The following is a 57,671-nucleotide window of genomic DNA, read 5'->3' as shown; positions in this document are numbered from 1 at the left end:
GCCGATACCGACCGCCAGTAAGCCAATCCCCCAGTAATCCACGCGGGAGGTGGGACGGCGAATGTACGGGGGGTCAAAAATGAACAGTTTGGTCATGACGATGGAGGCGATGCCGACCGGAATATTGATATAAAACACCCAGCGCCAACTGTAAGTATCCGTCAGCCATCCACCCAACACCGGTCCCAGCATGGGCGCCACCACAATTCCCAAACCCCAGAAGGCCATGGCCTTCCCGCGGTCCTGGGGAGGGAAGGCTTCGAGCATGACGGCTTGAGAAATGGGCTGCAGCGCACCCCCCGTGGCGCCCTGGACAATCCGGAAGAAGATCAGCACGGGTAGGCTTGGAGCCAAACCGCAGAGGAAAGAAGCTGATGTGAACCCGACGACGGCGGCCATCAACAGGCGCTTGCGGCCGAAGTAATTGGCCAGCCAACCGGTGATCGGGAGGACGATCGCGTTCGCGACCAGATAGGAAGTGAGCGCCCAGGTAGCTTCATCGACGCTCGCGGAAAGGCTCCCGGCAATATGGGGGAGCGAGACGTTCACCACCGTCGTGTCCAACACTTCCATGAAAGTGGCAAACATCACAGAGATGGCGATGATCCAGGGATTGATCTGCGGCACGGTCGCCGGCGTCTCCGTCGTCATGAGATCGATCCATCTCCGGGCAGGCCAGCTGCAACGAGAATGACGGCGGTCACCGCCTCCAATCCAATGCTCGACGAGATCATCAAGTCATAGAGGTGACGGTTGGTCCAGTCCTGACCGAAAAAACGCTGAATGAAAGCGGCCCGCTTGCGATCGGTTTCCCGCGCATAGGCGACCGGGTCCTTGCCGGCAGGGATCCGATCCTGAATGCGCTGGACGCGCTCCGCCATCGGCGCATAAATCGACACATGAAAGGCGTCTTCCCGTTTCTGGAGGACGCACTGACCTCCACGTCCAACCGTGACACAGTTTCCGATGGTGGCCGCCTCCTCCAGGACGCGGCGACACAGCGCCGCCATGGCTTCGGCATCAAACAGGTCAGAATCCACGCGAGTGGCGACCCCTTCATATCCGCCGCGCCACAAGGCTTTATTCAGCTGGTGAAACCAAGGGTCGACCGATTCGTCGAACCGTTTTGCGACATCAGGGTTCACCTTCGCAGTCTTGGCGATTTCTGCAATTAAGGACTGGTCCACAAGCCTCCAACCCAGACGCTCAGCGAGCATCCGGGCGACCGTGCCTCCACCACTTCCATATTCCCGGCTGATTGTGATGACCCGGATCATGACTTCTCCTTAAATTTCGAGCCCGCGTGTGACACATTCCTGAACTGCAAGATGATCCATCATGGCAGATCGCCCGGAAATATGGCCACGCTGACCGGGAGCTTCGGGCGAGGTGCGATCTTCGTTCTATGGACGAAAGCATAAAGCAGCACACGGCCTGGGCGCAAACCATAATTCTTGGTGAGAGGGGTGAGTAGACACACACAGGATAAGTTCATCCGTGGACCACACTCCGGCCACGCAAGACAGCCCGGCAGTGCTCCCAGTCGGACTTGGTCAACGCCGGACCCCATAGTCATATGAGGAAAACCCTTCCGCCTGTAGTAAGGAATATCCAATGGAAGGATTGTGAATGAGAAACCCGTGCCACTGGGGCATCAATCAAAGGAACACTGATCCAGGTGAGGAAGCGCAATAGGGCTCATTTTCAGGATGCAGTGGAGTTGCGAGAAGGCGGCCGTTTCTTTCTTGAGGCGGTCTCGAGGAAATCCCTCAGCGCCACGGCGGCGTTGTGTTCCTCATCGCGGGAGCTGTAAATCAGCGTGACCTGACCTCGCCGGGCATCGCGCAGCAGGAGTTCCCAGGCCTCACGATTCCTTTCCAGTTCGGCAAAGTATCTTCGTCGAAACCCCAGCCATTTTTCGGGATCATGGTTGAACCATTGGCGCAGTTCCACACTGGGGGCGACCTCCTTCAACCAGCCATTGAGCGGGAGGGATGTCTTCTTCACGGCCCCTGGGCCAGAGGCGTTCAACCAGAAAACGCTTCCCGTCCGCAGGGGAGGCCGGCTCGTAGGCTCGCTTCAATAAGATCATGGTGAGGCTCCTTGACGGGTACCGGGGAACGCTTCAATCACCTCTTACAGTTCCCCCTTGCCCTTTCCCGCCACACCTGCGCATCCCCTCAGTTTTTCTCTGAGCACGAGTAAACGTTGGGTCAATTCTCAATGACCTAACTTACCTTATGCCGGGAGCGGGCAAGGGCGTGTGGTTCTCCTCTACACATGCTGACTTTTTACTTTGTGGGACGCGCCGTTCCCGAATCTCCAGCCGAGGCTGCGGCACTACGCTTTGAAATCCGCTGATAACTCCCCGGCACGGCACGAAAGCTGATGGCGAGACGGTTCCAGCCATTGATGGCGATAATGGCCATCGTCAAATCCACAAGTTCTTTCTCGGTGAAATACTGACGTGCGAGCTGGAAAACGCTGTCCGGGACGTGGTCCTGGCTGACCAGGGTCACCGCTTCGGTCCACTCCAGGGCTGCCCGCTCCCGGTCTGTGAAGAACGGTGTTTCGCGCCACACGGAGACCGCATAAAGGCGTTGTTCGGTTTCGCCCTCGGCCCGGGCATCCTTAGTGTGCATATCAATGCAGTAGGCGCAGCCATTGATTGCCGAGGCACGAAGCTTGATCAGTTCCACGAGCGAAGGCTCCAATCCGCTCTGTCGAACATACTTTTCCAGGGCGTACATGGCCTCCGCGGCCCGGGGTGCGTCTTTGGCATACTCAATTCGAGGTTTCATTTGTCCTCCTTATGAATGGATGAAGATGGCGCTGGATTCATTCCCGATAACGACGCTTTCATGAAAGGTTGTGAATTCCGACCGACGGGGAAGTCGATCGGATTTTCCTTTGCGGTCCTGGCTACAAAGGGTCTTGCATCCCGTGATAAAAGGGAAGTGATGAAATATCGTAAAGAGATATTTTATCAACTTTCAGTCCCGTGGGCGACCGTGAAATTCCAAAAGGCCGGTGTGGATTGTCCTTGGCCATCGTCTCAGGAGTTCTGCGATTTTCCGGTGGCCTGCCGCATCGAATCAGAGTCTGTTCAACCGTGCGGTGGAAGCGACGGTCTGGCCGAGGGGAAAGATCTTACCCCTGAATTAGGAAGGCAGACAGTATCGGGGGTCGGGAGTTCACGTCTTAGGACGGATTGGCATTCTTGCACGGCCGTGCCTCAACATCAGGGGATCTGCCTACACCCGGCCGTGACTGTGGGTCGTAGGGCCGAAGAACAACTTCACCTTCAATCCACCGTGGCCGGAAGCAATTCTGGTCACGAAATCCATGGCCTTGCGCGAGGCGGCGTTAAACAGACTCGGCATTTCCATAACAATCAAAACAACCGAGCACACCAAGCAGAAACTCAGATTTGAGGTTGGGGGTTTGCTTGGCGACAAGAAGACTCGTTGAGCCTCGGCCACCGGCATTGCCACTACTGAGATAATTTCATGCTGGGCCGCAGCGTGAGCTGCTCGGCGGGCGAAAAGGCATGGCTGCGGATGAGCAGAGTGCTGACCAGAGACGTAAGGCCGGAAGCGGCAAAAATCATGGAGAGAATCACGAACTGGTAGATCGCCGCGTAGATAGGTTTCGAACCCGAAAGCAACATTCCCGTCATCAGGCCGGGGATCCAAACGATGCCGAGTGAACGTAGGGAGTCGATGGCTGGGATCAGGCTCGCCTGGAGCGAGGATTGGACATAGGGAGCCACGGTTTGCCTGGAACCCGCGCCCAGGGCCAGTCCGGTCTCGATAAGCCCGACATTAGCCAGGACGTCGGAGCGGAATCGGTTCAGCGCCAGGGAGTTGGTGTTCATCGCATTCGCGATGAGCATGCTGCCGACCGGGATGAGCGAGGCGATCCCGGTATCAATCGCACCCGCCCAGGCCATCAGCAGAATCACCAAACCCGCGCCGAACGCGATGGCGTAAAGAGAGACTCCAAAGGCGCCTGGAATGCCTTTGGCGCGCCGGGCCGAGGTGGCTGCGGCGGCGGTAATCATGCCGGACAGAACAAAAAAGCTTGTCCACTGCGGGCCGCGAAGGAGCAGGACCAGGATCGAGCCCACCGCCACGATCTGGACGATGCCGCGGACCAGCGCAACGAGGATGTCGCGCTCCAGATGAATCTCCCGCTTCCGGGCAATCCCCATCACCATCAAGGCCAACACGGTGGCGACCGCTGCCTGCGCAAGCCCCAGGGAAAGCTGGTTAGTGAAGAGATGTTTCAGCATTGAGGACCTCCTTCGCAGGACCTATTCTGTCCAGCTTGCCTTCTCTCAGGAGAAGCGCATGCACCGCCATGCGCGCCGCTTGTGACGGGTCGTGGGTAACCATCAGGCAGGTGAGGGAGTTCTGTCTGACTACTTGAAGGATGAGTGATTCGACTTCCTGCTTGGTCGCTTCATCCAGCGCCGACGTGGGTTCGTCCAGCAACAATACCAGCGGAGTGTTCGCGAGCGCGCGGGCGAGGCTGACGCGTTGGGCTTCTCCCCCCGACAGGTGGCTGACATCGCTGCGCTCCTGACCGGCGAGTCCAACCTGATTCAACAAACGGGAGATTGCTTCCTCCGCGAGCTCCTTCCCCTGCTGGTGAGGACCGAACCGGAGATTGTCGGCGATCGTACCAGGGAAAAGGAAGGCCGTTTGCGTCATCATGCCGATCTGCCGCCGCAGTTGACGCGGGGGAATTTCGTGACAGTCCATTCCCTCGAGATAGACTGTTCCCGAGGTAGGCTCATCCAGCCGGTTGAGGAGGCGAAGAAAGGAGGACTTGCCGGATCCGCTCGGCCCGACAATTGCCATCACATCCCCTCGTTCGACCTGGATGCTGATGTCTTCAACCACGTGCTTGCCGGAAACCACACGGCTCAAATGCTTCGTTTCAAGGATCCAGGATCCCGTGCTCCCCTTGTCTTTTTCCATCACTTGGCCTTCGGTGCCGGTTGTTGTGAAGCAGGCCTCCTCGCCTGCCTCTTTTGTGCGGAGGTGTGCAGATGGGACGACTGCGCCACCCCGGGCCTCAAACGTGGTCGTCGTCCAGCACCCTCGGAGATGACGTCTGAGTGGAGGCCGTTGCGACTCTCCCCCAGGCGCTCGTCTTCCAATTATCAACGGAGGTGGACGCAGATCCCCAGGATGGAAGCGGCATAAGCAACCTTTCGGAAAATCCGAACAGGAACGGTTCGTACATTTCTCGTTGCCGCTTCAACGTGTCTTCGCCTGTCCGCGCCCGGCAAAGAGGTGCGCCTGCGGCGCCAAGAATCTCCCGCAGCTTGGCGAGCGTGGCCTCGTTGAAACGGTCCACAGAGGCGGATTGAGGCGGAATTCCAAGAACCTGAGCCAGGTCCACCAGCGCATGCCGCGAGATGGCAAACGTCAAGCCGGCCTGCCACTGGAGCGCCCCCTCGGTATGAGCGATGAGCAGGGCGCAAGTGTCCAGGATCGTTGCCAGGGCCAAAACCCACGACTGGTTATTATGCTGAGAACGAAAGTAGCACAAGACAGGATATGAGATATGGCTCTCCATCAATTCTGCCGCCCACGACTCCCAAGCCCGCAGGTATTCACCCAGCGCTTCCAGATTTTGTTGGCTGGCGTGTCGGCGCAGAAGTTCCGCGGCTGTCGGTGGGGAACCCGCGCGCGCGTCCAGCAATGAAATATTCACCTCCCGCCGCGAAAATGCCCCGTAGAGCACGGGCAGATAGGAAATGACGACGGCCAAAAAACCGAAGCCGGTCCCGGCCTCTGCAACGGTAACCACGCGCGCAAGAGAGGTGTGCGGTGTCACATCGCCGAGGCCGAGCGTAAAGAAGGAGGTTCCGCTCATGTAAAGCTCGGTGCGAAAGGATTGAAGGCCACTGGACCCCGCAATCATTGAACCGGCCGCCCATTGCAGCATCGCGAATCCGAGCACGAGCCCCAGCGCCCATACCCCGAAGAGCATTAAGACCGACAGGGGACCATAGACGCTGAGGAAATCTTCCCGGGCCTTCCCCGATTTCATGCGGCGTGCGATCAGCATCCAGGGAATTCCCGTGATTCGGTAGAAGGTCCGGGTCAGCCGGAAGCGGCGGGTTACCCGCCGCGGCAGGATCATGGTTTCGAAGCAATCCCAGAGAATGGTGAGAAGCAGAAAGACGCCAAGAACGCCGATGAGTACAGCCATCGCCAACATCCCTTTCAGCAGCAAATCTGCGGGGCAGGTCCGCCATTCCTAATTTCTATGGCAAGCGTTTGGCGGACACCTTGCCAGGGCATGCCCCGCTGGTGTGCGCGCCAGCTTTGCGGGGACGCCATTTGTGAACCGAATGCGATTGGTCGCTGCCCACTTTACTTGTAGAAGAGGTTGAAGGCAAGGGTCTAATAAGCCTTGATTCCGAAGTTGAAGAGCCGAGCCTGTTCTCCATAGGACTCCAAAAGAAAGGGATCATATATAGGCTGAGTCGATGTAGCACCAGCGCCAGGTCTGTCCCGGCTGATGGGATTCCATGACCGGGTGCCCGGACTTCCGAAAATGTTCAGTTGCGTGCCGCCCCCTCGAAGAATCGCAACAACCGACGTGGCCACAGACCAGGCACATTCGTAACTGGACCCACGACCATCCGAGCTTAAGGCACTCTTCACATCCGTTAGAGTTCGGGTTGACGGTGCGGATTTGATCGAGATGAGTGCATTGATTCGACAATTGATCCTCCTCCTTAAGAAGTAGTAACGACTTTAGTCGTTATTACGAGCTGCTCTTGCCCAAGCCGTAACGACTAAAGTCGTTACTACGGGATTCACACGCGCAATCGTTTCGGACCACTCACAAACGGATTTCCACGTTCATAGACACGTAGCAAACGGTCAACCTCGCGCGTGATGCCAATACGCACGCTCCGGCCGATGGGGCCGCTGATTCCTACTGCCTCGCCCAGCCAGAGGGGCCCCTCGTTGCACAGGTCAAGGCCGTCAAAACGTTTATCGATCCGCATGGCGGCGGCAAGTCGTCCCGGGCCCCGGGCAAGGTCGAGCAATTTTGTCGTGCCCCGGTGATGTTCCATTAGGATGATCCCATCCATCGGTTCGACGGCCCGCAACAAGACTCCCGCGCCGATCCCGGCACGCTCGCTCGTCACATTCATCATGAAGAACGAGCCATAGGTGAAGTAGACGTAGGCAAATCCGTGTCCGAGGAACAACGAGCGGTTTCCCGGTGTCTCTCCGCGAAAGGCATGCCCGGCGGAATCCCCCGGGGGATACGCCTCGGCTTCGATGATGCGACCGCTGATCCTGCCCTTCGGGAGATCGTGGACCAGCGTTTTTCCGATAAGATAGCGAGCAAGCTCAACCGTGTCGAGAGGCAGTTCAGCGCGGCGAAGCCGACGGATTCGCCGTCCCTCCAATCCAGAAGTCCGGTGTAAGAGTTCATCTCTTGGCGGCATCACGCGGGCGCTCCCTATTACAAGTCGATGACGAGATCGCTTTCAGGCTGAGAGCAACAGATCAGCAGGTTGCCGTCGGCGGGCGGATCGAGGGGATTGGGACTGTAATGGACCGCCCCAGCGACCAGCCCGCTTTCACAATTGTGACAGACCCCGGTCCGACAGGACCACTTCGCAGGGACATCGCAGGCCTCCGCGAGTTCGAGCAGGCTTTGATATGAGGAATTCCATCGTACGGTCAATCCGCTGCGGGCGAATGAGACACGCGGGCCCGAGCCCTCAGGACCTGCCGGCAAATGGGGCGGCGGATGGGAAGCTTCGACCACCCCGGGCGTGCTGGACTCGCCCGGACCGAAAACTTCTGTGTGCACACATTCCGATGGGGCTCCCCGATCCTTGAGGCCGGCAGAGAACTGCTGCAGGAACGCAGGAGGACCGCAAAGGTAGAATTCGGGGTCACGCGCGATGCCCAGTTTATCGAGCAACGAAATGTCAAGATGCCCGGCGGAATCGAAATCCAGGCCGGGTCGATCCCCGCGGCCGGGACGGCTGTACCGGATGTGACTGTGGCCGTGAGAGAGCGATTCGAGGAGGCGTCGGGACTCATCGGCGAAGGGGTGGTCGTCCCGGCTGCGGGCTCCATACAGCCACCAGACCTCACGCGGCGAGGCCTCCACAGACAATGCGTGCAGCATGGCGAGCACGGGCGTCGCCCCTACGCCGGCACTGAGCAGAACAACCGGGCGGTCGCCGGGCCGCAATGTGAAACTCCCTCTCGGGGCACTCACCTCCAAGACGTCACCTGCACGGAGCCGCTCGTGCAGATAAGTGCTGGCCACCCCCTTCGCCTCTCGTTTGACACTTACGCGGTAGTGATCGGTCCCGGGTTGATCAGACAACGAGTAACTCCGCAACAAGGGAGGCGCCCCGGGGGTTGGCTGGAGCCTCAGCACCACGAATTGTCCCGGCAGGGGCGTCATGAGAGGTTGTGTATCGGACGGCACGAGGACGAGCGAGAGTACGGTGCTGCTCTCACGATCGATCCGGGCGACCCGCAGTCGACGGAAACCTGGCCAAGCAGGGGGAGGACCGGCCACCGGCCCAAGCCCGGCATTGCCGCTTACCGAACCACCCCCTTGTTCCTGCTGAAGCAAGGACTGAAAAGAATTCCTCCACCCGGCGCTCAAAGCGGGAATCCGGAGCGCGCGCTCGAGTTGATTCCGAGGATGGCCGGGCATGTAGAGCAATGCATTCACTTCCGTGACCGTCATCCGCTCGGTGCCGTCAGCCGTCTTGACAATCTCGTCCCCCTCCCCCACTTCGCCCTCCTGCAATACACGGAAATAGAAACCGGGTTTGCCGCTGGAAGTGAGCAGTGCCGCCATTCGGGGTTCCTCCATCCGGATGCCGACGCGGTAACACGTGACGCGGGGTTGCGTCACTTCAAAGACGGCGCCGCCCATCTTGAACCGATCGCCGATACAGACTTCTTCGTCCGCCAAACCCTCAACTGTGAAGTTCTCTCCAAACTGGCCGTAGGTGAAGTTGCTGCGTCCAAGGCGGCGCTCCCAGTGACGATAGGAATCCATCTGGTAAACAAGAACTGCCCGGTGCTCTCCCCCATGGCCGGCGAGATCTCCCTGCTGGTCGCCGTCGATGTTGAGCCGTCGGACCATCCTTCGACCCTGAATCGAGTTCTTCCAAACCGAGGTGTGGACGGTCTTTCCATGCCACGTGATGTCGCGCGGAAGGCCGACATTAACTGAGAGAAGTCGCGCCATCAGATCCTCCTGGAGATATTTTTTTGAGTGTGAACACCATTGGGGAAGGTCAGTCCTTTCCACGGAACCTGAACTCTCCCGCCCGCAACACGCGTCGAGGGTCAAAGAGTTCTCGTTCCCATTCCGCCCTACGGCGGGGCGATCGCAATTTGCCAGTGTCTTGAAAAGTCTAGGACTTGCTCCGGGCGAGTTCAAGCGAAATGTTCCACCTGGGACGTCTGAAGGCAAAAGGTATTGCGAACGAAGGGCAGTAAGCTTTCTTCATTGGCTCAGAAAATGAGTCCAGGAGTCCCGGGAGAAACTCGTCTCTCTAAGTTTGAACTTCCTTCGACTGGAAAATTCCACCGGAGGCAGCTGGCGGATGGTTCAGATTCAACCTGCCACCCCTTCACCCGGCTCATGGTTTTCTTGGTATCTCCCGCCTACCGCCTGACCCATTCGGGTCCAACCCTAACAGTGTTACAATCCTGCCGTCACTGGTTGAGTACAAATTGTTCACCCCGGGTGAGATCCAATGAAAGCTGGAATCAGCATCGCTCCGTCGACCCAACCCGCAAAAAAGAAGCACTCCTGGGAGTTGCTGCCTGACGTCATAGCGCTAATCAAACCCAGGCGCGGGATTCTGGCCGTCGGTCTTGTGTTGATGGGCATCAACCGCGTCTCGGGGCTGATTCTGCCGGCTTCGACGAAGTACCTGATCGACGATGTTATCAGCAAGAAACAGATCCAACTGCTCATGCCCATCGTGCTCACCGTGGCCGCCGCCACGGTGGTGCAGGGGATCACTTCGTTCACTCTGACCCAGCTGCTCTCCAAGTCGGCGCAGAAGATGATCGCGGACCTTCGCCGCCAAGTGCAGGCCCACATCGGACGCCTTCCGGTGTCTTTCTACGACGCTAATAAGACGGGCACGCTCGTTTCACGCATCATGAGCGACGTCGAAGGGGTCCGAAACCTCATCGGAACCGGCCTGGTGGAGTTTGTCGGCGGGCTGATGACCGCGGTTCTCGCCCTGGTAATTCTGCTGCGCATCAGCGTCACCATGACGGCCGTCGCGTTTGCTGTCTTATTGGTGTTCGGAGTCGGGCTGAACAAGGCGTTCAAGACGATACGGCCGATCTTCCGGGCGCGACCCAAGATCAATGCAGAAGTGACGGGACGGCTCACGGAATCGCTGGGCGGGGTTCGCGTCGTGAAGGGATACCACGCGGAAGAACGCGAAGCGAAGGTCTTTGCGTCCGGGGTCCAGCGCCTGCTCGACAACGTGCTCAAGACGCTGACCGCGACTTCGCTGATGAGCCTCTCGGCAACGGCCCTGATGGGCCTGGTCAGCGCTGCGATTATGCTCCTGGGCGCCCATCGAATCCTCTCCGGCAGCATGACGCTTGGCACGTTCATCACCTACACGATTTTCCTGGGCATGCTGGTGGCTCCCGTCTTCCAGATCGTGGCCATCGGCACTCAGATTACCGAAGCCATCGCCGGACTCGAACGCACACGCGAGATCCTGAACGAGAAGCCCGAGGACACAGACCCCCAGCGTAACGTGAACCTCGACCGCATCGGCGGGCAGGTGTCCTTCGAGCATGTCGGCTTTGCCTACGACACGGGAAAGCCGGTGCTCATGGACATCAGCTTCGAATCAAAGCCGGGGACGGTGACGGCGCTGGTGGGCCCCTCGGGGGCGGGCAAGTCCACTGTGATCGGGCTCATCGCCGCGTTTTATGTGCCGACCGAGGGACGTGTGCTGGTGGACGGGATTGATCTGTCGAATGTGCGGCTCGATTCCTACCGCACACAACTCGGCGTGGTCCTGCAGGAGACATTTCTTTTCGACGGCTCTATTCGTGAAAATGTCTCCTTCGGCCGCCCTGAGGCTACCGAGGAAGAGATCCTCGCCGCGTGCCGCATCGCTCGCGTGGATGAATTCGCTGAAACGTTCGAGAAGAAGTACGAGACGGTGGTGGGGGAGCGCGGCGTCAAACTTTCCGGGGGCCAGAAGCAGCGCGTTTCCATTGCCCGGGCCATCCTGGCGGACCCGCGGATCCTCATTCTGGACGAGGCCACTTCAAGCCTGGACTCGGAATCCGAGTCTTTAATCCAGGAGGGGCTGCGCTACCTGATGCAGGGGCGAACCACCTTCGTCATCGCTCACCGCTTATCGACGATCCGCCGCGCCGACCAGATCCTGGTGATCGAGGCCGGCCGGATCATCGAGCGTGGCACCCATGAAACCCTCTACGCTGCCGCCGGCCGCTACTACGACCTCTATACAAAACAGCACGGCATGGAGGCCAATCTTTTCCTGGCGCCCGGAGAAACGGCAGGGGAGACCGAAGAAGCCGGTGCGAACGCCGAGGTTGAGATTCCTCCTGCCGGACAGAAGGGCGCGGCCCTTCCTGAAGCGATCCGCCTGATCCGTGAACGGCGGCCGTAATCCCGGTGATAAGCCGCTGGAATAGGGACCTAAAATTGGAATCCTCCGCCACTCCGTCCGATCGAAGCTGACCCGCTCCCAAACTATGAAGTGATATCATGTCAGGATTCTTTGGAAATGTCATTGCATGATGGTGTCATACAACGTACTATATCGTGATATGGATAAGCAGACCGTTAGCTTTCGTTTGGATTCCGATAAAGTGAGCACCCTCGACACTTTGGCCGAAGCTCTCGACCGCGATCGTAGCTATTTGCTCAATGAGGCGGTGGCTGCCTATCTGAAGGTTCAGGAGTGGCAGATTGAGCAGATCAAGGAAGGCTTGCGGCAGGCCGGCCGCGGAAAGCTGATTGGTCACGGGAGAGTCACGAAGATGGCTGCTGGGTGGCGGCGACGCCGGTGAAGCTGCGCTGGACGCCTTTGGCGGTCGGACACCTGAAGTGCACCCATGAGTATATTGCTTCGGAAAGCCCGATCTCGGCGGATAAAGGGATCCAACGCATTCTCACCGCCGTCACGGTATTGGAAGAACACCCTAGCCTCGGCCGTTCAGGCCGCGTTGAGGGAACCCGTGAACTCATCATTGCCGGTACACCCTTTCTTGTTCCCTACCGCATTCGGCGGGACCAAGTCGAGGTTCTCGCGGTGCTACATTCGGGGCGGCGCTGGCCGGAGACATTTTAAGTGAAGACTGTCCCCGTTGCGGGGGGACAGTCTTCATGACTTCAAAGCGCGGGTGGAGGAGCAGCAGGTGGCGCAGGGGGCCCAAATCCTCGCCCGCCGCGGTTCGGTGCGATGCCCGGTTGGTCTCGAAGTTGTTTCCACTGATCGACGGTGAGAACGCGGCGGATTGCGAGGAGCATCTGGGCATTTGATTTTTCCAGGTTAGCTCTCGCTTGGGCGACTTTGTCGATCTGAGCGAACACTTGCGATTCGTCCGGCTGGTCCGCTTCAACCAGCGGTTCGAGGATCGCTTCTTGCTTGTCGAGCGCGGCATGCAGATCGATGAGCTGAAGGCGCTGATCTTGAAAAATTTTTTCGATTCTCTGGATCTGGTCATCTCGGACGCCTAACTTCTGCATCAGCTCGGAGTTTTTCCACCATTTTCCCGGGCCGCGCAGACCCATGGCGGATGCAGGCCCAGCCGACCGGTGCATCATCGGTGGAGGCATAGTTTTGGCGGCTGGCGCCTGGGCAGGCGGAGGGGTCTCCTGGGCAAGGGCCAACCCTCCGATCGGGAGAATGAAGATCATAACGGCTAACAAGAGGATTGATTTTTTCATTTCACTGGACTCCTTCTCTTGATGTGTTCTTTGATGGGTGACTGCCTTTTCGGTTTAAGATCTCATTTCTTTCCTCTGCGATCAGCACCGCCGGGGCCAGGGCCTCGGGAAACTCCCGGGCAATGTCCCCTTGAACCTCCTGTAACAAGATTTCGTCTGCCGCCTCGGTTGTGCCATACCGAGGAATCCTTGAAGTGCGCATCATGAGCAGGGAAGCCACCAGCACTACAAGCATTGCCGTCGCCCATACCCAGGAGGCTGAAGGGAACCAGGATTTCACCGAAAGACGTTCCCGGATGGTAAACTGCTGCCTTCTCCAGAAACTGTCATTTCGTTGAGCCAGGGCGTGGACCGAATCGCGAAAACTGGAGAACGTCGCCTGCATGCGTTCCACTTCGAGACGGCAAGCATCGCAGGACTCGAGATGAAGCTTCACACTCTCCTCATTCGTGCCACAGACCCATTCGGTGACTTGGTCCCCGCTAAGATGGTTCATCATCGTTGGCTCCTTCCTGAACTCGTTGCCGGACAGCGCTGACGGCACGGAACAAATGCGCCTTGACCGTTCCCACTTTCAGGGAGGTCGACTCGGCGATTTCCCCAAGGCTCATTTCCTCGACGAAGCGAAGGATGAAGACGGCGCGCTGTCGAGGGGGAAGCAATTCCACGGCAGCCCAAACTTTGGCCATGCCCTCCTGTGCCAGAAGCGTCTGCTCTGGAGAGGCATGAGGGTCGGGCAGCCTTTCTCCGGCATCGGCCACTTCGCTTGGACCCGAGAACAAGTTGTGCCAGAATTGCCGAAAGCGACTTCGTCGATGATCCCGGGCCAGGTTGATCGCGATCTTGAAGAGCCAGACGCCCGCACTCGCCTCCCCCCGGAAAGAAGCACGATTCTGATATGCCCTCAGGAAACACTCTTGGGTCAAGGTCTCCGCTGCATCGACATCGCGGACCATGCCGAGTAGAACCCGGTAGATCCGGCGCTGATGGTTTCGTACGAGGAGGTCGAAGTCATCGAGTTCAGCCATGCCGATACATGCCCTCTCCTGGACGGCGCTCAAAACAACCCCCTCTTCATTCTGCCCCATATCCTCTCCCTGCTAGATAAAGACGAATCCGGCTACGAAAGGATTACACGGTACCCTGGCTGTCTGTATATAGGAAATTCGACTTATATGGCGCGGGATGTAAGGTTGGTGCGTGAAAGTAAGGAGGGGGGCGCAAGGCTTGAAGAGCAGAGCTGGTCATTTCCTCGCGATTCGCTGTCATATACATCAGGGGGCGCTTTAGGTAGAATGACAATAGCGATGTGCTTTCGGGACGTTTACCCGAACCCCTGCGAAAGGAGGATTTCCCTATGACGTTCACTCTTTTACTCGCGATTGTGGCGGGGCTGGTGTCTTGGGTCGCCGTGGGCTATGCCATTTGGCAATGGGGCCCTGGCCTGAGGAAACGGTCCGTGCGATGCCCCACGTTAAAGAGACAAGCCAAGGTTCTTGCAGACCAAAGGGAGGCGAAGTTCGTGTGTTCCTATGCCGGACTGAAGGTGACCGACGTTCAGTATTGTTCGCTTCTTAATGGGCCTCCGCTGACGTGTGATAAAGCGTGTGTCCAGCACCTTTAGGCCTATGCGGGTCACACGGAGTTCAGGTCGCGGATCTTCGATCCGACAGCCGATGTCCCTGCCTGCGGCTGGCTGAATTCCGGCGATGATCTCCGTTTTGGCAGGAAACAAAGGATTGGGCGCAACGATGATGATTGTGCAGGTGGAGTGCTATTCGGGCTTCAAGGCCGACGAGCGGCCGCTCCGCTTTCAGCTGGGGGAGCGTTGGTTGGCGGTCGAAGAGGTAATGGACCGGTGGTATGACCCGGCCGCCATCTACTTCCGGGTACGAGCCGGCGACGGCGACCTTTACATCCTGCGCCACCACGAGCGGGACAACCTGTGGACGCTTGAATCATTTCGCAAGGGAGAACCCCTTGGCCCCATGAAATGATCGTCGAGAATCCCGGATCTTCCTCCGGTGGTGTGCTCATATGAAGGTCAGATTGCTGATCCGTGCTGGCAGGGTGGGAGCCTCTACGGGTTTGGCCAACGGGCGGATGAGTGGTTGTGGGGAGGGAGATCGATGAAAGATTTTTGGCGCGGTGTTTTTAGTGGCATAGCCCTGATGGGGATGCGGGATGCCGCGCTCGATGACCTTCCGGATGAAGAACCCTGGTTACTTGTCGATTACGACCTGAACGGCGAGGCGAGATGCCTGTGGTGTGGATGCCATGAATCTGAGTGCCAATGTCTTGACCTTGATCCTTCCGGGCGGAGGGACAGTCCCTAGGGACTGTCCCTTTTTCGCTTTATCCGCTTGAGATTCTTGAATTGGAATCAAGGACATATTACAATACGGTCTGATCAATCCCCCCAGAGATACCCCTTTGCACGTTGACCCAACTGGGCCCCCTCACGTTACGGAGGGTCAATTGGCGCCATTCTCTTCGGAGAAGGTGCGCTTGAAGACGAGAGGAGACCCAAAATGCCGCGCATTGCTCGAGTCGTCGCCCTCAATGTCCCCCACCACGTTACTCTGCGGGGAAACGATCAACAAGACGTTTTCCATGAGCTGGAGGACTACCAGTTCTACCTAGGCTTGTTGGAAATATATCTCCAGAAGTTCAACGTGGAATTGCTCGGATTCTGTCTGATGACCAATCACATCCACGAAATTCTAGTCCCCCACGAAGAGGATTCCCTGGCCAAGGCGCTGTGCCGTATTCACTCGCGGTATGCTCAGTATGTCAACCTGCGTTTCGGGCGCAGCGGTCACCTGTGGGAAGATCGTTTCTTCTCTTGTCCCCTGGATGAGCCACACTTGTGGACCGCCCTCAGTTATGTAGAGCGCAACCCCGTGCGTGCGGGAATTGTCGCACAGGCTTGGGATTACCCTTGGTCGAGTGCTGTTGCTCATGTCACAGGTCAGGATTCGATGAAAATGTTGAATATGGACTTATGGGAATCGACCTTCAGCCCGGCTCGCTGGCAACAATTGTTGGAGCGAGACGACGATCCGTTATTCCGTCGCCGCCTGGCGCAAGCTACACTTCGCGGGAGGCCGTGTGGTTCAGACCGCTTTATCGCGGAGATCGAATCCGAGTTGAGTCGCCAGCTTCACATCTCTCGAATAGAACATCCGAGAAGGAAGGTTTCCTGGACTAATGGGTAAAAGGCCCCATTGATTCTAAAGGAATAAGACAGGCGCCCCCTGTTCAACCTTGTTCCACCGGAAAAAGGGACTGTCCCTAGGGACAGTCCCTTTTCCACTTTCGACTTAGGATCCCCCTCAGAGTTTGCGATGGGAAAAGTCGTCTGGGAAGACCCCCTTGGCAAGAAAGAGTAAGCACCAGGTTGTTGGGACTTGGCCCCCCATAGACATTCCCCCTAAACTCTATCTCGCCACGAACCCTTCTCCATGCTCAATCGCAGCCCCCCGAAGTCGAGGGGTGCGTCCGTCCAAATCCAGAAGCCTTCACAGGTCATAGGAGCACAGAGGCAAGTTTGAATCTGGGGACGCTTGAAAGGGCATAGCACCTCGTTTACAATGGCCGTGGTGAAGTCCACGAATCGTCAAACAAAGGCGATTCTGTAAGTCAACGAAGGCTTATTCATCTGGATCTAAAAAGGGACTGTCCCTAGGGACAGTCCCTCTGCTGGGGGTGGGTACTTGACGTGAGGCGGCGGCTTGGTTGTTAGTGTTTCTCCTTCAAATTCGGATGACTATCTGGAGGTACCTTGATGTTCCGACTCATCTCGTTTTCCGCAGCTGTTCTCATTCTGGGGACCCTGGCATTTGCAGAGGTTGTTAACGTTGCCCCGGCAGGATTTCTCGTCCGGCACGAAACCACGATCAACGCTCCAGCGGATAAGGTTTACACCGCATTGACCAGCGGTGTCGGAAGCTGGTGGAGCCCTGCGCACACGTATTCCCAGGACTCTAAGAACTTGTCGATCGATGCGCGCCCGGGGGGATGCTTTTGCGAGAAGCTTCCAAACGGGGGCGGGGTCAGTCATATGACTGTTGCTTTTGCCTCTCCCGGTCACCTACTGCGGATGACCGGGGCCCTGGGTCCATTGCAGGAATCGGGCATCGCCGGGAGTATGACCTGGAGCCTCACTTCGAACGCCACAACCACAAAAGTGGTGCTCTCCTACAGTGTTGGCGGGTATATGCAGGGAGGTTTTGAAAAGATCGCTCCCATCGTTGACGCCGTCCTCGGCGAGCAGTTCAATCGCTTCAAGACATATGTTGAAACAGGCAAGCCTGCATTGAAGTAGAGGGTTCGGGGCCAGTTGAAGAGACGGCAAGAGAGGTATCAGGTGCCTGGTGTCGGGTGTCAGGAAAGCAGTTGCCAGTTCTCAGTTGCCAGTTGTCAGCGAAAGGAAGTAAGATCCCGGAAGTAGAAGAAGTGGGTTTGAGCTATCAGGTTTCAAGTAAGAGAAGCCGGAAAGGGCTGGAGTGGATCTGACTTTGGACTTGGACCTTGGAACTTTGGACTGGTTCTTTTTGGACCTTGGACTTTGGACTTTGGACCCTGGACTTGGACCTTGGAACTTGGAACTTACCTCTCTGCGTAATATCCGTCGCGCGTTTGCACCACCAGATCCTTCTGCCGGGTCGTGAGATGCACCCTATGATAGCCCGGCCCGGAATCCGCTTTCTCGGGGGTGTAGCCGAGGCTGTACTGACCGCGCAATTCCTCTTGAATTTGGGTATAGATTTTGTCGATAGGCTCCTTCTTTGAAACTTCAAAGAGGCGGGCGCCGGTCTCCAGGGAGAGGCGTTCTAGAATTTTCTTTCCATCCGGCCGTGACTCTTGAGGGTATTGCCTGCCCTGACCCCCGCGCCGTCCCATCCCACCGCCCATGCCGGGACCGCCAAAACCGCCCGCGCGCCCATATCCCTCCTCGTCGCGAAACAGAATGGAGTAGACCAGGGTGTCGGCGCGTTGTGCCGACTCGATGGCTTGTTCCAGGGTCGTCTTGCTGCCGATATCCACGCCATCGGAGAGAATGATAAGGGCTTTGCGGCCCTGCTGTTTCTGCATCAGTTCGTTGGATGCCAGCAGGACCGAGTCATAGAGCAAGGTACCAACCCGCCGTCCCATCCCACCGCGGCTCTGGCCTGGCCGCTGGCCGGGTCGCTGGCCCGGAGAACGGCGTCCACTCTCTTCCCCGGGCTCTGGCACCTGCAGCAGCCCCAGCGCGGACTCCAGTTTTTGCCGCGACGAGGTGAGATCCTGGAGGAGTTCCACCTCCCGGTCGAAGTGAATCACGAAGGCCGAGTCCTTGTCGGGGCGCAGCACTTGATCCAGGAAACTGTAGCTGGCCCGGCGCTCCTGTTCCAGAACACGCCTCTGGCTCATGCTGGTGTCGACCAGCAGCCCGAGCGTCAGTGGAAGATTGGCTTCCTGGGTGAAATAGCGAATGGTCTGCGGATGGCCATCCTGCTCCAGGAGAAAATCATTTTGGGTGAGGTTGCGCACGATTTGTCCATGCTTGTCTCGCACTGTCGCCAGGAGGGTGACCCCTTTGACTTCAATGGAGATGTCAGGTTTCTGCTGGCCCTGCACCGGCCAATTCGGAAGGAGCATGCACATCAGCAGGAACCAGTATCCTGGCCGAACCGATCGCCGACCTCGTAACCCCCGTTTGAACAGCCGACTGCGGAACCGGAGGGCGCAGTCGTTGTGTAGTTGCTTCTTTGATCTTGAAATCAACGCTTCGGGTACCTTGGCCATGTGTCTACCCCTACAGGAGAATTTTCAGATCCGGTTCACTCAATGTTCTTGCTTTGATGGGATTTTTTGTCACCGAGTTGCGAGCTCCCCGGATTCTTGTGGACAGAATCTTGATTCGAGCCGTTATTGGTACGGTGATGTGATCCCCGACATATTCTTTAATGAAAACTCATTTAACTCTTTGCGTGGGAACCCCTTTTTTGTTGTTCCCAGGCATTTTTAGTGTTATTGAGGGAAGGCGTGGGAGCTCTGGAGTTTAAGGGATGGAGATTGGTTGGCGAAAGCCATTCGGCCTTCGTCAACAGCGCTCAGGATTTTTGCCAAACGGTCCAGGATTCTGCGGGCCAGTGGCATAGCCATCCTGTGATGTCAATCAACCGAAATGTCCCGCTGAAAAGCTGGGCGGCAGATCGTTGAATCGGTGAACCCCTTTTGCGCAAGACAAGGGACGGTGCATTGTTCAAGGGTGGAAGCAACCAAGCGGGCAGACCGAAGGATCGTACGATTGAATCAGATTTCATCCTGGGACTGCCAGGAAAAGACATTGATTGCGCCCGGTGTGGTGAGCGACTGGCGCATTAATCTCAGACTCACCAGAAGGAGAGACCCAAGGTGCGAAAAACTCTCGCCATATTACTCGTCATTTGTTTCTGCATTACAGGATTTGATCCTTTACTTCTGCCGGGACCCAACCCGGGTGCATCCTTGCTGGCCGCAACCGAGCAGGCCGAGGACACTTCGTATGCCGTCCAATTTACACCGGAGCAACTGGACAATCTGGTGGCGCCCATTGCGCTCTACCCGGACCCGTTGCTGGCGCAGGTCCTGTTGGCCTCGACCTTTGTAGATCAGATTTCGGATGCCGCTCAATGGGTGGGTTCCAACAACGATCCGAACTACATCGACTCGCAGCCCTGGGACGTCAGCGTCAAGGCCGTCGCTCATTACCCGAGCGTGCTTTACATGATGCGCGACCGAATCGATTGGACCACCTCGCTCGGACAGGCCTACGTTGACCAGTCCACCGATGTCATGCTGGCTGTCCAGCGCCTGCGCCGCATGGCCCGTTCCGCCGGCAACCTGGTTACGACTCCGCAGCAGCAGGTGATCTATGAGGGAGGCTATGTGCAGATTGTTCCTGCTCAGCCTCGCTACATTTACGTGCCGGTGTACGACCCGGGCGTCGTCTATTACCGCCGGGCACCCGGAGCCATCGTGGCGGTGGGCCTCATCTCGTTTGGAGCGGGTCTTCTCATCGGCGCCTGGTTGAACCATGACTGTGACTGGCGCGGTCACCGCGTCTTCTACCATGGCTGGGTTGGCGGGGGTTGGATCGGCCGCAGCCGGACAAACGTCCACATTACCAACATCTACGTCAATAACAATTACAGGAACGTACATATCAACCGCACCGTGGTGAATCGCAACGTGGATTACAAGAATCTCAACCGCTACAACGGTGTTCACCGGAATGTGGATTACAGCCATGTCAATCGCCATGCCGGAGGCCCGCCCTCCCGGACTCATGGCAATGCTCCTCCCCCACGGGTTGAGAGCAACCGCGGGCGAGAGCCGATGACACATCGAACCCCGACGACCCAATCGCGGCCCCAGACCCAAGTTCATAAGGAAACACGGCCACAAGTACAAGAGCACAAACAAGTGCGTCCCCAGGTACAAGAGCACAAGCAGGTGAAGCCGCAGGTGCAAGAACACAAACAGATCCGACCAAAGACTGAACAGCGCAAGGTCACCCCCGTCCCGAAACAGTCGCACAAGCAAGAGGCGCCAAAGACCCAGGAGCACAAGAAAGGGGAATCGAAGTCAGAAAAAAGGAACCAGTAGTGAGACAAGGGGACGCCATGAGAAGCAGGCGGCGAGAGTAGATGATGGGTGTGAGGTGTTAGGAAAGGGCTGGAGTGCCGGACGGAAGCAAGCTACCAGGGTTGAAGGAAAGGTTGAGTTCTCTTCTGCTGATTTCGCCTCGACCTCCGCTATGCGATCGGCACCGCCCCAGAGGATCGCCCCAGAGAATTCGAGACCTTTGGAAGACAATGGCTTTCGAATTTTCTGACATGTTTTCTAGACACTGGCTACCTTGCCCGGGCGAGCATTCTGTCGAGTGCGTCCCGATCGAGGAACAGACCGTTCGACACCACGGCATGAATTTTCTGGGTATTTCGGATATCGTCCAGCGGGTTGGCGTCCAACATGACGAGGTCAGCGATCTTACCCTTCTCAATGGTCCCGAATGAGCGGTCGAGGCCCAGGAACTTCGACGGGTTGAGGGTGGCAGCACGCAGCGCATCAATCGGGGTCAGCCCCGCCTGAACCAGTAGCGCGAGTTCATCGTGCAGGCTGAACCCTGGAAAGCAGTAAGGATTTCCGGTGTCGGTTCCGGCCAGAAACTGAAGGCCCGCGCGCCGCATCGCGCCGATGAGTTCAAAGTACTTGGGATAGACCTTCTTGGCGTAATTGTATTCTTCTTCCGCCCTGATGGTGGACCGCGCTTCGGCCCTCCGTTCCCATCTCTCCCTGACTTCGGTCGGCATATACTTGAGGCGCGGATCATCCCTGAAGCCCCTTTCCTCCCTGTTCGCGGAACTCCTCAGCACGGTCAGCGTGGGACACTGCCACGTCCCGTTTTTTACAAACCGCTGGAACAGCGCCGCTGCCTTCCTGCGGTCGTACTTCGCAAGAGCACTCGCTTCGATGAGGGAGCGGGCTCCGAAAGGGGTATTTTGCGGAAGCTGTCTTCTGATTTTCTCCTCGTCCTCGGAGCAAGCCATGAAGACGCCGGTCAAGTGCTCGATGCTCTTCTGCCCGGCATCGGAGGCTTCGGCCGCGGAGACGGACCAAGGGACGTGGCCGGCGAAAGGGATTCCTTGTTCCTTCGCCTCCTCCGCGATGCCGAAGTAGGCGTCGCGCGGCAGAAACGAATAGACCTTCACAAAGTCCGCCCCCCATTTTTTGACTTTGAGGACGGCCTTCCGGCCCTCGCCCTCGTTGCCCACGGCGATGGAGTTCGGCCAGAACGGGCGCGGACCGTCAAGAATGGGACTGGCGACGATCATGCGCGGTCCCTGAAGTGAGCCATCGGCCAACTCCTGGCGCCATCGCAGCAGTTCCGGGGTTCCAAACATCTGCCGGATGCCGGTAACACCATTGGCGGTGAATAGCGGGAGGGAGCGCTTGTCATACCAATGGACATGCATATCCCACAAACCCGGAATCAAGAACTTGCCTTCAGCATTCACAACCTTCGTGCCTGCCGGCACCGGGACTTGATCGGATTTCCCGACGTCAGCGATTTGATTGCCGGTGATCAGGACAGTCACATCGGGCACGGTCGACCCGTCGGCCACGTCAACAAGGGTGACGTGAGCCAAGGCAAAAGACTCCTGGCCGGAGTTCTGCCGGGTTTGCGCCAGGAGCAGGACTGCCAGGAGAAGAAGAAATACAGCACAAGCCTTTTTCACGAGATCTTCCTCTTTCGTCTATCGAGCATGATGAATTATGGTGACCAATGAATGCAGCTCACGAAACTGCTTGCGTTGGTAGCCGTGATCCCAAGGAGCGGGATCACGGCTACCAACGCATGGGTAGCTAGACCTCCAGGATCTGCCCGGTCGCAGTAAAGAGCAACCCTTGCCTCACCTGTCGGGTGCCGATCACTCCTGCTGCGTTCAACATCCTGGCATAGGTACGAAGTTGCTGGATGTATTCCGGAAAGGGAGAGGTCGTCAAATCGGCAGAAACTGAATTCGTCTTGTAGTCAATAATCCAAACCTCCTTGGACGACAAGGCCACGAGGTCGACAAAGCCCACGAGGAGATGGCCCTTTCCATCGGCCATGACGACTGGATATTCTGACTCCGTTTGAAAACCATCGCCCAAGACTCCGGTCTTCCGAAGCGACAAAACAGCGCGCTCGATATCGCCCATGGCTTCGTCGAGATGATTGCAGCCCGGGATCTGGGCCGCAGCCGCGTGGATCAGTTGCTTTACACCGGTTATTGATCCGGAAACCACGGCGGCCAGGACCTCATGGACGAGCTGTCCAAATTCCGAACCGTAGCGGCCCTCCCGGCTCTTTTCCCTCGACGCAACCTCCCGGTCTGCCTGGTGGTCGTCTTCTTCCCGGACCGGTGCGCCCTCGTAGATGGCCCTGGTGACGGCTAGCGGCTCAGCGATTGGGCGGGAAGACGCTTTCAAGGCTTCGTTCCATTTCCTTTGCGACTGCTCGATGGCCGTGTCAAATTCTCCGGAGGTGGCGATTTCACGGATGGAAGGCGCCGGAGAAATCCCATTCGCCCAAGCCGGCAGAAGGGCGCGGGAATACATGCGCTCCATGTGGAGTAAGTCGGCAGGGAGACCCTCGGCGAGTTGACTCGTCGCTGGAACGCCCCGGGGATTATCCGGCAGTGGAAGGATGAGCATATCCCGCGCCCTGGTTGCGGCCACGTAATACAACCGCTTGCGCTCCTCGGCCGCATAACTCTTTTCTTGATCGAATGCCGTGCTTCCGGGAGGGAGACTGACCTTGATTGGATCCAGATCAATGCCCCAAGACTCGCCGTCGTGGCTGACGTACCAGGCCCTGGGCAGGTCACGCGCCGCCGAGATCGAATCAAAGCCGTCCCAGATAATGACCACAGGAAACTCCAACCCCTTGGCCTGGTGAATCGACAGAACGCGGACGGCGGAGACATCCACCGGATCGGGTGGATCCATCTGCACGGGATCGTCCACCCATTTCCGGATTTCCTGGGTCACCCCATCGAAGTCGAAGCTCCTTTTCTCCGCCATCAAGTCCATCTCCATGATGATCTCTCTCATCATGCCCAGGGTAAGCGCTCCGTTGGGCATCAGAGCCACCGACCGGCCAAACCCCGATCGTTCGAGCAGGTCCAGCGCCGTTGCCGAAGGTGGTCTGGAATAGCGATGTCGTCTCAAGTCGCGCACAAATTCCCGTGCAGACTGCGCGCGTGCCGCGGCCTCTTTGACCTCCTCACGGGCTCCCTTCAATGCGTCTTCGTCGCATTCTGCGACAAGCAGGTCCGCGTAATCGACTGCAAAAAATGGTGGACGGAACAGGGCGGCCTGGGCGACGCCGTCCTGTGGATCGGCAATCGCACGCAGGCCAAGAATAAACCTCCGCACCAGCGGTTCCAAGAGAAACAGTCTGCCGCCTCGGGCAGAATAAGGGACGTTGTATCGCCGAAATGCCTCCAGCAGCAACGGGACGTAACTGGTTGATCGCGCAAGAACCGTCACATCTTCAAAGCGAACTTCACGTTCTTCGTCCGAGGTGGGATCGCGCACTTTGCCTTTTTTTGAGTGGACCATCCAACGGACATATCGCGCCAGCATTTCTGCTTCTACGAGCATTCCATCCGGCTTTTTCTCGAAGCCGGTATACGGTAGCCCTCGCACGCATGGAGTGCTCGTCTCTTGAATGACCCCACTGGGAGCCAGGGGGTCATATAAGGACTTTCCAGAGATTTCATTGACGGAACTTGTACCCGGCAAATGCTCCCCGAGAATCTCTTTGAATCGGCGGTTGAAGGCATTGATGAGTTGCGGCCGGCTGCGGAAGTTGGCCACCAAGCTCACTTCAAGGGCGCCTTGTTGCCCGAGCAACCGGCGCGCTCGATCATAGGACCGGATGTCCGCTCTCCGAAAACGGTAGATGGACTGCTTGGGGTCGCCGACAATCGTCAACCGTCCCGGCGAGAGCATGACCTCTTCCCAAGTTCTTGCACGGGCAGGAGCGGCTTCCGCCAGGAAGAACATGATTTCCATCTGCAACGGGTCGGTGTCCTGGAATTCGTCCACAAGGATGTGGTCAAAGAGCCCTTGATAGAAACCCCGCAGTTCCTTGTTTTCACGAATGCGATTGCGAAATTGCAGCAACAGATCCAGGTGATCCACCGCCTGATGCCGTCCCTTCACAGACTCATAGATTTGAGTAGCGACCGGAGACAAACGCACCAGGCGAGCAGCCATCCATTGGAAAAAAGGACGGGTAAGCTGGTCCTGATAGGATATCTCCGGAGATTGCCGGTCTGTCTTGGCGCGGCCGTAGTCTTTCGCCAGGCGAAAGACGCGATCATCGCCGTTGCAGTCAGCTCCCTTCGTCAGGGTCTTCGGTTTAATGTCAGTGAGCTGGACCATTGTTTCAAGGGCTTCTCCAGGATCTGATAGTTCAAGCAAACCCTGGAGAGGCTCCAGAAGCGATCGAAAGAGCCGATGCCCTTTCGAATCCCCCGAAAGCGATTCAATTTTTCTGATGATCTCCCTTGCCAGTCTCTCGGTCTTCTTGAGGTCCGGCGGACCGATTTCAAACTCCCGGGGTGGAATGTCGCGATGATTGATGAATCCCTCCACCAGGGAATCGAGTCCATTCCAAGTCTGAAATTCTCCCTCATAGGAGCGCAGGCGAAGCCCGGCTACCAGAAAATCGCAGACGGTCTTTTCCGCTTCTTTTGCCCTTGATGGGTCTTTAACGAATTGGGAAAGTGTCCCGGTTTGGGCGGCCCGGACCAGAGATTCCACTGTCTCGGCGACAAGCTCGGCTGGATCTTCGAGGATCTCGTACGATGGGCTCAGGTTCATTTCGACGGGACGCAATCGCATCAGGCGGTCGCAGAAGCTGTGGATCGTCCCGATGTAGGCACTGTCGATCGAGGAAAGCGCCTCGTAAAGTTGTCTTTCCCGCTTCTGCGAGAGTGCCTTCTTCGAGAGTTCCTGGAGCAAGACCTGTCGAAGGCGGAACTGCAATTCTCCCGCCGCCCGGCGCGTAAACGTAATGGCTGCGAGACGAGCAATTGGAATGGATTCCCGATTGCTGCTGTTCGGCGCCACCAGGTTGATGAACCTTCGGATGAGGGCGGTTGTCTTGCCTGTTCCCGCACCTGCATCGATGACGACGTTGCGATCCCGCTCTGAAATCGCAGCCTCGAACGCCTCCCGATCGATGGTCGGCCTCTGGATCATAGACACTATTTCTCTTGATACCTCTCCTTGAACTCCCTGAACGATTCCAGCGTGCCGGTGGCCGAGGAAAGCTTTTCTGCCGCTCTCTGATTAGCAGTTTCTCCACAGACCGGTCTAAAAGGACAATACGTGCAGTCCTCCGAATTGGTGGTTCGAGGGAAGAGGCGGTGTTGCAGCAATTGGGCACATAGCATCAGCCAGTTTTGCGATTCACTCAGCAAGTCTGACAGGTCCTTTTCAAATCGGCGCTCGAGGTCTCCTCCCGTCTTGGCATACACATACGCCACACCAGCCATCTTCTTTCCCGCAAAGGACGCACCGGATTCGAGGGCGCGAGCATAGACCGCCAGTTGGGTGTCGAGCCGGGGAATGGGCTGGCGTTCATCTCCAACACGCGGATGTGACCTGCCGCTCTTGAGGTCACGGATAAACAATCCATTGGGCTGTTCATCAATCCGGTCAATGAACCCCCGGAAATAGACTTTCGGATTAAGGTCCAGGGGGACGGGCAGGGGATATCCGAAGCCCTGTTCGGCCGCGATGAACCGGCTGGGTGTGGGCCAGTGTTCCCAATCCCAGCGCAACACGCGGGCGATATCGAGCTGAAGATGTTTTTGATTCCACTCCCGAAGAGCCGCGCCGATCAACGGATATTCGTCCAGGAACTCCTTAAACTCATCCAAGGCGATCTTTTTCGCCGATCCAAGCCACTTTTTCAGATCACCCTTGCGCGCCGAAAAATCCGCCCCGTTTTCCTTCAGAAACTTTTCCAAAGCGCGGTGCAGAAGAGAACCGTAAGCGAGGGCATCGATCTCCATGCCCGTGCGAGGTTCGTCCGGCTCTTCCCAACCCAGAACACACTCCAGCAGGAACCGATGAGGACACTCAATCAGTTTCAACAGGCGGGTGGCAGACAGCGGATGCATGGGATCAATCCCCAAGTCAAAAGGCATTAACGATCCTTCCCCAAGGATGCCGTCAAAAATGGAGAACTGGTTCGTGTCGGCGATAAGAATTAATTCTCGCATTCTTTTTTGCTCAGCCACCCACGAACCATGAACGGGGGAATTGTGAATTTCGGCAACCGCTTGCTGTGATACCGATGGGCCAACCCCGGCCAGTTTCATGGCGTCGGGTCGCGACTGTCGCCCGGGCTGAAGGTAGGCGCTTCGAAAGACGGACATGGTAGGAGTGGGGCCGTCCTTGAGAGAGTGTCGCCACAGGGCTGCTGCAGCTTCAAGGAGTACCCCCGAGGGCTCGCGAGTCTGCCGATCCAGCGTCTCACGGGGAGCACTCAACACTACCTCCTTTCGGACCCCCCGGATGGTCCGGTGAAGCGCGTGCAGGTCGGACATGGCGCGATCCGCACCCCGGGGCAAAGCCCTCTGCCCTCCAAATAAGCCGGCTTCTATTTGGTCGCGATCTAGATCCGGAAGAATTGAATCCTCGTGAGGGGCGGAGGGAAGTTGCCCTTCTGAGAGTCCAATGAATCGAACGGCATCAAAGGTCAGGCCGACGGCGCTCTGGATGGTTCCGATATAGAGGCAAGGCTGGCCAAAACGAGCCGTCGGAACGCGCAATCCATCAAGCTCACTTTGGATCGCGCGAAGGGCATCATCCCCTCTTAGATCCTGGACCAGCCAGCTGCGAATCAAAGTCTGAATCGACTCCTTCAAGCTTGATAGAAAAACATAGAAATCAGGAAAGTGGAGGAACCATTCGTCGCAAAACTTTTCCACCGACTGCCACAATGTCTCCAGGGACTCGTTGCTCTGGACATGGTGGCAGAGTTCCTCCAGGGCCCGAACCGCCGGAAGGATCAATTGAACCATTTGAAGCTGACGCCGCAGGGGCTCGATGCCGCGGGGATAGGTCGGAATCTCCGGATCGACAACACCCTCTCCCTTTTCGATGACACGCTGAAGAATCGCGACGCGCCGCTCGAGAGCAGGGCGCCATTCCCGATACCCTTCCGGGTGCGCGCGCGAGCCGCCCAAGGTACCACAGCGGTACACAACTTCACAGGCATCGGCACGATTGATTCGCTCTTCTCCCCCTTCGGAGCGCTGGGTCCCAAGGGCGGGAAAAAGACTGACTAACTCTTCGGCGGCCAATCGAACCCCCAGTGTTCGCAGGAGAGTTCCGATCTTAGTTCCCATAGGCATCATTCTTGTCGGCAATCCACCCGCCACGTAAACCGGTGCTTGACCCTCGACGTTGCCCATCGTAACGGCGTAATTCATCCAGTCGAGCCGGCTCAGCCGCTCGACGAGCATCCCCGCCAGAGGATCCAGTGAGGGCAGAAGGACGGCAATGCGCTCAAGGGGTGTGTGGTGTTCGAAGACCTGCTCGGCCACCCATCGAACCGCAACCGCGAGCTCTTCTTCTATTCCTGAAGTGACTTCAAGATGCACCGTCCCGTCTGCCTCTTGCGATCGGGCGCGAGCAGGGTTCGCCAGTGTTTGAGGTGGCTGGAAAAGGAAAGCGCGAAGAACATCGAGCTCCGATCTTCCATCTGTAAGGATCGTTTCAGAGTCCAGTCTTACCCCCAGAAGGTCTGAAACATAGTCCAGGCGGCGATTGGTTTCGGATCGTTCCGGAAGGGCGGGCACATAAAGAAGCTGAAGATCGGGAATCGATGCGTAAAACCTGGCTTCCACGTTTGTCACATCGCCGCAGAGAACAAGGACTCGCGGTCCGGAATAGGAGAATGAACCGGGAAATTCCTGGAGACAGCGGGCTGCCTCTCGAAGAATGCGAGCAACGGTCCAGGCGGGCGGCACGTCGGATAAAAACCTTTCTTCGACCGCAGCCCAGAGGGTCGCCAGGTCATGAAAGCGCCTTTCAGGGATGCCTCCATTCTTTACAGACAGTTTAAGGAGATCATCGGGGCCGAGTCCGGCACTCTCCAATTCCGCGAGGGTGATGGAAATGGCCTGAGAATAGCCGGGGCCGGTTCGAAGCTGGCCGAGGTCGAGGTACTCCAGGCGGCCCTCGAGTTCCCTCGATTCGATCAGCACCTGGAGCCCAAGCGCGCGGGCTGCTTGAGAACACCGCTGAAAAGCCACTCCCCCTTTTAAAAGAATATCTTCCGCCAGTTCGATGGGAGTAAAAAAGCGAACTCCGGAAAGCGCCCCCTCACCGGTAAGCTCCCGGCGCAAGGAGGAAGCCATACGCGAAGAGGGCACAATGATGGTCGCAGCAGGAAGTGGACTGGCAATCGGAAGAATTTTTTTGAGGGAGTTGGCAAGCTCGATAGGTTCAACTCGGGTTGCTTTCATTCATGCATCCGCGGGGGAGTTGCAGTTGCCAGTTCTCAGTTGTCAGTTCTCAGTTGTGAGAGGTTGGGATGATGGGGTCCATTGCTAGGTTTTCCGGATAAGCAAAGATAGAGCAACGAGTCCAGAGTGCTGCTTCCTGGGATTAGAATCCGACGTGTTCGTTCTTTCATATCCGACCTCTGAATTCTGACTTCCGAATTCTGTCTTCATCCTCTTCTTCCAAGTTGAACCTGGCAACTGGCAACTGAGAACTGGCAACTGACAACTGCTCTTCCAAGCCAGTCCCTTTCAGGCTGATGCGGTCGCATATTTTCCATAGGCCGCCGCGAGTTTGGTGTCGTACTGATTCTTCTGGTAATCCGGACCGTTATATTTGTTCGCGAAATCGGCCCAGCGAGACTCGCGCAACGCAGCATCCAGGGAGTTGGCCTTGATGAAGCTACAGAAGGCGTTGAGGTGGGCGCCCTCACTGATTTGGACGGCCTGATAGAAGTCGTCGACGGTTGTGAAACCGCAGATCTGGAAATTGAAACCCATGATCTGAAACTTGCCATAACTTGCGGATTTCAAGGCCGCGGTGCGGTCCAGAGACATGGCCTCCTCAAGACGCGCCAATTCTCCGGCGCCACGTATGTCGGCGGTCGCCCCTTTGGCGTAGAACTCCGTGGTCCATTTCTGATAGCAAATCGTAGGATGCGACGTCGCATAGAGACCGTTTGTAAACTTGTAGAATTGATGGCCCTCGAAGAGAACCTTTACCCTTCCATCGCTGAGGAACCCATCTCCACGACTTTCAACCTCCGCGACGGCCTTTATGGAAGCCACGTCGCACTGGAGCAGGTTTGCTGCAGCTTGATAATCCTGATCGGTCAGCTTATCGGGCATAATCCTCCTCCTCTCCGGAATTCATGAGACTGGGTTTGTCCTCATCCCTCTCAATTGAGGTTTTAAGCCTAATCGCGTGTGGTGGCGTCCCTCAATCGACAGGCCCAAGAAGGTCTTCGTCTTTCGCGAATGGCGCCTCGGGTTTCTGCCTCCCCCGGATGAGCCGCAGGTGGTCATACACTTCACGTTGCCACCAGGCACCAGGAGATCGTCCGAGATTCTCGAAAACGGTCTCCAGCCGCTCGCTGTGTGTCTGAGAACCAGCTGGTGCAATGATATCAGGATGGGCCTGCAATTCCCGTGAAATTTCAATCTGTGCCGTCGTAATCGGGCCGAAGGTGTTCTCGACCTCCTGCAATCCCGCGACAAGGATGCCGGAATAGACTTGCGCCAGGCCATCGTATTGAGTTTCGGCCGCCTGCTTATCTCGCCCGGCATTCACGGCTTGGATCTGTTCCCAGGCCTTTATGAGTAATGGCCCGTACTTCAGCCAGGCCACGTGGGCCTTTTGGTTCCAGAAAGGCACGACATAGGTGTTGTAGTGGGCCCGCATCTTTTCCAGCACGTCCAGGTAGCGCAAATGGAATTGGTAGTTCGGGCTTTTGGGGTCTTTGGCTGTGGGCCCGAACAATTCGACCTGGGCCTTCCTGGTGTAAAACCGCCAGAGATCCCCTTTCATTGCGGCCGGCTTTCCCTTGAGATGCGGGACGTCCATGGTCTTAAAGGGCAGGTCTGTGTTGGAGATAAATTCCTCCCCCGCCAACTCGCCCAGAAATTGTTCCGTCTCGTCCTTGGGTGATGGGGTGCGACGCTGGCCGCGGGGGTCGGTTTGTTTCCATTCCTGCTGCAAGAGAGCGACGTCAGAGGCAGAGTAGATGGTGAACTGGTCGTTGTGTGCGATATAGAGCGGGAGACCCTCCCCGGTGATGATCAGGCCGATATGGACCGGGAACACAATAAAACGAAAACGCAGTTTCAGATCGGGATGCTCGCGGAGCAGCGAGAGCATGTACGCGATGCGCAGGGCGTACACCCCGCAATCGTGGATCAACTGGCCGGTCAAGGCGCGCGGGAAGGTGGTGGTGAGCAGGTTGTCGCCGAAATCGTCGATGTTGTAAGGGGTGTGGGTCGTGAATGCACGCAGATAGGCTTCCAGGAGCTTAATGACGGCGGTCAGCGCCTCATCCTTCTTTCCAGTCCGGGCCAGATTAAGTTCAAATTTCGCCACCAGGAACTTGCGCCAGTCGTCGTCACTTTCGAGGTGGAGCCCTTCTTTGCCCAGCCGGGCGATCGCAGCGGCGTTCTCTTTTGTCTCTTCCGTCAGTTTTCCGGTCTTATCTTTTCCCAGACCGTAAATGCGTTCCACCACCTGGATTTGGCCTCGCCGGATCGTCAGAATGCGGCCGAAATCGAGTTCTTTCTCGCTGCCCAAACCTTCCGGCATATCCACATCATAAAAAGTAATTTTTACAGACCGACGCTCCGCTGCTTTGTCTTTCAGGAATATGTCGAGATGCCGCCCGCCGCCTTTCTTAAACTCCGTGCGCGTTACCGGGAGCGTGACCGCCCCCGATTGCTTCGCTGCATCCGCAGGGAACACCAGTCCTGCGAGCTTGTTTTCCAGCCGGTCCTTTGCAATCTGAAGATACTTCTCTCCCTTGCCGGACCCCAAATCCGTCAAAGCGCGATCAAGCACCACCTGGTAGGCGGCCTGCATGCCTCCAAAGGTCTGGCGCAAGAACTCGATCAACTGGGACTGGTAAACGGAAATGGTTCTGTCGGGCCGACCGACATAGTACTCCGGCCCCGTATCGATGATGTGCTTTCTCCGCTCGATATCCCTCTTGATGGCATTCTGATCCAGACTGGCCGCTTCGTTCCGTACCTGCTCGAACAGGATGGCAAGCGCGTCCAGCGCCTTCAAAGCTGCGTCCGCGTCCTTGTCAGGGATGCGGTTCGTCAGCCGTTCGAGCACGTCTTCCCACAAATAGACTTCATCGGAGTAATCCCGGTGCGTGGGGGATTGGGGGGGCGTTCGTTGCGGCTGCTGCAAATGCCAAATGCGGAACTTCGCGGACTCGGTGTTAAGACCGAGCAACATCAGACGGGCAATGACTTCATTTGCCAGCGAATCGGATGGGAACAAGGGCGGCAGCTTGTACGGATCTCCCGCCATGAAATCGGCGAGCAGTTGGGGGACGGCGGCACGATCTTCCTTGTCGATCGCCTCGACGAGGTCCACGAATTTCTGGATCATGGGGAGGTCGTAGGGGAGAAAGTCACTTGTTTCGAAATGGACGATTCCCCGCTTCGCCACGGCCAGCCTGTCCAACGCCTCTTGGTACCACACGCCCGGAGCCCTGGTTTTCCTTTGAACCATAGCAGTGACCCTGCCCGGTTGAGCTGTCTGCTGGATCACATGCGCTAATTCGTGGGCCAGGAGACGTCGCCCGTCGCCCGTCGAGGGGGCATACCGCCCGGCGTCAAATAAGACATTCTGGCCCACTGTGAACGCCAGGGCATTCATATCATGCGCCGATTTTGTCGCGGCAGCATGGGTGTGTACCCGCACCTGGCTGAAGTCGTGATTGAAGCGAGGCTCCATAAAGGCGCGAGTCTCCGGGTCGAGCGGCTGACCGGGCCCCAAATTCTGGAGAGAACTTTCTGGAACGGGGGGAGTGGTCGCGGCGGAAGGAGCGTCCGTCTTCTGTTGAACCAGCGTCCCGGTTCCGGGGTCGGGGGGAGACGTAGCGGCGGAGAGGTGGACCTCGGGTGGGGCGACCGTGCCGGGAGGGGCTGTCGTGACTTGCTCGGCGATGCGGTCGGCCTCCTGCTCCCGGGGATCATTGGGCTGTCCAATACGGAGCTTGGCTTGCAGGAAACGGAGAACAGCCTGATTTCCGGCCTCCTGCTGAAGTCGCAAGAGAGGGGGACGCGAGGCATGTTGCTGAGCCGCTGCCTGCGTAGTCATCGCCGGCCGTTTCGGGCTCTTCCCCTGACGCTCTTTTCCTGGCGCTGCCTTTTCCATAGAACGGAATCCCCGGATTACGCCGTTCGGCCCATTGCTGCATGCGGCGGAGGCCCCACCGATGAACGGCTTATGCTGGGAAGCCGCAATGCCCCTGGGATGTGATGGCGGACCGCTCCAGGGCAGACATTAAAGGAGGCTGACGGCGATAGGATCCTCACTTCATTGCAGGACTGGTCAAGAAACTCGCTCCATCTCGCGGACGTTGTCCTCTTCTCTCGTCCCGCTTTCGGCGGCCAGTTCCTCCAGTACTTGAATCGCCCCACTAATTCTTAACAGTGTTTCACGATAAATCGCCGCCTGGTTTTCCAGTTCTCGAAGTTTCGACTGTCCGGTTTCAAATTCCTTTTTCAACATCTCCAAGCGCATTTGCAATTGTTCTCTCATGGAATATCCCTTTCTTAGGATGAAAGACTCTGATGGAGTGGACCTTCCTCAACCTCTCTCACGAAGCGAAATTACTGGAGCATGACCATGACCGGGATTTTTCCTTTCCCTTTCTTCAACGAGGCGAGAGCCTTGCCGAGGATAGCGCCGGTCGCTTTGCCGGACTCCGTGACCTTCTGGGCATGCCCCTTGGTGGGGCTGGTGGTTAAGAGGTCGCCCACTTTGATGGGTGCAATGTCAGCGTCGACCTTGCAGTGGGCGAAGGCGCCCAGCGTGACCATCCAGCCGATTTGTCCCCGTTCGATCTTCGTGGAGTCGCGGGACGCCATTTCTGCCGACGTAAAGGCATGCCGGCGTTCTGCGAGGGATCCCTCGCCCGGTTTTGTCGATTTGCCTTTTTTCGGCTTGGGGGCCTTCGCGTCGGAATCAGAATCTTCGTCCGCCTTGGTTCTGAATTCCCCATAGACCTCACCCACAATCCCGCAAACGCGCGTGTCCCCGGTATGCTGGGCAAGATCCACCTCAGGGACAGGGATATTGTTGTTCGCCCCATAACTATGGGAAGGCTGATCCCCGGCGATGACGACGACATCGCCCTGTTCCAGGGTGTCTCCCAGGTTGTTTACGAACTGATCCATGATGTAACCGCCCTTGCCGCCACCGGCAGCGATGGAGCCGCGGACTGACACGTTTCCGGTGGTGGTGTCCATGACCAATCCCCAGGAACTCATGTTCACCCCGTAAAATCCGATACCGGTGTCGGTGGCCATGCCGACAAAAGCCTGGTCCCGGTTCGCGGCGGTCTGAAAGAACCAGATTCCTGCGGTGCCGCTGGGGCCCTGTCTCAAGCGAATCCGGTCGGTGACGTCCAATTTGAACCCGGGCGCTGCGGTTCCGATCCCCACGTTGCTTTCCGTGATATAGCTCGTCTGACTCCCCAGGACCGCGAGGTTCCTTAACCGGGTCCCATCCGCCTCAATTCGCAAGAAGCGAAATTCCTGTCCTGCTGAGTCATCCCCATTCATATGGAGGTTCACGGCGGGCTTCGTCGCATCGATTCTTTTCCATGCGCCGTCAAAAAAGGCATTGGAGCCGAGATTCGCCCAGGCGCCCGCAGCCGTGGGGCCTTCGTTAATCGATGTCAGGGATTTGATCTGCAGCCGGGTCTGAGGGTTCGACGTTCCCACGCCGAGATTGCCATTATCCTGGAGCGTCATGAGAATGCCATTTGTGCCGGCGTTCAGCCCCCCGCCTGAACTTTCACGCGAGCGGCCGAAGTGCAATTTCCACCCCGTGTTGTCCCCGAACCGGACGTACCCCGCATTGGGACTCGCATCGGAGGGATCCAACCCAATGCCGCCCACATCGGCCCCGACCTGTAACCGGCGCACCGGCGATGCCGTCCCAACACCGACATTGCCGTTCATCAGATCGACTTCTCCATCCGTGTACAGGGCGATGGCGCCGCCGGATCCGGCTTTGGCGTAGACCGCCTTCCATTCCCCATCCCGATGCGCCAGCGCGGCAAATTCGGTCCCCGCAAGCCCTCCGCCCGCAGGGAAAAGCGCCCGAACGGCGCTGTTTCCGGAAGCCCCGGCGGTGGAGGCGACATCGAGCATGTGTCCGGAGGGCGTTGTGGTTCCAATACCCACGTTGCCTCCTCCGGTAATGAGCAAATTGGCCTGGCTGCAGCTCAGCTTGGGCCATTGATTCGGAGGGGCGGTGGTGGACTTGAGCGTTAAGCTGCGGACGGAGAAGTCATCACCGATGATCGTTCCCGCCCGGGTACGGACCGTGATGTCCGGTTGGACCGTCAATTGTCCGTTGTTCATAGAAAGGTTGGCGAGCAGCACTCCGTTCGCAGGCTGCGGGTCGGGGGGCACCTGTGCGAGGACCGGGCTTTCTGTGACGCGTGTACTTCCTGTCACGCCGGGATCGGTACTCGGAGTATCGGGCGCCTCCGTGTACGCAATATAGACGCCCACCTGGGCAGGTCCCGCGGGCAAGTTCAGGGTGAGTTGCCTCAACAAAACGATCTCATGTCCCTGGGCGTCGAGCGCGGTTCCCGGCTTCACCGTTACCGTCGTTGAGCCCACGTCACCCAGCACTTCCAGGCCCTCAGCAACACCCGGTGTGTGCAGCAGGCGGTTGTGCCGCGTGCGTCGGTCGAGGTGGTAAGACTGTTCGGCCTGAAAATCGCTCGCTCGCAGAAACTGCCGGTCGAAAAAATTCATTCGCTTGTTGACATCATCCATGGGGCTTCCTCCATTTCCCTTTGAAAGCTTGAAGGTGCAGCGGGATCAACAGTCACTGTCAAATATCCACGGCAGATCCCACAGCAGTGTCGTTTCACCGGTCTGGGCATAAACCTCGCCTTGGACTTCCGCGCCTGGCGCCGGGGCCAGCTGCATGGTCTGTGCCCGAACCCGCAGTTGATAGTAGGTGTACGCCGGTTTTTCCGAATCGAGCAACGACCGCGCCGCCTGCTGCAAGGCCGCCAATCCATCCGGATTGTGCAGCGCACTGACCGCCGGGTCCGTGACCAGGTCCACAGCAAAATAAAAAGGGGCGCCTTCACCCAACACGGTGTTCACCCCCACCTGCGCGCTCACGCCGAGTTGAAAAATGGCATCGATATCCGTGTGGTTTCGGGTCAGATCCGTCAACAGGCTCAACGGCGGAGTGACCTCGAGCAGATCGCCTTTGAGCCACCCGCGCAGCAATCCCTCCATAGCCGCCCGGGTGCCACGCTGGCCATAAAGCGGGATTGCCAGCTTGAAGAAGGCGCGGTTGAACGCGATCGGCTTTTCCATGCGAAGCGGCAACGCCAGCCAGCCGGCCAGATAATTCAGGTAATCCAAGTCCGGCTGCGGACGATGCGCAAATTCCGGTGGAGGGGTCGTGTCCGGACTGAACAAATCCGGGATGCCGCCGCTGCTCAGGTCCGGCGTTCCCTCAACCGCTCCCTCCAATTCCTCAAACAGGATTTCAAAACTCTGGAGAAACCGGCTCAAAAAGCTGACACCGTTCACCTCGTCCGAGCGGAACACGGCCGGGAGGTATTCGCGGAATTGAAGGGGACGCGTGTTATTTGCCATCTATTCTCCATCCACAACGGTGACGCCTAGCGTGGCGAGGTTGACCAATGAGGCGGCGGAAGAGAGGCGCGCTTCGTTGAGATCCTCATTTCCGTTTAAGAGCAATTGTTTGATGTGGTCCACGCCGTCGATCCCTTCGATCAGTTGGCTGAGCTCGGAACGATACACCGCACGTCCAAACTCCCATCCCAAGCCGTCGATCCCTCCACCCAGCGGGCCAAGGAAGGTACGGACCGCGTGTTCCACGTTGTTCTGCACCACCGTCCGGTCCAGCCGGCGGATGGGATCGCGGACGACCGTCAAAGCAATGGCAACATCCGTGTATTGGGGTTGAACGACGCGCACCCGCGTCGTGATTAACCGTCGCGGCTGAAGGAAATCAAAAACCTGTTGACGCAGCGCATCATCAGGCAGAGGCGCCGAAACATCGGGCGCGTTGGGTACGAGAACGATGTCGACGAATTGTTCGTCCGGGAAGACATCCGGCGTATTGACCACCACGATGACTGCTTTGGCCCGGGCGACAGTGCCCGGGACAGCTTCGATCGCCAACTGCTCAAATTCCGCTTCCGTAATGGCGCGATCCTCAACGTTTAGAGCGGCGATCACGCGGCGCAAAGTCCCCTCAATGGGTTCGCCAGGCGATCGCATCACGCCGACCAAGCCTGCAAATCGCTCGAGGCTTCGCTCCGGTACCCGGTTGATCTGGTACACCTGGGCTTCAGTCAGAAAGGCAAAGAGCTCAAGCAAGGTGATTCCGGGATCAGAGGGGTTGAAATCCGTCCACCCGGGGAAATTCTTCGGGATCAACGCCTGCGCAGCGGCGGTCAATTGTTCAAAATTGCGGTCGTCCAGGTTCAGCAGGGATAGTGGCATGGCCTTTGTTCCGATCTCTAAATGATGCTTCCCTCTATGTTGAATGCTGCAGAAAGTGGTCAAACCGTCCAGGATGGGGCCGTAAGGCTAAGGGCCCACCATCGTGATCGTGTGCTTTCCCGAATAGACAAGAAAGTTGTCGTCGAGGTAGACAAGGTCGATCACCGGCTCGACGAATTGGATGGTCGCTCTCTGCTGGTCACCGGGAGCGTCACGGCGCCAAAGCAAGACATCCTCGCTCCCCCAGTCGCCCAGCGTGATAGAGGTTACTGGTTGATCAGCCGGAATTTCGGTCAACAAGGGCGACCGCACCCGATTGTCCATTGTGGCAAGGACGGTCCCTGCAGCAAAGGGGAGTTCCGTCATGTAAGGTTGAATGGCCAGGGTCTGCGATGCCAGATGCACATCGATCGAGTCGCCGGACTGCAATAAAGCGGCGAACATCGGATCGTGAACCATAATCTGCGTGATCCCGCTCTGGTAGGGCGGTATGCCCTGTTCCAGGAGGGTTTGCATTCCCCCATCACTAGTTGACACCAGAGTCCCGGGGTCCAAGCCTGCAGCGCCGGTGTTGAAAGCGGCGACGGTCACTGTGTTTGCGGACACGGACTGCACGGTCAGCGGCAGGAGATCTTCTGCCAAGGAGGTCACTGTCATCGGAAAGGGATAAAAGACCGTGAGCACATCGCCGGGATTCAACCGAGACGCAAACTCCGTATCTTCCACGAAAACCTGAGAGACTGTGTCATTCCGCGGGATGCCCTGAGCCAGTCGAGTGCGCCAGAGGTTGTCAAAGGACGTCAGGAGACTGCCGCGCGGGAATCCAACCCCGTCGCCGGAAAAAGAGTCGACAGTGATCTTCTCGCCGGAAACGGACTGCACCGTGAGGTCCTGGATCTTGCTGAGGCGGTCGCCCTCTTTAAAACCTTTGACAGCGATCCGGTTCATGGGAGAGCCGGCAGCAATGGCCTCGGCGAGCAAGGCCGCTTTGCGACGGCTCGGAGCCATCACGGCACTGCCTTCGGGCAAGTCACGGTCCGCGGTCAGCGGAGAAAGGAAGTTCAAGCGATGCTGCGTGACGTTGGGAGACAGTTGGAGATTCTGAACATGGCTGACGCCGGGCAAGTCCTCGATGACCTTGTAAACCTCGGATGCGTAAACGTCGCGACCGAACTTCCACCCGGTTCCACCCAGCCCGCCCGTCAAGGGGTGCAGGAAGGCGGTCAGCGCGGTCAGAACGTTCTGCTTGACCGACTCTGTTTCCTCAAGGTCTTGCGGCACCACTTCCGCGATGAATCGCACCTCGATGTAGCCGGGCCCGATGACGTTCACGCGCGTGGGCGTCTGCAGCGCCAGCCCCGCAAAGGCGCGCGCGGCGATGTAGGTCTCAACCTCACGGATGAGCTCCGACCCCGGAGATAGTTTTGATCCGGCGCCGGATGGAACGATGAGAAGCGTCACCCACCCCGGTTCGAAGACGAGATCGCGATTGACATTGGGAAGGCACTTGGAGCGGGCAACGCGCGTGCCGGCCGCTTCCCGCGCCAACCATTCCAGGTCGGCAGGGGAAAGTGCCCGGTAGCGGTGCCTGAGAGTTTGCGGTCCGCGCTCTTCCGCCATCGGGATCGTCTCCGCGTCGGCTCCGCCATCGGCGGCGATGGGATTGGTCACCCCCGCCACGCCGGGCAGAGGGGACTTGATCTGTGCGATGGCGAAAGAAGGCAGATTTCCCGAATTTCCTCCTCCCGTGCGGTAGGTCGCATTGAGGTTGTTGGTATCGCGCGGCGGAATGAGGCCGTGAACGCCATCGCCAAACGTAAGCAGCCCGCTGGCATGGTCAAGCGTATAGTGGCGGTTCTGCGGCCCAGAGGATAAAAAGTTGTCCACCTCGTGCCAGCGCACCCAGGTTTCCTGGGAGCCCGTGGCGGCGTTAAAACGCGACTGAATCGCGTCGCTCCCTTCCTCCGCTTCTATCATCGCACCTTCCAAATCTGACGGCGGTTCGGTCTCTCGTACGAGGATTTGCTGGCCGGTCAAGACCGGCGAGCGGCTCAGGCGCAGGGACTGTTTCGGCATCCCGTTGCCCGATCCCAGGATTTCGTTCGCCACCGTGACCGCCTGAGTGGCGGGGACTGTATTGAGGAAAACGCCGAGCAAATGTTGCGTGAGGAGCGGGTCATTCTGGGAGGAGCGGGCACGAATCCAATAGCTCGGTACGAGGTCAAATTTGGCCAACAGGGCGATGTCGGGAGGTGTCAGGAACTCGATGCTGCCTGATTCCGTAAAATTATTGGTCAGGTCAATGACGGTAAGCTGCCGCCAGGCGGTCCCATTAAAATATTCCCAGCGCAGCGGCGGGAGTTGTGAGGAGGGCAGGGGAGCGGCTCGGGTTTCCTTGACCACGCTCCCTGCAAAGGCGCGGGGCGTGGTACTCACGTACAAGCGGACCGGTTGTTCCGGGAACATGGCGTCAAACGCAAGGTAGAACGCCGGCTCGGGATCGGCGTAGATCTGCGGGATCAGGTCCGGGGCCGCGACAAAGGGGACAAAACCCGTGCCGGCTTGCGAGGTTTGATCGGCGAAGAGGAAGCTGTTTTGCGTCACCAGGGTTGGCCCGCGTTGGGCCTGGTAATTGAGGGACAGGTCTGTGATGACAGGCGGGTCGACATTGCCGGTGCCGGGATTGACCTGAAAACCCTTCGAGGGATCCGAGGGATCCACCGCGACATAGTCGACTGGAATACCGTAATCCCCGCTGGTGATCCGCACGCGTACCCAGTAACTCTTCTGCCCGTTCACCTCCGCCTGGACCGGCGCAGTGGGGGGAAGCACGATGGTGCTCAGTCCCTCGTTGCGGAGGTTGTTGGAATTGTCGGTGGGAGTGAAAGACTGCCAGCCGTTGGCACCCAGAAACTCCCACTGGAGCTCGATCGGGGGCAGAATCATATCCAGTGCGACGTTGATATTGATTCGCATCAGCGGATTGATGGAGACCGGGAAGACAATAAACGGATTCGTATTGATTCCGACGACGATGCCGCCGGTGCCGATCTTCGTCCCGACGATTGAACCCAGACTCATCTTTGGACTCGAACTGAGATCCAGCTTCGCATGATCGCGGAACTGGACGCCTGTTGCCATCGGGGTGCTGGTGGTCCCGGTATCTGTTGCCTCCAGGCTGAAAGCGACCATCGTCGCAAAGAAGCCCGCAAAGGTCTCGAAATTGAACATGTCGCCCGGGCCCGGGTTGATCCCAAAAGGGGTGAACGGTTCCGAGAAATCCACCCAATCGTCATCAGCGAATCCGAACAAACTGAGCGGGGCCACGCGGGACACGCTGACGTTTGCAGCATGGCTGAAGCGGGTCATTGTTTGGAGGACAACGGTGTTGGCGTCCGTGACACTTTTGACCGTGACAAACTCGGGAGCAAACTCGTCGTCCAGCAGCAAAACATCATTCGCATTGATCCCCAGTGCGCTCGTCACCTTGATCAGCGGGGCAGAGTTGCCTGAGCTGTCCACAGCCAGGCTCAATGTCGTGAGCGGCTGAATCGCACGGACTTGGACTTTCGCTCCCGCGGCGTGGTCATTAAGCAGGGCAGGCGTCACGTTCAGTGTCATGCCACTGCCCCCGGTGACCATCACAGGTTCCTGCTCCACCAGGAGCACCTGCCCTTGTGCCGCCAGGCTAGGATTCGCCACCGCGATCTTCACCTCACCCGCTTTCGCGGCGAGCTTGAGTGCGGAGGAATCGACAAACTGAAACTTTGTGATTCGTGGGGAGCCGCGATATCTCCCGCTGGTCAGACGGACGCGCAGATAGAGGTTGCTCCACGCGGCGGCGCCCCCGGTGGGGCCGCGTTTCGGCACGGCTGCCGGGACGAGCATCGAAATCGTGCCCGATCGAGTCAGATTGATCGTGTTGCCGCCTGTCGTGTCGGTGAGGCTGCTCCGCGGAAGGCCTGTCCAGGCGTTTGCATCGGAATCCCAGTACTCCCAGGCCAGAACCGGAGGATCTGCGGGCTTCAGATTCACATTCAACGTAACGGTCGAATTGGGTTTGGCGAACGCCTCACGGCTTCCGATATAGAATGCATCTCCGACTTTCGGTACGGCGCTGAAAGGCAGAAAATCCTTGGTCACATCCAGCGGGGCACTGTTTGCAAAAGCAAGATCGGGCAGGAAGGGTTGGGCGTTGCTGATGGTTAAGGCGAGACTGCTCAGCCGTAGATCATGGGCCACCCAGGCATCGGGGAAAGGGGTGGTGAGCACGAGCTGCACCCAGCGGCTGGCGAGGCTTTGTGCCAGTCCAATGCGCCCGATCGTTTCGAGATCCACCGGATCGGCCAGGGGGAATGAAACCTGGACGGCAGTGCCGGAGACATTGACAACGGGTGGGGCGGAGAGGGTTTGGGTCTGCCCCTGCGTTTGATATCGATAAGACAACTGCTGGAAGAATTTTGCGACTTGCGATGAGGATTGCCCGCTCTGCCAGTTCGCATTCAGGGTAATCATCGCCGGCCGTGTGAACTCAAACAGGGCCTCATCGCCCAGATAAAGAATGTGGGGGAGTGCATCGGTGCCGACAAAAGGCGTAAATCCGGCGGCATACTGTCCCGCCATCGTCGCGGTCAAGTCGGCAAAGCGATCCCACACCGGATCAAGAGTCAAACCCATCGTTAGTTGCGCCGGGAGGACGGTGAGATCGTCATCGGTCTCAAAAATAGTGGCCGGAAGCTGCCCGCTGGGCTGAGTCCCCGCTTGGATCCCCTTGGGCACGCGGGTCGGAGGCGTGCCCGCCGCGAGCGAGAAGGTGAGCGGCGCGCGGGCGGGAGAGGGCGGGATCAGACTCACGCCGGTGGCATCGAGGAAAGCCAGAAGGTTTTTTTCAGGCACTGCATTGAGCCGCTGAAGTGCCAGTTCAAGCAAGCGCGCGTAGATCCGCTGAAGCATCGTCCCGGCATCGCCTTCGGGCGGGGGGGTCCATTCCGGCACCTGGGCCGACGTCAATTGCTGGAGCCGGTTCAAAATATCCTGAAGTGAGCGGCCGTCTAGAAGAGGCCCGCGCAGCGCCATCAGAGTATTCCCTTTTGAAGAAAGAATGGATAGACAACGTTGAATTGCGTGTCGGTGCGGCGCACCCGGTACTGGACATCGATGAGCAGGACGTCTTCGCGCTGGGCATCCGCCGTGACCGCGACATCAAGGACTTCGATTCTTGGCTCAAACCGGATCAGCGCCTCCTTGACATCATGAGCGAGGAGCGATGTGGTCGTGGTGTTGAGGGGCGCGAACACCTGATCGAACAGCCCGGCGCCAAAGTCAGACCGCATGAGGCGCTCGCCCCGCGCCGTCTGTACAATCAAGAGGATCGACTGGCGGACATGATTTTCAAAGGAGTTCATCGCGATGTGCCCCTGGCCATCCACCTGGAGCGGGAATGTCATCCCGGTTCCCAGGAAGCCTTTGCCTTCACTCGAATTGTTGTCCATAGAAGGGTCCTCTCCACAGCGAGGCGGGCGCGCCGTGCCGGCCGAGGAGGCACGACGTGCTTCGCCCCGCCATTCGAATCGTCTACCCGATCATGACGGTACCCACTGCGACGATCGTCCCCACTGGCAATTCGGCGGGATCGTTGCATGTCTTCGCGGTATCGCCATTGCGCACGGCGCCTTTGCCATTAATCATCACCGTCGCACTGGCCATGACAATGGTCGCGCGGTTGGTGGGGGGATTCACAAAAGTCCCCCCTATGGGCACATGCGCCGGCGTGTTGGAGGCGGTGCTGTTCATTGTCGCGGCGGGCATTCCCATGATTTTGACATCGCTGCTCAGTCCGCCGTCAATCAGACCGGCAAAGGGGTGCGGCGTGAGAACGGGAGGCGCCGTGCCGGGCGGCTGAATCATATGCATGTCGGTCGCCATCACCTGATCGCCCTGCTTTGCTGCGGGCATGCCCATCGCGCTCATCCCCTTCTATTGGTAAACCCATCAAGAGCGAGGATGACGGCAGTTCATCGACGCCACGTCGAATCTTTCGGCCGATTCATCCCTACCCCTCCAAGTCCAACCCGGTCCTGGAGTCCCGGTTCAATTGATATTCACCGTCGACCCTTTGATCGTTGTAGTCGCCGAAGCAGAGAGGGTCATTTGTCCCTGTGCCTGGATCTTGGTGTCAGCCGTGGAGGAAAGCTCAATGTTCTGTGCACTCAGCTTGATCTTTCCCTGCGAGGCGTCCAGGGTGATGTCTTGTGCGGACGTGATGGTGATCGTCTTGTTCGCCGTGTCAATCGTGATGCTGTTGTTGCCGCTCTTATCAATGATCTCGATCTTCTCCTTGCCGTCGCTGTCGTCCAGACGGATCAAATGACCGCTGCGCGATTTAATGAAGCGCAGATTGTTCTTCCCGTCGGCGTTTGTATCGGGGGGGGTGTCCTTCCCGTTCCACAGCGCCCCCAGGATGTAGGGGCGCGAAACGTCGCCATGCTCAAACGCCACCAGCACCTCATCATCGGTTTCCGGCAGAAAGAAGGTCCCGCGGTCTTTCCCCGCCATGAGTGTGGCGATGCGCGCCCACAAACCGGAATCGTCGTCGAGGAGTCCTGGGAGCCGGACTTTGACCCGACCCATTCCCTGGGGATCCTTGTTGTCCAGGACAATGGCGATGGCAACGCCATAGACGCGAAGGCGCTCCGAAGATTCCAGATGGGCGAATAGATCCATCGTGCTTAAACCTGCAGGGTCACGTCAAAAGAGGATTGGTAACCATTCCCTCCCACCGTGTGTGTCACCCGGCGGACCACGTAATTTCCCTCAAAGCGTCCGATCCCGCGTAAATCAAGAAGGGTGCCCGCATGTATGTCGGGTCTTCCGACCGACGTTCCATTACCGGTGATGAGCCCTTGCTGCAACTCCGAGAGAATCTTGTCGGCGCGGGCTTCCGCTTCCTGGGTAGAGGAGGCCGAAGCATCCTGGATGACCAGTTCCGACTGTCCCCCGGCGCCGCGGGCGATTTGCTGCTGCCCTGAAGGTGCCAGGTTGGAATTCACCGAACTCTCGCGCGGAGCCCGGCCCGAGATGCTTTGTCTCTGAACGGGATCCCAGCCCCGCACCTCCACGGCATTGACCTGCCCCGCCGTGCTCAGCCGGGGGGAAAAGCTCATCAGGGTTTTTCCCCACTCCAATTGAACCGTGCCCGCTGCGGGGGCCTGGCGCTCAAAGTGCAGCAAATCGCCTTCTACCCAGAGGGTACAGTCATTCGCTTCGGCCAGGCTTTCAAGGAAGGCGAGATTGGTGACATGGTTCTGGACCCGGGAGGCGGCGCGCGGGGAGAGGACGTCCACGGACGCCGTCAGGTTCATCTCCTGGGCAACCTTGGTAACAATGTCGCTGTCGGCCGCTGCCCCGTCAGAGGTGGCCTCCCCAAACCGGCGGCCCGATGTTCCACGCGTCAACCGGGACAGCAAGTCGCCCCCATAGACCTCCAGCGTGGCCGGTCCGCTGTCAGGGAATTCCGCCGTCAGTTCGGTAATCTCTCCTACGATCATTTTTTCGGTGTTGCCGACATAACCGAGGGCAATCTCCACCCGCGTGCCCTCCACGAAGACACCCGCCGTTTTGTTGATGAATTTGAGCGTCGGGTCATTCAGGCGGAAGCTGAACTCGGAGGGCGGGTTCATGTGCTCCGTTACGCTGACCTCGAGGATGGTCTTGGCCATTGCAGCCTCAAGCGGAATGCCTCCCACCTTGATCTCGAATGTGGGCACATAGACATCAGGGAAAATGGACAATGCACTGGCCACTGCCGTCATACCTCCGAAACCCTTGGGACGCGGAATTCCTTAAGTGAGCACCGGAATGATCAACCCTTTTCCCGCAGGAACCGTCAGCGGGTTGTCCAGGCCGTTCGCCTGGGCGATGGGACGCCACTGGCTCGAATCGCCGTACTCCTGCGCCGCAATGCCCTGCAAGGTGTCGCCGGTCTTGAAGATGCGTTGCTTGGTGCGATCGGCGGATAACAGCGGAATGCTCGACAACAAATCTTCGAGCAGGTCGTAGCCTTTGAGCGTGACGTTCAATCTCGCCCGAAGCGGCATCCCGATCGGATTGAAGTACTCAAAGGTTTGTGTCACGCCCTCGAGCACGCACGGGAATATCATCGAACCCCACACAAAAAGCAGGCGGGGAGGAGCATGCGTGTCGGAATTCACGTCCGTGAGGGCGAGGACCAGGCTGGTCAGCGCGCGCACGTCAAGCCCCAGATCCGTGGTGTCAAAGAACAATTCCATCGTCAGGGTTTGCGCGCTGCCTTTCACAAATTGAAGGAGCGAGGAGCCCAGCCCCGGGATGCCCACCTCGGCGTACTGATTGGTCTTCTGCAGTTGATACTGCGGCGGATTGAACTGCACCGGGATCGGAATGGGAATCGGGGCGTCCTTATTGATGATGAGTGCTTTCATCAGGGCCATCAGTACAAACCCCTCCTCTCACGCTCCCGTTGCTGACGGCGCATCAGGGTTTGATAAACCTTCTCAGCCACGGCATTCAGGTCGAGAGGCAACCTCTCCGGAGGTGCGGACGGCGGGAGGGGCGACCGCGCGTCGGGCTGGGGCGGACGCTCCCGCGCATCGTAGGTTTTGTCCTCAGGGTCAGCATCTTGCCGGCCACGCCGCGTCAATCTCAATTCCATCCCGGGCAAGGGTACGGGCAGGACCGTTCGCTCAATCAGCTTCTGGATTGCCCCGTTCGGGCTCTCTGGGTTTGACAGTTCAAGAGTCTGCTGAATGGGTGCTTCGACGACTTCTACCCGGGTTGGCTCGGTCTCCGGCTTGGCCCTGAAAGTCTCAGTTTTGGATAGCAGGGCGGGCCAGGAGGTGATAGTGGGATAACCACCGCGCACTTCATGTCGAGGGGAGGTGGAAGCACTCAGGATGATCCGGGGCTCGAAAGGCGTGATGCGAGGGGGCAGCCAGGATGCTTGCTTCGTCTCGTTGAGGGACTCCGGCGGTATAGAGTCGCTTTGCACGCTGCGCGGCGGAGCAAGCGGCAACCTTGCGCCGCTGCCCTCGTCCCGGTACAAACCAAAATCACCGCTCCTAGATGGAAACATGCTTCGCCCGCCATCAAACTCACTTCGTGGAGGGTTGCCGTCGCCCGCACGAGGCGGGCGCAAGATGGCAAATCGAACCGGCGGTCTCGACGGGATGAGACGCGGCCACAATGGCGACGGTCGGTCGGCGGTTGGGGCCGTTCCGGCTTCCTTCGAAGAGACGCTCGTCGCGGTGAAGGAATGAATCTCCCCGCCGTCGAGTGCCTTATCCACCCGGGTCGATTTCTCCGGGGAGAACTCCAAGGGCAAGGACGGCCATCCCCCCCAGGGTGTGACCCGCCTCGCAAACTGTTCATGCCAGGTTAAGATTTGCTGCGCGGAGGCGAAGGACAGGTGTGAACGCCGGGAGGATTCTGTGAGGATAGAATTAATCGTGTGTAGATTAGCTGGGCGCCAGGAGACACGCGTACGAGCCCCGGATGGCAGGGGGGAGCTTTGCCCAACTCTTTGTCCCAACGCTCGTGCCTCGTTCATTTTCGAATCCCAAAATACGCCACGCGCGCGATGATTATGCTGATCAGCGAATGCCCGGCAGACTGCCCGGAGGGCAGGGCGCCGATCGTCTCATCAGGCCGTTTCCCGTATCTTGCAATTGATCTTCCCAATCTCTTTCACCCAATGCCGCCGTTCGGCGTGTTCGAGCGACAGCAACTGGTCGTGGGGCCAGTGAAAGTGATAAGCGATATAGGCCACCTCCTCGTACAACTGCCCGAGGGGGTAGCCTAAGATTCCCCCAGGTGTCCCGGCTCCACCTCGAAACCCTCCTGGCAGCGAGGGCAGAGGACTTTAAGAGTTCGGGTTCCATTGCCGTTGATGCGATTGTAGAAGTCCTGAAGGAAGGCGAGATCGCCGGCAAACAGTCCTTCGATCACCTTCGGGTTGATCGCGTCCAGTGAACCCAGTTGCGTTACCACCCGGCCCAGGAGGATGCAGATCAGATACGCCGGATTGCTCTGGACACGCGAATCCTTCAACGGGAGAATTTCGTCGGCCGCGGTCGCCAGTCGCATCATCCCTTCGCGATGGATTTTTCCTTCGGGATCCACATATCCGCGGGGAAGGACAAATTCAAATTCCGTCGGAAAGGCGGTCATGCGCGTTCCACCCTCTCGCAACTGACCGTCAGGGAGTCAACGGACACGTCGTTGCCTTTGGCGTTGAAGTCGGGTCCGTCCCACTTGCTGGGCCAGGCGCTGAAGAAATTCCAGCGCACTTTCTCCTGCCCGGTATCGTCTTGCAGGATGATGGAACCGTTCTTGCGCTGAATCTGTCCGTTGACTGCCGCCAGGTGCCAGTCATAGAGTTCCCGTGAATCGGTGGTCCCCCACTTGAGAGTGATGTCCGGATAACTTACTTTTCCCGGCAGTTTGCGCACCGTGGTGGCATCACCGCCCTCGCGATATTCAATGACCTCGACATTAGAGCCGAAACCGCTGCACTCCGAAAATCCGGCCTGGACGATGCCATCAATCTCTACGAGGAATCGAAAGTTCCTGTATGGATCCACTCTTGCCATCGAACATCCTCCTTTTCTAGGTTCTATTCAGGTACCGACCCGCGCCCTTCAGCTCGGGTCCCATGTTGACCGCAGCGCCGTTGACGTCTGCCGGCCTGATCCTACCCGCCGGTCATTTGCTGGATTCGGAAGATAACGAACTCGGCCGGTTTGACGATGGCGACACCGATTTCGGTGACCACTTGTCCGGCCTCGCGCACCTCGGGCGGATTGGTGTCCGCATCGCATTTGACGAAGAACGCCTGCTTGGGGGTATCGCCAAAAAGCGCCCCCGTGCGCCATTGATTGAGCAAGAAATCGCTGACCGACCGGACGATGCGTTGCCACAGGGCCGGCCCGTTGGGCTCAAACACAACGAACTGAGTTCCCTGGTCAATGGACTTTCGCAGGAAATCGAAGAAACGTCGCGTGCTGATGTACTTGAAATTCCCGTTCGCATCGCCGCCGACGGTGCGCCCCCCCCAGACCCGGATGGCGCCGTTCAATGACCGGATAAGGTTGACCCCGGGGGGATTGAGCTGGTCCTGGTCCGCTTTGCCCAGGGCCCATCGCAATCCGGTGGCGCCAAGGACCGGTTCGTTGGCGGGCGCCTTGTAGACGCCGCGGGTTGAGTCGGTCCGCGCATAGATGCCTGCAATGTGGCCGCTGGGCGGCACATAGATCAACCCGTTGCCAGGCGGCGTTTGCTTGGACTGTATCAAGCTGCTGGCGGGATCAAAAACCTGGACCCAGGGGAAGTAGAACGCGGCCGAATCGGAATCGGGAGGGCGCAGGCCGGGCGGATTAGCGGTCGTGGGGTTTTCCAAGCCGGTGAAATCACCACTGGCAAAGGCGGTCCCCGCATCGGTGCTGACCGGATCCAGGATGGCCACGCGGTCCTGAAGATTGGTGCAGTGTGAGATCAACGCGCTGTAGTTCGTGCTCCCGGTCAAGCCGGGTGCCGCCACCATGGCGATGGCATCAATCGCCGCAAAGGCCCGCAGCGCGTTGTTGAGGTCCCCCTCGGAGGCGATACGGCAAACGTAACAGCCCGTGCCGCCATTGTCGAAAAATCCGAACACCGCGTGCGCCAGGTGCTGCTGACCGGCATTCACGGCCGGGTTGGCAACCGCCGTCGCCGCCGCCGTGGAATCGCCCGTATAATCCCCGAACAGTTTGGTGTACTGCATCCAACTGGAGATGAAGTACGGTTGAGCTGCCGGGGCCGGCACCGCAAAATCAACGAACTTGTAGCCCTGCGCGATGAGCGCCGGCGCATCGGTCTTTTGAGGCAAAGCAGGCAGTTCGATGGTATCGGGAATCACGCCGATGAAGCCGGGTGTGCTCGTGCCCACCCCGGCGATAGGTCGTGCCAGAGGCGGCACTTCCTCCACATAGACGCCCGGTGAAAGATACGTTGAGGCCATGATCGCGTTCTCCTTTCCCCTCGCAAGGGATGAAACTGGACTATGTCAACTGCACGTTGTAGTTGTTTCCGGCCGTCGCCGGGATGGTGATGCTGACCGTTCGTGTTGTCGCGCCGGATCGAACGGTCAAGGTGTAGGCGCCCCCCGCGATCCTGCCGAGGCTGTATCGGCCCCCGGCGTCGGTGGTTGTCGCGAGACCCAGCTCGACGAGCGTGACTGCCGCGTTCGCAACTGGTGCGTTGGCTGCATTGGTGATAACCCCGCCGATCCGGAAGAGATCTCCATGAGTCGCTGACAGGTTCAGTTGCTCCATCCCCACCAGCCCCGTGATCACCACAGGGGCGGTTTCCAGGGTAAAGACGCCCAAGGCGATCGTGACTGTCACGGTGAGCGATGGCCGCAGCCTGCTGCCCAGGGCGGACCAGAACTCAGACAGGTTCTTAATCGCGTCCGGTTGCATGGCGATCATCGGCAAGGGAGGCTCCTGACCGACCAGGCTGCCCTGTAAGAACGAGCCCGGGATCGTCGGGTACGCCGAAAGCACCGTCAGCACCTGGCTCAGCAAGCGGTGCTCCTGAAGGGCCAGATCCGTGCCGCTCGCTGCCCACGCCGTGACAAGGTACGAGCATTGCACCCGCAGGGGCGGGCGCGAAATCGTCGCTTGACCATTGATGGTTCGGATGTCCGGTTCGTTGCTTCGCAACTCCAGATTCTCCCGGAGGTCATACAGGAAAAGATTGACCGTCGTCTGCGCCGGATTGAAAGGCTCCGAGGGGCGGTCGAAGGTAATCTGCGCTGCCGCCAGCTCCGGGTATCTTGCTGCCAGGCCCGGGTCATCCAAGATCGATTGCAATGCCAGGCTCAGGTCGCGGATCATGGCCGAGTCGATATCTCCAATTTCGGGTTAAACTCTTTCAACCGATTGTCACCGCGAAAGGGTCCTGGAAAACGATCTCCGCTCCATTCACTTCAAGCCCTTAAGCGACAATCGATTCCTCGATGGTCCATGCGGCATCATTCCAGGTCCGGCCCAACTTCTGATGCTCGCGCCGCGCCGCCTTCAAGAGATGTTGCATCCGGATCACCGGGCCATCGGCGGCCGCCAGGAAAGACGCCGTAAGCGCAATATTCTTGATGTTTCCTCCCGGGAGCTTGACATCGCGCGCGAGCGCCCGGAAGTCCACTTCCGGATCGAGGGGAGCTCCCTGGGGGAAGGTCACTTCCCAGATGCGTCGCCGGAATTCTTCGTTCGGAAAAGGGAAGTCAACAATGACCCTCAACCGGCGCACAAATGCTTCGTCCAGATTCCGCCGCAGATTGGTCGCCAGGATCGCCACCCCGGCATACTCCTCCATCTTCTGCAGCAAGTAGCCGATCTCGATGTTGGCGTACCGGTCGTGCGAATCCTTGACCTCGGACCGTTTACCAAAGAGCGCATCCGCTTCATCGAAGAAGAGGATGACATTGGCGTTCTCGGCCGCGGTGAAGATACGATCCAGATTCTTTTCCGTTTCGCCAATGTATTTGCTCACCACCCGGGACAGGTCGATCTTGTAGAGGTCGAGTCCGAGTTCGGTCGCGATCACTTCTGCGGCCATGGTTTTTCCGGTGCCGGGGGGACCGGAGAACAGAACGTTCAACCCGCTGCCTGTCGAGAGTTTGCGATCGAAGCCCCAAGTGTCGTACACCACGGCGCGGTGTTTGACATAGTCGCAGATCTCCCGCAGTTGCTGCATCTGATCGGGAGGCAGGACGATGTCGTCCCATCGAAAGCGGGCAGTGACCTTATGAGTGAGCAAGGCGAGTGCAGGATTCGATTGCAGTCGGCAGGCGGCGAGCAGGTCGGGCATGGTTACCCCGACCGTTTCCGGATCCCGCCAGCGAGCAAAGCTTTCCGCGCAGGCTACTGCACTCCTGATCTGTCCTCCACTGAGGTGGAACTTGTTTGCAAGCGAGTGGAAATCGATCTGTCCAAGATCTGCCTCGGTCCCTTGGAGTGAGTGGGTCCACAGTTTCAGGCGATCACTGAAATCAGGCTGACCAAACGCCACTTGCACGATAGGAAATCCGTGCCAGGTGTCATCGGGTGGCCACGCGGACTGCCCGGACAGGAAGGTCAAACCGGGGTGGTTTTCCAGTAGCTTGACGACCGCATCCCGCCTCGCTCTCCTGTCCTCAGGGAACAGGGTGTGAATGTCCTTCCAGTACAGGGCAGCGTCTTGAAGCCGGGCTTCGCGTCCAATCAGGCCAATTGTGAATTCGAAATCCTCCTGCGAGGTCAACAGCAGATGTTCGACATCAATGCGAATCACTTGCCCCCCCATCTCACGGCACAGCGCCTCGGCTGTTGCGCCTTTGCCGACTCCGGAAGGACCGAAAAAGTGGAAGAGAATCCCTTCGCCCTTGGCTCTCCCTTCAGCAGCCAGTGAAAGCAAATGCTGTTTAAAATCCTTGGGCAGGACGAGATCATCAAGACGAGTCTGAGGATTGGTAAGCCGGGCCACCGGCAAGAGGCGCACATCCAGGTCGTTTGAGCCCAGGAGGTAATCTAAAATCCGGTCATCCGCCTTGAGAAATCTGCTCAACTGCGTCGGCTGAGGATGGGAAGGGTCATCAAACGAGCGCAACAACTGATGTTTCATCAGCGGCGAGTTCACTGAGAAGCGCTCGCGCCATGCCAACTTCTCTTCGACAGAATGACCCAGCAGGTTCAGGAGGAGTCCCACGGTGGGCCGCCGCTTGGTGACGTCGTCCTGGAGGTAACCATAGAGGCGCTCATAGCGCGCATCGAACTCGGGGGCCAGGCAGATCAGCAAAGCCTCAACATCGAAATCGATCAGCTGAAACAGTCGCCGGATCTCCTCGAGCCGTAGCACCACGCCCTGCCTGGAACTCTCGGCCTTACGCCGGACAATTTCGCTCGTCACCTGCTCCAGGGCCGGTGATGTTGAATCCGTTTGGGAGATCCAAGCGGGGACGCCGAGGGGTCGACCCAGCAGGGAATCTACTTCCTCCTCTGAGATGTAGAGCCCTCGAAACTCATTGTCGGACTGGTAAACCTGCATCGCTCCCCGCACGGCTTGCTGGATGAGCAGATCGATGCGGAGAAGCTCCGCGATCAAGTGTTCTGTGGAAGTGGTGTACTGACCCATCGGTTTCGAAAGACCTCGGTTCGACACATCGAAGCACTTTGCAGCGGGTGCTGAGAAGATCCGGGCCGGTGTAGCCCGCTGCACTCGCGCCAAAGCTCAAGTTTCACCCTTACTGATCACGCCAAAGCTCTGTTCGTACCGGTCGATTGACTCTCTGAGAGTTTCCAACAAACTCTTCGCGTAAGCCGGGCTTGTGATGATCCGCGTCTGACGGTGCGCCTTTTCGTCTCCGGGATAAAACTGCCCAAAATCCAACAGGAATTCAAAGGCATTGAACCCAATCTCGAAATAATTGGCGTAGTGTCTCTCGGACAGGCCCTTGTCATCGGTCTTGAATTCACGATCCATTTGGATCTCGGCAGTCAGAGTGTAGAGCTTTGGAATAGCATGCAAATCCGTAGCAAATCCCTTACCAACGGGAGACGCGTTTTGTTTTTTCTTTAAGTGAATGAAAGGAAGGGGGCTCATTCCTTCGCCCGGGGCGAGGGCGGTTCCGAGGGCCCAGGTGGTGTCACCTGGCCTTGTGACAACCTTCCATGTTTAGCGAGGAGAGTTGGAGGCATGACATTCAGGCAGATTCAAACGTTCAGCGTTTAGAGGGAGTACCTTAATGAAGGCAGATAAGAGAGGTTGCCAAGAGATTTGAGGTGTCATTCAAGAGTGTAACAGACTGTCCCATTTCTGTAGGTAATGTGACAGGTCCTGGGAATGCCCCTGGATATCCGAAGGAAATGTTCTTGCGGGTCATGCGTGTATCCGACGGTGTCACACCCTCGGTTGAGCGACTGCCTCGGCTTGGCCGTCCGCGTTACGCCGCCGAGCGGTGGATGCGGTACTTTGCAATCTTTCGATAAACGGTCATCCGCGACCAGTGGAGTTCCTGGGCGGTCTTGCTTTTGTTCCAATTGGTTGCGAGGAGGGTTGCCAATAATTTGTCGCGCTCGCTTTGCGAGCAATTCTCGCCCTTGACCAGGTGCCGCCGGAATGGCTCCGGGAAGTCTTTTAGAGAAATCCGTCCTTGCGGGAGGTTCACAAAAATTGCCTCTAACAGGTTCTTGAGTTCTCGAATGTTGCCAGGCCAGTCGTAGTGAAGAAGAAGATCGAAGGCCTCCTGGGTAAAACCTTCGACCAAACACCCAAAACAACGATTCATTTCGCGAATGTAATGATTCAACAAGAGCGGAATGTCATCCTTTCGCTCTCGAAGCGGGGGCAGCTCGAGCCTGACCACATTCAGCCTGAAATAGAGATCCCTTCTGAATTCGTTGGCCTTTGCCAGGGCGTCGACATCGCGATTCGTGGCCGCGATGATTCGGATGTCCAGAGGGAAACTCCCTTGAGTTCCCAGCCGCTGCGCCTGTTTCGTTTCGATGACTCTCAGGATTTTCGCCTGCGCCTGCGGACTCATATCACCGATCTCGTCAAAAAAAACCGTCCCTCCATCGGCCGCCTTAAGCTTTCCTTCTTGAAAGGAATCAGCCCCGGTGAATGCACCCCGCTCATGGCCGAAGAGTTCACTCTCCAACAAGCTGTCGGGAAGCGCTGCGCAGTTAATGCAGACCAACGGTTTACCATGCCTGGGACTGTTTCTGTGGATCAGTTCCGCGACCATCTCCTTTCCAGTCCCTGTTTCACCGGTAATCAAAACGTTGCTGTCGGTCAGGGCGGTCCTTTGGATGGATCCCTTGATTTCCTGGATGGGGGGACTGTTCCCGACCATCGGCGAATCCTCGCTGGCGGAGGGATGGCTCGCTTGATTGTTCGGGAAGTTCGTTCTGGGAATGAGGCGCGAAAGCCAATGGTCGATGGATTGGAGCAGGCCTTCTGCCGGGAGTGATTGTTTGAACTGATGAATGTCATCCACCGCTCCGTTGTTTCCTGAGATTCTTTCATGGTTATTGGCGATGAGATGGATGACGTGAGCTCTTTCGGGGGATCCGGACATTCGATTCTCTCCTGCCTTTGGAACACCCTCGCCTTCCGGAGAGAACATGATCACAAGATCCAGGGTTCTGTTCCGGAATGACTGCACCAACCCCTTGCTCTCGGAGGGCGCGCTCACCTCGAAGTCGTAGTTGCGGAGGAGCTGGATTAACTCCTGCCGAAGGGCTGTCCCTTTGGACGCAACCAAGATTAATGGCTGTCTCATGAATCCCTCCTTGCGCCATTTGTGGAGAACCACCTTGGTCCCGAGCTGCGGTGAAACCAGGAAATCAGGCGCGAAACCGAACTGTCCCTAGGTTAAGGATTTACGTGTGCTCACAAGTTCGATCATGAGTTTCACCCGGCGACGACTCTCTTGACCCGGGACCGCCCCCGGTCTCATTGGATATCGATAAATAAGAAAAGAAGGCCCCTCCTTAATTTTAAGAGAGACATTCGTCTTAAATTCAGAATCTGCGAGATCGGCAATAGGATTGGGGATCTCGAGCAGGACTTCCCGTAATGGATTCGTAATTTGCAGGCGCTCGCCTTCGTGCCTTATACACTGGCGGAGAAGACGCCGTCAATTGAAAATCGGCAGACCGCTCCCCGGCGCCGGAAGCCAATTTTCTGCCGCCGGACTTGACTGGGTGGGTTAGTCTAATGCACTGCAACTTCCGGCCCGGGACTGGGCCTCGTGGATAGACACTTATGACTGAGGAAATGAAAGTCAGCAAGAAATTCAAGGACGATCTCCTGAGGGAACAAGTCCGGCTGACGTTTCGACATCTGCCCACGATGCAGGTGGCCTCCTTCGTTGTGGCCCTCGTCGTCTCCTATCTCGTCCGTGGGATTGTCCCTCATGCCAACATTTGGGGTTGGCTGTTGATGATTGGGGTGGTTGTAGTCAGCCGGATGGTGCTTTTTTATCAGTTTCGGAAAGTCCAGGAAGGCCCGTTCGCCGCAGAGAGGTGGAAGAATTTCTACGTGTATCTTGCCCTTGTTTCCGGATGTGTCTGGGGCATGTCCGCGTTTATCATCTTTCCGGTTCATAACCTGGAATATATTTCCCTTTTTGTTCTTGTCCTGGCCAGCCTTTCAGCAACCACGACCATATCCCATTCCGCCAGTCGATTTGCTCCCGCGGCATGGGCCATCCCGGCGATGTTGTTCTACGCCATCCGTTGCCTGATGGAAGGAGGGGAGCCTGAATACATCGTTGCCTTCCTCATCATTGTTTATCTCCTCACGATTCTGCGCTATTCATTCACGCAAAACAGAATCATCACTGCAGCTATCTCTTTGAAGTTTGAAAATCTGGAACTGCTTGAGGAGGTGAAAAAGGCGAATGAAATCCTCAGCCAGGAGATCACCGAGCGCAAGCGCGCCGCGGAGACCACCTCCCGGTTGGCCGCCATTGTCGAATCCTCTGATGATGCCATCATTGGAAAGACGCTGGAGGGGATCATCACGAGTTGGAACTCCGGGGCTGAAAGGCTCTACGGCTATGCCAAAGAAGAAGCAATAGGCCGCCCCTTCTCTTTTATCATTCCCCCTGGATTTCCCGATGATGTTTCCATGATTCTCGACAGGATCAAGCAGGGGGAACGGGTCGACCACTATGAAACCGTTCGGAGAAGAAAGGACGGGACGATGGTGAACGTCTCCTTATCTGTCTCTCCCATCAGGGATTCCTCCGGAAGCAGAATAGGAGCCTCTGCGATTGCACACGACGTAACAGAACGCAAGAGAGCCGAACAAGAACGAGAGAAACTGATCGCAGAGCTCCAGGAGGCCCTTTCCAAGGTCAAGACCTTGAGCGGCCTGCTTCCGATTTGTTCCTCGTGTAAAAAGATACGAGATGACCGGGGGTATTGGAATCAAATTGAAGGCTATATCAGGAGCCATGCGGAGGTGGAATTCAGTCACGGCATATGTCCGGACTGCATGAAGAAGCTCTATGCTGATTTCCAAGGGGGGATTTTTGGAGAGAAATAGTTTCTTCGGCAGTAGACTAAACTGCGGTCACATAGAGGTAAAAGGAGTCAGGCCGCGACAATCGACAATTCGTTTGCTGCCTGGGCAAAGAGCGTGGCCATGGAACAGAAGGAATTTGTCGAATGTCGCGGCCTGACCCCTTTTGTTCGGATCCATGTTCCCAGGGGAGTGATTTCGGGGGCAAAAAACAGATCCTAAGGCCTAAATATTGCCTTTTTTTCGATCATCGACAACCCTTTCAATCAGTTGCCTTGGTCCGACCCCAAACATTAGCTCTGACCCACAAATATTAGTCCATCAAGCATTCGTAATCGATGATCCCGTACCGTGCCTTGGGATGCTGGATTTCCACGTACCCACATACGGACCATTCCCCCGGATGGGCCACCACGCCGGCTCGCACCATGTTCAAATCCATATAGGCCAGACACGAAGAATGGAAAGGTCCCAAAAACTCCCGACCCCCGACCGACAGATTGCTCTTTCCACCGAACGTACGCCCCCCCTCACAGCGACCGTCCCCCAACTCCGTAGGAGTGCCATATCTGTAGTCACGCCGAGCCCCCCACCACGTCGCAGTGCAACCCCGTAGGGGTGACATCTGCTCTGCCGACACCGAATCGTAAACGCAATGCCGCGTGGACGGGTTATTTGCTCCCCCAGATGTCACCCCTACGGGGTTCAACCCCACTGAAATGGGAGATGACTCAGGCTATAAAGATTCCACTCCTACGGAGTTGGGCGATGACGCAGTCGGGGGTGTGGCTGGTCCCACTGGGTCTCGATGTGGAACACCAGAGCTCAAGGGTTTACACACCCCAAAGTCATACCTCCGCTTCTCTATCCTACCTGCTACACCCTCACGCTCAGCCTCCCCCAACTCCGAACGATACCGAATCGTAGCTGCAATCCCTGCGGCGCATGATCCCAAACATTGCCTTTCCCTGGGGGGACTCTCACTCGGCAAACTGACGCCAAGCTTCCTCGCATCGACGCCGGAATGACCTCCCCACCTTCCCGGTCATCCACCAACAAATGGCAGAAGGGGACAGACACCCTCTCTCTAAGCTAAGCAATTTTCAAATTTCTTTAAGAACAGGTGTCTGTCCGAGCGCCGGGATAAACCGGCATGAAGTCGCAGATGAAAGAACTGCACAGGAAAGGAGTAGCGAACCATCCTGACCCCGAGTCTTGCCTGGGCCACCGTGAGGTGACGCAGTTGAAGCGTAGACAGGG

48 protein-coding genes and 2 pseudogenes (1 of these 50 running past the window's edge) are annotated in these 57,671 nt (G+C 57.8%); 12 read left to right on the top strand and 38 right to left on the bottom strand.

All coding sequences use genetic code 11. The features are described 5' to 3' along the window. The 4 genes and pseudogenes from LAO21_13735 to LAO21_13720 form a co-directional block, all read right to left on the bottom strand. On the bottom strand, positions 1-651 hold the 5' end (the start) of the coding sequence (locus LAO21_13735; GenBank protein MBZ5553779.1) for a DHA2 family efflux MFS transporter permease subunit. 915 nt of this gene lie to the left of the window's left edge; 651 of the gene's 1,566 nt are visible here — the first part of the coding sequence; its start codon is at positions 649-651; the stop codon falls past the left edge of the window. Further along, positions 648-1,277 carry a cytidylate kinase-like family protein gene (locus tag LAO21_13730; protein MBZ5553778.1) on the bottom strand — a complete coding sequence of 210 codons (630 nt, stop codon included), beginning with the start codon at positions 1,275-1,277 and terminating at the stop codon, positions 648-650. The genes LAO21_13735 and LAO21_13730 overlap by 4 nt, the downstream gene beginning before the upstream one ends. A 427-nt stretch (positions 1,278-1,704) precedes the next feature. Next, a pseudogene (locus tag LAO21_13725) lies at positions 1,705-2,092 on the bottom strand (DUF488 family protein). A gap of 199 nt (positions 2,093-2,291) precedes the next feature. Beyond that, positions 2,292-2,801: a carboxymuconolactone decarboxylase family protein gene (locus LAO21_13720; GenBank protein MBZ5553777.1), complete on the bottom strand. Its 510-nt coding sequence runs from the start codon at positions 2,799-2,801 to the stop codon at positions 2,292-2,294. Positions 2,802-2,816: 15 nt separating this feature from the next. Between LAO21_13720 and LAO21_13715 the strand changes: the two genes are divergently transcribed. Beyond that, entirely contained in the window at positions 2,817-3,434 is a 618-nt protein-coding gene (locus LAO21_13715; protein MBZ5553776.1) for a hypothetical protein, read from the top strand. 59 nt (positions 3,435-3,493) lie between these two features. On the opposite strand, the gene LAO21_13710 is transcribed toward LAO21_13715, so the two are convergent. From LAO21_13710 to LAO21_13685, 6 genes are all read right to left on the bottom strand, one after another. After that, positions 3,494-4,294, bottom strand: coding sequence for an ABC transporter permease (locus LAO21_13710; protein MBZ5553775.1), 801 nt, complete (start codon positions 4,292-4,294; stop codon positions 3,494-3,496). Beyond that, positions 4,272-4,985 (bottom strand): phosphate ABC transporter ATP-binding protein, encoded by a 714-nt coding sequence (locus LAO21_13705; GenBank protein MBZ5553774.1) that lies wholly within the window; start codon positions 4,983-4,985, stop codon positions 4,272-4,274. Before LAO21_13705 ends, LAO21_13710 begins: the two co-directional genes overlap by 23 nt. A gap of 97 nt (positions 4,986-5,082) precedes the next feature. Then, the gene (locus LAO21_13700) at positions 5,083-6,228 is read right to left on the bottom strand and encodes a potassium channel family protein (GenBank protein MBZ5553773.1); all 1,146 of its coding nucleotides are present in this window, start codon (positions 6,226-6,228) and stop codon (positions 5,083-5,085) included. A gap of 261 nt (positions 6,229-6,489) precedes the next feature. Further along, positions 6,490-6,747, bottom strand: a complete 258-nt coding sequence (locus LAO21_13695; GenBank protein ID MBZ5553772.1) for a UBP-type zinc finger domain-containing protein — start codon at positions 6,745-6,747, stop codon at positions 6,490-6,492. A 94-nt stretch (positions 6,748-6,841) separates the two neighbouring features. Then, on the bottom strand, positions 6,842-7,486 hold the full coding sequence (locus tag LAO21_13690; GenBank protein MBZ5553771.1) for a DNA-3-methyladenine glycosylase: 645 nt from the start codon (positions 7,484-7,486) through the stop codon (positions 6,842-6,844). A gap of 17 nt (positions 7,487-7,503) precedes the next feature. Continuing rightward, entirely contained in the window at positions 7,504-9,267 is a 1,764-nt protein-coding gene (locus LAO21_13685) for an MOSC domain-containing protein (GenBank protein ID MBZ5553770.1), read from the bottom strand. Between the two features lie 514 nt (positions 9,268-9,781). Here LAO21_13685 and LAO21_13680 point away from each other — a divergent pair. From LAO21_13680 to LAO21_13670, 3 genes are all read left to right on the top strand, one after another. Then, positions 9,782-11,704: an ABC transporter ATP-binding protein/permease gene (locus LAO21_13680; GenBank protein ID MBZ5553769.1), complete on the top strand. Its 1,923-nt coding sequence runs from the start codon at positions 9,782-9,784 to the stop codon at positions 11,702-11,704. A 187-nt stretch (positions 11,705-11,891) separates the two neighbouring features. Then, a complete protein-coding gene (locus tag LAO21_13675) occupies positions 11,892-12,107 on the top strand; it encodes a CopG family transcriptional regulator (protein MBZ5553768.1) in 216 nt (71 codons plus the stop codon). A gap of 2 nt (positions 12,108-12,109) precedes the next feature. Beyond that, a complete protein-coding gene (locus tag LAO21_13670; protein MBZ5553767.1) occupies positions 12,110-12,388 on the top strand; it encodes a type II toxin-antitoxin system RelE/ParE family toxin in 279 nt (92 codons plus the stop codon). A gap of 41 nt (positions 12,389-12,429) precedes the next feature. On the opposite strand, the gene LAO21_13665 is transcribed toward LAO21_13670, so the two are convergent. From LAO21_13665 to LAO21_13655, 3 genes are read right to left on the bottom strand one after another with little or no spacing between them, the layout of a single operon-like run. Continuing rightward, positions 12,430-12,987, bottom strand: a complete 558-nt coding sequence (locus LAO21_13665) for a periplasmic heavy metal sensor (GenBank protein MBZ5553766.1) — start codon at positions 12,985-12,987, stop codon at positions 12,430-12,432. A gap of 1 nt (position 12,988) precedes the next feature. Beyond that, on the bottom strand, positions 12,989-13,486 hold the full coding sequence (locus LAO21_13660; GenBank protein MBZ5553765.1) for a hypothetical protein: 498 nt from the start codon (positions 13,484-13,486) through the stop codon (positions 12,989-12,991). Then, on the bottom strand, positions 13,470-14,075 hold the full coding sequence (locus LAO21_13655) for a sigma-70 family RNA polymerase sigma factor (protein MBZ5553764.1): 606 nt from the start codon (positions 14,073-14,075) through the stop codon (positions 13,470-13,472). Before LAO21_13655 ends, LAO21_13660 begins: the two co-directional genes overlap by 17 nt. A gap of 269 nt (positions 14,076-14,344) precedes the next feature. Between LAO21_13655 and LAO21_13650 the strand changes: the two genes are divergently transcribed. The 5 genes from LAO21_13650 (at position 14,345) to LAO21_13630 (ending at position 17,314) form a co-directional block, all read left to right on the top strand. After that, positions 14,345-14,611 (top strand): hypothetical protein, encoded by a 267-nt coding sequence (locus LAO21_13650; protein MBZ5553763.1) that lies wholly within the window; start codon positions 14,345-14,347, stop codon positions 14,609-14,611. Positions 14,612-14,696: 85 nt separating this feature from the next. Next, a complete protein-coding gene (locus LAO21_13645; protein MBZ5553762.1) occupies positions 14,697-14,984 on the top strand; it encodes a hypothetical protein in 288 nt (95 codons plus the stop codon). A 132-nt stretch (positions 14,985-15,116) separates the two neighbouring features. Next, complete coding sequence (locus tag LAO21_13640) at positions 15,117-15,323, top strand: hypothetical protein (protein MBZ5553761.1); 207 nt, start codon at positions 15,117-15,119, stop codon at positions 15,321-15,323. Between the two features lie 195 nt (positions 15,324-15,518). Further along, a complete protein-coding gene (locus LAO21_13635; protein MBZ5553760.1) occupies positions 15,519-16,205 on the top strand; it encodes a transposase in 687 nt (228 codons plus the stop codon). A 569-nt stretch (positions 16,206-16,774) separates the two neighbouring features. Next, complete coding sequence (locus LAO21_13630; protein MBZ5553759.1) at positions 16,775-17,314, top strand: SRPBCC domain-containing protein; 540 nt, start codon at positions 16,775-16,777, stop codon at positions 17,312-17,314. A gap of 284 nt (positions 17,315-17,598) precedes the next feature. Here LAO21_13630 and LAO21_13625 read toward each other — a convergent pair whose 3' ends face one another. Next, complete coding sequence (locus LAO21_13625; protein ID MBZ5553758.1) at positions 17,599-18,777, bottom strand: VWA domain-containing protein; 1,179 nt, start codon at positions 18,775-18,777, stop codon at positions 17,599-17,601. Between the two features lie 612 nt (positions 18,778-19,389). On the opposite strand from LAO21_13625, the gene LAO21_13620 reads away from it, so the two are divergent. Next, positions 19,390-20,622 (top strand): DUF3300 domain-containing protein, encoded by a 1,233-nt coding sequence (locus LAO21_13620; protein MBZ5553757.1) that lies wholly within the window; start codon positions 19,390-19,392, stop codon positions 20,620-20,622. A 248-nt stretch (positions 20,623-20,870) separates the two neighbouring features. Here LAO21_13620 and LAO21_13615 read toward each other — a convergent pair whose 3' ends face one another. The 16 genes from LAO21_13615 to LAO21_13540 form a co-directional block, all read right to left on the bottom strand. After that, on the bottom strand, positions 20,871-22,256 hold the full coding sequence (locus tag LAO21_13615; protein MBZ5553756.1) for an amidohydrolase family protein: 1,386 nt from the start codon (positions 22,254-22,256) through the stop codon (positions 20,871-20,873). A 127-nt stretch (positions 22,257-22,383) separates the two neighbouring features. Then, positions 22,384-25,776, bottom strand: coding sequence for a UvrD-helicase domain-containing protein (locus LAO21_13610; protein MBZ5553755.1), 3,393 nt, complete (start codon positions 25,774-25,776; stop codon positions 22,384-22,386). Positions 25,777-25,781: 5 nt separating this feature from the next. Then, positions 25,782-29,057 (bottom strand): PD-(D/E)XK nuclease family protein, encoded by a 3,276-nt coding sequence (locus LAO21_13605; protein ID MBZ5553754.1) that lies wholly within the window; start codon positions 29,055-29,057, stop codon positions 25,782-25,784. 288 nt (positions 29,058-29,345) lie between these two features. Continuing rightward, a complete protein-coding gene (locus LAO21_13600; GenBank protein ID MBZ5553753.1) occupies positions 29,346-29,942 on the bottom strand; it encodes an N-acetylmuramidase family protein in 597 nt (198 codons plus the stop codon). A gap of 91 nt (positions 29,943-30,033) precedes the next feature. Continuing rightward, the gene (locus LAO21_13595) at positions 30,034-32,970 is read right to left on the bottom strand and encodes a DUF4157 domain-containing protein (GenBank protein ID MBZ5553752.1); all 2,937 of its coding nucleotides are present in this window, start codon (positions 32,968-32,970) and stop codon (positions 30,034-30,036) included. A gap of 177 nt (positions 32,971-33,147) precedes the next feature. Further along, positions 33,148-33,357, bottom strand: coding sequence for a hypothetical protein (locus LAO21_13590; protein ID MBZ5553751.1), 210 nt, complete (start codon positions 33,355-33,357; stop codon positions 33,148-33,150). A 71-nt stretch (positions 33,358-33,428) separates the two neighbouring features. Beyond that, positions 33,429-35,612, bottom strand: a complete 2,184-nt coding sequence (locus LAO21_13585) for a hypothetical protein (protein ID MBZ5553750.1) — start codon at positions 35,610-35,612, stop codon at positions 33,429-33,431. Positions 35,613-35,657: 45 nt separating this feature from the next. Beyond that, the gene (locus LAO21_13580; GenBank protein ID MBZ5553749.1) at positions 35,658-36,455 is read right to left on the bottom strand and encodes a hypothetical protein; all 798 of its coding nucleotides are present in this window, start codon (positions 36,453-36,455) and stop codon (positions 35,658-35,660) included. Then, on the bottom strand, positions 36,456-37,331 hold the full coding sequence (locus tag LAO21_13575; protein MBZ5553748.1) for a hypothetical protein: 876 nt from the start codon (positions 37,329-37,331) through the stop codon (positions 36,456-36,458). A gap of 87 nt (positions 37,332-37,418) precedes the next feature. Further along, a complete protein-coding gene (locus LAO21_13570) occupies positions 37,419-42,407 on the bottom strand; it encodes a putative baseplate assembly protein (GenBank protein MBZ5553747.1) in 4,989 nt (1,662 codons plus the stop codon). Continuing rightward, positions 42,407-42,823 carry a GPW/gp25 family protein gene (locus LAO21_13565; GenBank protein MBZ5553746.1) on the bottom strand — a complete coding sequence of 139 codons (417 nt, stop codon included), beginning with the start codon at positions 42,821-42,823 and terminating at the stop codon, positions 42,407-42,409. Before LAO21_13565 ends, LAO21_13570 begins: the two co-directional genes overlap by 1 nt. An 82-nt stretch (positions 42,824-42,905) precedes the next feature. Then, entirely contained in the window at positions 42,906-43,292 is a 387-nt protein-coding gene (locus LAO21_13560) for a hypothetical protein (GenBank protein MBZ5553745.1), read from the bottom strand. 129 nt (positions 43,293-43,421) lie between these two features. Continuing rightward, entirely contained in the window at positions 43,422-44,054 is a 633-nt protein-coding gene (locus LAO21_13555; protein ID MBZ5553744.1) for a phage baseplate assembly protein V, read from the bottom strand. A 5-nt stretch (positions 44,055-44,059) separates the two neighbouring features. After that, complete coding sequence (locus LAO21_13550; GenBank protein MBZ5553743.1) at positions 44,060-45,142, bottom strand: hypothetical protein; 1,083 nt, start codon at positions 45,140-45,142, stop codon at positions 44,060-44,062. A gap of 30 nt (positions 45,143-45,172) precedes the next feature. Then, positions 45,173-45,799, bottom strand: coding sequence for a LysM peptidoglycan-binding domain-containing protein (locus LAO21_13545; protein ID MBZ5553742.1), 627 nt, complete (start codon positions 45,797-45,799; stop codon positions 45,173-45,175). Continuing rightward, positions 45,799-46,689, bottom strand: a complete 891-nt coding sequence (locus LAO21_13540) for a hypothetical protein (GenBank protein ID MBZ5553741.1) — start codon at positions 46,687-46,689, stop codon at positions 45,799-45,801. The genes LAO21_13545 and LAO21_13540 overlap by 1 nt, the downstream gene beginning before the upstream one ends. A gap of 255 nt (positions 46,690-46,944) precedes the next feature. On the opposite strand from LAO21_13540, the gene LAO21_13535 reads away from it, so the two are divergent. Beyond that, on the top strand, positions 46,945-47,166 hold the full coding sequence (locus LAO21_13535; GenBank protein ID MBZ5553740.1) for a hypothetical protein: 222 nt from the start codon (positions 46,945-46,947) through the stop codon (positions 47,164-47,166). Here the strand turns inward: LAO21_13535 and LAO21_13530 are convergent. The 7 genes from LAO21_13530 to LAO21_13500 all read right to left on the bottom strand — a co-directional run bounded on the left by LAO21_13530 (position 47,163) and on the right by LAO21_13500 (position 54,663). Then, positions 47,163-47,534, bottom strand: coding sequence for a phage tail assembly protein (locus tag LAO21_13530; GenBank protein ID MBZ5553739.1), 372 nt, complete (start codon positions 47,532-47,534; stop codon positions 47,163-47,165). The two genes, LAO21_13535 and LAO21_13530, sit on opposite strands and share 4 nt — an antisense overlap. Continuing rightward, entirely contained in the window at positions 47,531-47,956 is a 426-nt protein-coding gene (locus LAO21_13525; GenBank protein MBZ5553738.1) for a phage tail protein, read from the bottom strand. The genes LAO21_13530 and LAO21_13525 overlap by 4 nt, the downstream gene beginning before the upstream one ends. A 101-nt stretch (positions 47,957-48,057) precedes the next feature. Continuing rightward, positions 48,058-49,362 carry a phage tail sheath subtilisin-like domain-containing protein gene (locus LAO21_13520; GenBank protein ID MBZ5553737.1) on the bottom strand — a complete coding sequence of 435 codons (1,305 nt, stop codon included), beginning with the start codon at positions 49,360-49,362 and terminating at the stop codon, positions 48,058-48,060. A gap of 40 nt (positions 49,363-49,402) precedes the next feature. Beyond that, on the bottom strand, positions 49,403-50,239 hold the full coding sequence (locus LAO21_13515) for a Pvc16 family protein (GenBank protein MBZ5553736.1): 837 nt from the start codon (positions 50,237-50,239) through the stop codon (positions 49,403-49,405). Positions 50,240-50,339: 100 nt separating this feature from the next. Further along, entirely contained in the window at positions 50,340-52,514 is a 2,175-nt protein-coding gene (locus LAO21_13510; GenBank protein ID MBZ5553735.1) for an AAA family ATPase, read from the bottom strand. Positions 52,515-52,610: 96 nt separating this feature from the next. Beyond that, positions 52,611-52,862, bottom strand: coding sequence for a DUF3467 domain-containing protein (locus LAO21_13505; protein MBZ5553734.1), 252 nt, complete (start codon positions 52,860-52,862; stop codon positions 52,611-52,613). A 460-nt stretch (positions 52,863-53,322) separates the two neighbouring features. Continuing rightward, positions 53,323-54,663: a sigma-54 dependent transcriptional regulator gene (locus LAO21_13500; GenBank protein ID MBZ5553733.1), complete on the bottom strand. Its 1,341-nt coding sequence runs from the start codon at positions 54,661-54,663 to the stop codon at positions 53,323-53,325. 485 nt (positions 54,664-55,148) lie between these two features. Between LAO21_13500 and LAO21_13495 the strand changes: the two genes are divergently transcribed. Beyond that, complete coding sequence (locus LAO21_13495; protein MBZ5553732.1) at positions 55,149-56,435, top strand: PAS domain S-box protein; 1,287 nt, start codon at positions 55,149-55,151, stop codon at positions 56,433-56,435. 310 nt (positions 56,436-56,745) lie between these two features. Here the strand turns inward: LAO21_13495 and LAO21_13490 are convergent. Then, positions 56,746-56,865, bottom strand: a pseudogene (locus LAO21_13490) (transposase). Positions 56,866-57,671 lie beyond the last annotated feature (806 nt).

It is taken from the genome of Terriglobia bacterium (assembly GCA_020073085.1).
In the GTDB taxonomy this organism is placed as follows: domain Bacteria; phylum Acidobacteriota; class Terriglobia; order JAIQFV01; family JAIQFV01; genus JAIQFV01.
Note: the sequence above shows the minus strand (reverse complement) of the source record. Positions and strands in the feature narration are given on the sequence as shown.

Bases quoted from the DNA above. Each gene is read 5' to 3' on its own strand.
- LAO21_13515 (MBZ5553736.1), bottom strand. From the start codon at position 50,239: ATGATCCGCGACCTGAGCCTGGCATTGCAATCGATCTTGGATGACCCG.
- LAO21_13595 (MBZ5553752.1), bottom strand. From the start codon at position 32,970: ATGGAAAAGGCAGCGCCAGGAAAAGAGCGTCAGGGGAAGAGCCCGAAA.
- LAO21_13715 (MBZ5553776.1), top strand. From the start codon at position 2,817: ATGGATGAAGATGGCGCTGGATTCATTCCCGATAACGACGCTTTCATG.
- LAO21_13730 (MBZ5553778.1), bottom strand. From the start codon at position 1,277: ATGATCCGGGTCATCACAATCAGCCGGGAATATGGAAGTGGTGGAGGC.
- LAO21_13585 (MBZ5553750.1), bottom strand. From the start codon at position 35,612: ATGGATGATGTCAACAAGCGAATGAATTTTTTCGACCGGCAGTTTCTG.
- LAO21_13610 (MBZ5553755.1), bottom strand. From the start codon at position 25,776: ATGATCCAGAGGCCGACCATCGATCGGGAGGCGTTCGAGGCTGCGATT.
- LAO21_13530 (MBZ5553739.1), bottom strand. From the start codon at position 47,534: ATGACCGCCTTTCCGACGGAATTTGAATTTGTCCTTCCCCGCGGATAT.
- LAO21_13630 (MBZ5553759.1), top strand. From the start codon at position 16,775: ATGTTCCGACTCATCTCGTTTTCCGCAGCTGTTCTCATTCTGGGGACC.
- LAO21_13505 (MBZ5553734.1), bottom strand. From the start codon at position 52,862: ATGGATCGTGAATTCAAGACCGATGACAAGGGCCTGTCCGAGAGACAC.
- LAO21_13625 (MBZ5553758.1), bottom strand. From the start codon at position 18,777: ATGGCCAAGGTACCCGAAGCGTTGATTTCAAGATCAAAGAAGCAACTA.
- LAO21_13575 (MBZ5553748.1), bottom strand. From the start codon at position 37,331: ATGCCACTATCCCTGCTGAACCTGGACGACCGCAATTTTGAACAATTG.
- LAO21_13535 (MBZ5553740.1), top strand. From the start codon at position 46,945: ATGATTATGCTGATCAGCGAATGCCCGGCAGACTGCCCGGAGGGCAGG.
- LAO21_13650 (MBZ5553763.1), top strand. From the start codon at position 14,345: ATGACGTTCACTCTTTTACTCGCGATTGTGGCGGGGCTGGTGTCTTGG.
- LAO21_13700 (MBZ5553773.1), bottom strand. From the start codon at position 6,228: ATGGCTGTACTCATCGGCGTTCTTGGCGTCTTTCTGCTTCTCACCATT.
- LAO21_13580 (MBZ5553749.1), bottom strand. From the start codon at position 36,455: ATGGCAAATAACACGCGTCCCCTTCAATTCCGCGAATACCTCCCGGCC.
- LAO21_13680 (MBZ5553769.1), top strand. From the start codon at position 9,782: ATGAAAGCTGGAATCAGCATCGCTCCGTCGACCCAACCCGCAAAAAAG.
- LAO21_13705 (MBZ5553774.1), bottom strand. From the start codon at position 4,985: ATGGAAAAAGACAAGGGGAGCACGGGATCCTGGATCCTTGAAACGAAG.
- LAO21_13605 (MBZ5553754.1), bottom strand. From the start codon at position 29,057: ATGAAAGCAACCCGAGTTGAACCTATCGAGCTTGCCAACTCCCTCAAA.
- LAO21_13710 (MBZ5553775.1), bottom strand. From the start codon at position 4,294: ATGCTGAAACATCTCTTCACTAACCAGCTTTCCCTGGGGCTTGCGCAG.
- LAO21_13655 (MBZ5553764.1), bottom strand. From the start codon at position 14,075: ATGGGGCAGAATGAAGAGGGGGTTGTTTTGAGCGCCGTCCAGGAGAGG.
- LAO21_13685 (MBZ5553770.1), bottom strand. From the start codon at position 9,267: ATGGCGCGACTTCTCTCAGTTAATGTCGGCCTTCCGCGCGACATCACG.
- LAO21_13640 (MBZ5553761.1), top strand. From the start codon at position 15,117: ATGAAAGATTTTTGGCGCGGTGTTTTTAGTGGCATAGCCCTGATGGGG.
- LAO21_13565 (MBZ5553746.1), bottom strand. From the start codon at position 42,823: ATGGACAACAATTCGAGTGAAGGCAAAGGCTTCCTGGGAACCGGGATG.
- LAO21_13510 (MBZ5553735.1), bottom strand. From the start codon at position 52,514: ATGGGTCAGTACACCACTTCCACAGAACACTTGATCGCGGAGCTTCTC.
- LAO21_13645 (MBZ5553762.1), top strand. From the start codon at position 14,697: ATGATCTCCGTTTTGGCAGGAAACAAAGGATTGGGCGCAACGATGATG.
- LAO21_13500 (MBZ5553733.1), bottom strand. From the start codon at position 54,663: ATGAGACAGCCATTAATCTTGGTTGCGTCCAAAGGGACAGCCCTTCGG.
- LAO21_13590 (MBZ5553751.1), bottom strand. From the start codon at position 33,357: ATGAGAGAACAATTGCAAATGCGCTTGGAGATGTTGAAAAAGGAATTT.
- LAO21_13570 (MBZ5553747.1), bottom strand. From the start codon at position 42,407: ATGGCGCTGCGCGGGCCTCTTCTAGACGGCCGCTCACTTCAGGATATT.
- LAO21_13525 (MBZ5553738.1), bottom strand. From the start codon at position 47,956: ATGGCAAGAGTGGATCCATACAGGAACTTTCGATTCCTCGTAGAGATT.
- LAO21_13600 (MBZ5553753.1), bottom strand. From the start codon at position 29,942: ATGCCCGATAAGCTGACCGATCAGGATTATCAAGCTGCAGCAAACCTG.
- LAO21_13520 (MBZ5553737.1), bottom strand. From the start codon at position 49,362: ATGGCCTCAACGTATCTTTCACCGGGCGTCTATGTGGAGGAAGTGCCG.
- LAO21_13720 (MBZ5553777.1), bottom strand. From the start codon at position 2,801: ATGAAACCTCGAATTGAGTATGCCAAAGACGCACCCCGGGCCGCGGAG.
- LAO21_13560 (MBZ5553745.1), bottom strand. From the start codon at position 43,292: ATGGGCATGCCCGCAGCAAAGCAGGGCGATCAGGTGATGGCGACCGAC.
- LAO21_13660 (MBZ5553765.1), bottom strand. From the start codon at position 13,486: ATGATGAACCATCTTAGCGGGGACCAAGTCACCGAATGGGTCTGTGGC.
- LAO21_13635 (MBZ5553760.1), top strand. From the start codon at position 15,519: ATGCCGCGCATTGCTCGAGTCGTCGCCCTCAATGTCCCCCACCACGTT.
- LAO21_13495 (MBZ5553732.1), top strand. From the start codon at position 55,149: ATGACTGAGGAAATGAAAGTCAGCAAGAAATTCAAGGACGATCTCCTG.
- LAO21_13690 (MBZ5553771.1), bottom strand. From the start codon at position 7,486: ATGCCGCCAAGAGATGAACTCTTACACCGGACTTCTGGATTGGAGGGA.
- LAO21_13555 (MBZ5553744.1), bottom strand. From the start codon at position 44,054: ATGGATCTATTCGCCCATCTGGAATCTTCGGAGCGCCTTCGCGTCTAT.
- LAO21_13550 (MBZ5553743.1), bottom strand. From the start codon at position 45,142: ATGACGGCAGTGGCCAGTGCATTGTCCATTTTCCCTGATGTCTATGTG.
- LAO21_13665 (MBZ5553766.1), bottom strand. From the start codon at position 12,987: ATGAAAAAATCAATCCTCTTGTTAGCCGTTATGATCTTCATTCTCCCG.
- LAO21_13545 (MBZ5553742.1), bottom strand. From the start codon at position 45,799: ATGGCCCTGATGAAAGCACTCATCATCAATAAGGACGCCCCGATTCCC.